The sequence below is a fragment of the Microcoleus sp. B13-B6 genome, assembly GCF_036705405.1.
Lineage (GTDB): Bacteria > Cyanobacteriota > Cyanobacteriia > Cyanobacteriales > Microcoleaceae > Microcoleus.
This window is the reverse complement of sequence record NZ_JAUBUJ010000054.1, coordinates 1-55,432: the sequence shown is the minus strand read 5'-3', so window position 1 is coordinate 55,432 and position 55,432 is coordinate 1. Positions and strand designations below refer to the sequence as shown.

45 protein-coding genes and 3 pseudogenes are annotated in these 55,432 nt (G+C 46.1%); 15 read left to right on the top strand and 33 right to left on the bottom strand.

The genetic code is table 11. The annotated features are described in order from the left end of the window. Positions 1-283 (top strand): annotated as a pseudogene (locus QUB35_RS22540) (RNA-guided endonuclease IscB); the annotation flags it as partial. Between the two features lie 72 nt (positions 284-355). After that, positions 356-2,893: a CHASE4 domain-containing protein gene (locus QUB35_RS22535; protein WP_333143955.1), complete on the top strand. Its 2,538-nt coding sequence runs from the start codon at positions 356-358 to the stop codon at positions 2,891-2,893. A 298-nt stretch (positions 2,894-3,191) separates the two neighbouring features. Here QUB35_RS22535 and cobO read toward each other — a convergent pair whose 3' ends face one another. From cobO to QUB35_RS22520, 3 genes are all read right to left on the bottom strand, one after another. Beyond that, positions 3,192-3,827, bottom strand: coding sequence for a cob(I)yrinic acid a,c-diamide adenosyltransferase (cobO, locus tag QUB35_RS22530; protein ID WP_333143958.1), 636 nt, complete (start codon positions 3,825-3,827; stop codon positions 3,192-3,194). Positions 3,828-3,886: 59 nt separating this feature from the next. Then, entirely contained in the window at positions 3,887-4,465 is a 579-nt protein-coding gene (locus tag QUB35_RS22525; RefSeq protein WP_333143954.1) for a Uma2 family endonuclease, read from the bottom strand. A gap of 159 nt (positions 4,466-4,624) precedes the next feature. After that, a complete protein-coding gene (locus QUB35_RS22520) occupies positions 4,625-5,242 on the bottom strand; it encodes a hypothetical protein (RefSeq protein WP_333143953.1) in 618 nt (205 codons plus the stop codon). Positions 5,243-5,359: 117 nt separating this feature from the next. Here QUB35_RS22520 and QUB35_RS22515 point away from each other — a divergent pair, with 117 nt between their 5' ends. From QUB35_RS22515 to rimM, 3 genes are all read left to right on the top strand, one after another. Then, on the top strand, positions 5,360-6,613 hold the full coding sequence (locus QUB35_RS22515; protein WP_333143952.1) for a molybdopterin-binding protein: 1,254 nt from the start codon (positions 5,360-5,362) through the stop codon (positions 6,611-6,613). A 222-nt stretch (positions 6,614-6,835) separates the two neighbouring features. Then, on the top strand, positions 6,836-7,468 hold the full coding sequence (locus tag QUB35_RS22510) for a response regulator (RefSeq protein ID WP_006632834.1): 633 nt from the start codon (positions 6,836-6,838) through the stop codon (positions 7,466-7,468). Positions 7,469-7,633: 165 nt separating this feature from the next. Continuing rightward, the gene (gene rimM, locus QUB35_RS22505; protein ID WP_333143951.1) at positions 7,634-8,275 is read left to right on the top strand and encodes a ribosome maturation factor RimM; all 642 of its coding nucleotides are present in this window, start codon (positions 7,634-7,636) and stop codon (positions 8,273-8,275) included. Between the two features lie 69 nt (positions 8,276-8,344). Here rimM and QUB35_RS22500 read toward each other — a convergent pair whose 3' ends face one another. From QUB35_RS22500 to QUB35_RS22455, 9 genes are all read right to left on the bottom strand, one after another. Next, a complete protein-coding gene (locus QUB35_RS22500; RefSeq protein WP_333143950.1) occupies positions 8,345-8,803 on the bottom strand; it encodes a phosphate-starvation-inducible PsiE family protein in 459 nt (152 codons plus the stop codon). Positions 8,804-9,167: 364 nt separating this feature from the next. Then, positions 9,168-9,482 carry an RNA-binding protein gene (locus tag QUB35_RS22495; RefSeq protein WP_333143949.1) on the bottom strand — a complete coding sequence of 105 codons (315 nt, stop codon included), beginning with the start codon at positions 9,480-9,482 and terminating at the stop codon, positions 9,168-9,170. 268 nt (positions 9,483-9,750) lie between these two features. Beyond that, a complete protein-coding gene (locus QUB35_RS22490; RefSeq protein ID WP_333143948.1) occupies positions 9,751-11,946 on the bottom strand; it encodes a nitrate reductase in 2,196 nt (731 codons plus the stop codon). 373 nt (positions 11,947-12,319) lie between these two features. Continuing rightward, a complete protein-coding gene (locus QUB35_RS22485) occupies positions 12,320-13,978 on the bottom strand; it encodes a nitrate ABC transporter ATP-binding protein (RefSeq protein ID WP_333143947.1) in 1,659 nt (552 codons plus the stop codon). 104 nt (positions 13,979-14,082) lie between these two features. Next, the gene (locus tag QUB35_RS22480; protein ID WP_333143946.1) at positions 14,083-16,107 is read right to left on the bottom strand and encodes a nitrate ABC transporter ATP-binding protein; all 2,025 of its coding nucleotides are present in this window, start codon (positions 16,105-16,107) and stop codon (positions 14,083-14,085) included. Between the two features lie 33 nt (positions 16,108-16,140). Continuing rightward, positions 16,141-16,323, bottom strand: a complete 183-nt coding sequence (locus QUB35_RS22475; protein WP_333143945.1) for a hypothetical protein — start codon at positions 16,321-16,323, stop codon at positions 16,141-16,143. A 9-nt stretch (positions 16,324-16,332) separates the two neighbouring features. Beyond that, positions 16,333-17,202 (bottom strand): nitrate ABC transporter permease, encoded by an 870-nt coding sequence (gene ntrB / locus QUB35_RS22470; RefSeq protein ID WP_333143944.1) that lies wholly within the window; start codon positions 17,200-17,202, stop codon positions 16,333-16,335. 180 nt (positions 17,203-17,382) lie between these two features. Next, the gene (locus QUB35_RS22465; protein WP_333143943.1) at positions 17,383-18,702 is read right to left on the bottom strand and encodes a CmpA/NrtA family ABC transporter substrate-binding protein; all 1,320 of its coding nucleotides are present in this window, start codon (positions 18,700-18,702) and stop codon (positions 17,383-17,385) included. 91 nt (positions 18,703-18,793) lie between these two features. Further along, complete coding sequence (locus QUB35_RS22455; RefSeq protein WP_445252066.1) at positions 18,794-20,680, bottom strand: ferredoxin--nitrite reductase; 1,887 nt, start codon at positions 20,678-20,680, stop codon at positions 18,794-18,796. A 611-nt stretch (positions 20,681-21,291) separates the two neighbouring features. Between QUB35_RS22455 and QUB35_RS22450 the strand changes: the two genes are divergently transcribed. From QUB35_RS22450 to QUB35_RS22435, 4 genes and pseudogenes are all read left to right on the top strand, one after another. Beyond that, positions 21,292-21,531 (top strand): hypothetical protein, encoded by a 240-nt coding sequence (locus QUB35_RS22450; protein WP_333143942.1) that lies wholly within the window; start codon positions 21,292-21,294, stop codon positions 21,529-21,531. Between the two features lie 51 nt (positions 21,532-21,582). Beyond that, positions 21,583-22,161 (top strand): annotated as a pseudogene (locus QUB35_RS22445) (IS607 family transposase); the annotation flags it as partial. A 22-nt stretch (positions 22,162-22,183) separates the two neighbouring features. Next, positions 22,184-23,341, top strand: a complete 1,158-nt coding sequence (locus QUB35_RS22440; protein WP_333143956.1) for a transposase — start codon at positions 22,184-22,186, stop codon at positions 23,339-23,341. Between the two features lie 1,112 nt (positions 23,342-24,453). Then, on the top strand, positions 24,454-25,341 hold the full coding sequence (locus QUB35_RS22435; protein ID WP_333143941.1) for a PEP-CTERM sorting domain-containing protein: 888 nt from the start codon (positions 24,454-24,456) through the stop codon (positions 25,339-25,341). 294 nt (positions 25,342-25,635) lie between these two features. Here QUB35_RS22435 and QUB35_RS22430 read toward each other — a convergent pair whose 3' ends face one another. The 3 genes from QUB35_RS22430 to QUB35_RS22420 form a co-directional block, all read right to left on the bottom strand. After that, on the bottom strand, positions 25,636-28,290 hold the full coding sequence (locus QUB35_RS22430) for a C39 family peptidase (RefSeq protein WP_333143940.1): 2,655 nt from the start codon (positions 28,288-28,290) through the stop codon (positions 25,636-25,638). Positions 28,291-28,869: 579 nt separating this feature from the next. Further along, positions 28,870-29,319 carry a peroxiredoxin gene (locus QUB35_RS22425; protein WP_333143939.1) on the bottom strand — a complete coding sequence of 150 codons (450 nt, stop codon included), beginning with the start codon at positions 29,317-29,319 and terminating at the stop codon, positions 28,870-28,872. Between the two features lie 213 nt (positions 29,320-29,532). Next, positions 29,533-30,015: a hypothetical protein gene (locus tag QUB35_RS22420; RefSeq protein ID WP_333143938.1), complete on the bottom strand. Its 483-nt coding sequence runs from the start codon at positions 30,013-30,015 to the stop codon at positions 29,533-29,535. Positions 30,016-30,390: 375 nt separating this feature from the next. Here QUB35_RS22420 and QUB35_RS22415 point away from each other — a divergent pair, with 375 nt between their 5' ends. Next, a complete protein-coding gene (locus tag QUB35_RS22415; RefSeq protein WP_333143937.1) occupies positions 30,391-30,681 on the top strand; it encodes a hypothetical protein in 291 nt (96 codons plus the stop codon). Next, the gene (locus QUB35_RS22410; RefSeq protein ID WP_333143936.1) at positions 30,650-30,880 is read left to right on the top strand and encodes a hypothetical protein; all 231 of its coding nucleotides are present in this window, start codon (positions 30,650-30,652) and stop codon (positions 30,878-30,880) included. Before QUB35_RS22415 ends, QUB35_RS22410 begins: the two co-directional genes overlap by 32 nt. A 31-nt stretch (positions 30,881-30,911) precedes the next feature. Here QUB35_RS22410 and QUB35_RS22405 read toward each other — a convergent pair whose 3' ends face one another. Beyond that, positions 30,912-33,647 (bottom strand): DNA methyltransferase, encoded by a 2,736-nt coding sequence (locus QUB35_RS22405; protein ID WP_333143935.1) that lies wholly within the window; start codon positions 33,645-33,647, stop codon positions 30,912-30,914. A 92-nt stretch (positions 33,648-33,739) separates the two neighbouring features. Between QUB35_RS22405 and QUB35_RS22400 the strand changes: the two genes are divergently transcribed. Then, positions 33,740-34,150 carry an Npun_F0494 family protein gene (locus QUB35_RS22400; protein ID WP_333143934.1) on the top strand — a complete coding sequence of 137 codons (411 nt, stop codon included), beginning with the start codon at positions 33,740-33,742 and terminating at the stop codon, positions 34,148-34,150. A 4-nt stretch (positions 34,151-34,154) separates the two neighbouring features. Here the strand turns inward: QUB35_RS22400 and QUB35_RS22395 are convergent, their stop codons facing one another. Then, a complete protein-coding gene (locus QUB35_RS22395; RefSeq protein ID WP_333143933.1) occupies positions 34,155-34,415 on the bottom strand; it encodes a hypothetical protein in 261 nt (86 codons plus the stop codon). Positions 34,416-34,926: 511 nt separating this feature from the next. Between QUB35_RS22395 and QUB35_RS22390 the strand changes: the two genes are divergently transcribed. From QUB35_RS22390 to QUB35_RS22380, 3 genes are all read left to right on the top strand, one after another. Next, complete coding sequence (locus tag QUB35_RS22390; protein WP_333143932.1) at positions 34,927-35,490, top strand: Uma2 family endonuclease; 564 nt, start codon at positions 34,927-34,929, stop codon at positions 35,488-35,490. A gap of 266 nt (positions 35,491-35,756) precedes the next feature. Then, positions 35,757-39,371 (top strand): isoleucine--tRNA ligase, encoded by a 3,615-nt coding sequence (gene ileS, locus QUB35_RS22385; protein ID WP_333143931.1) that lies wholly within the window; start codon positions 35,757-35,759, stop codon positions 39,369-39,371. 105 nt (positions 39,372-39,476) lie between these two features. Further along, positions 39,477-40,076, top strand: a complete 600-nt coding sequence (locus QUB35_RS22380; protein ID WP_333143930.1) for a hypothetical protein — start codon at positions 39,477-39,479, stop codon at positions 40,074-40,076. A gap of 207 nt (positions 40,077-40,283) precedes the next feature. Here QUB35_RS22380 and QUB35_RS22375 read toward each other — a convergent pair whose 3' ends face one another. The 16 genes and pseudogenes from QUB35_RS22375 to QUB35_RS22300 all read right to left on the bottom strand — a co-directional run. Further along, positions 40,284-40,580 (bottom strand): hypothetical protein, encoded by a 297-nt coding sequence (locus QUB35_RS22375; RefSeq protein ID WP_333143929.1) that lies wholly within the window; start codon positions 40,578-40,580, stop codon positions 40,284-40,286. Between the two features lie 7 nt (positions 40,581-40,587). Further along, positions 40,588-40,923: a XisI protein gene (locus QUB35_RS22370; protein ID WP_333033025.1), complete on the bottom strand. Its 336-nt coding sequence runs from the start codon at positions 40,921-40,923 to the stop codon at positions 40,588-40,590. Next, on the bottom strand, positions 40,911-41,330 hold the full coding sequence (locus QUB35_RS22365; RefSeq protein ID WP_333143928.1) for a XisH family protein: 420 nt from the start codon (positions 41,328-41,330) through the stop codon (positions 40,911-40,913). Before QUB35_RS22365 ends, QUB35_RS22370 begins: the two co-directional genes overlap by 13 nt. 223 nt (positions 41,331-41,553) lie before the next feature. After that, entirely contained in the window at positions 41,554-42,066 is a 513-nt protein-coding gene (locus tag QUB35_RS22360; protein ID WP_333143927.1) for a dihydrofolate reductase family protein, read from the bottom strand. A 66-nt stretch (positions 42,067-42,132) separates the two neighbouring features. Further along, a complete protein-coding gene (locus QUB35_RS22355) occupies positions 42,133-43,635 on the bottom strand; it encodes a COR domain-containing protein (RefSeq protein WP_333143926.1) in 1,503 nt (500 codons plus the stop codon). Positions 43,636-44,036: 401 nt separating this feature from the next. Further along, positions 44,037-44,387, bottom strand: coding sequence for a hypothetical protein (locus QUB35_RS22350; protein WP_333143925.1), 351 nt, complete (start codon positions 44,385-44,387; stop codon positions 44,037-44,039). Positions 44,388-44,445: 58 nt separating this feature from the next. Then, complete coding sequence (locus QUB35_RS22345; RefSeq protein WP_333143924.1) at positions 44,446-47,316, bottom strand: DUF3854 domain-containing protein; 2,871 nt, start codon at positions 47,314-47,316, stop codon at positions 44,446-44,448. Positions 47,317-47,896: 580 nt separating this feature from the next. Continuing rightward, positions 47,897-48,610 (bottom strand): hypothetical protein, encoded by a 714-nt coding sequence (locus QUB35_RS22340; RefSeq protein WP_333143923.1) that lies wholly within the window; start codon positions 48,608-48,610, stop codon positions 47,897-47,899. Positions 48,611-48,967: 357 nt separating this feature from the next. Then, positions 48,968-50,413 carry a tyrosine-type recombinase/integrase gene (locus QUB35_RS22335; protein ID WP_333143922.1) on the bottom strand — a complete coding sequence of 482 codons (1,446 nt, stop codon included), beginning with the start codon at positions 50,411-50,413 and terminating at the stop codon, positions 48,968-48,970. Positions 50,414-50,551: 138 nt separating this feature from the next. Next, positions 50,552-52,180, bottom strand: coding sequence for a leucine-rich repeat domain-containing protein (locus QUB35_RS22330; protein ID WP_333143921.1), 1,629 nt, complete (start codon positions 52,178-52,180; stop codon positions 50,552-50,554). A 355-nt stretch (positions 52,181-52,535) separates the two neighbouring features. Continuing rightward, positions 52,536-52,709: a DUF433 domain-containing protein gene (locus tag QUB35_RS22325; RefSeq protein WP_333143920.1), complete on the bottom strand. Its 174-nt coding sequence runs from the start codon at positions 52,707-52,709 to the stop codon at positions 52,536-52,538. A gap of 154 nt (positions 52,710-52,863) precedes the next feature. Next, positions 52,864-53,184 carry a DUF433 domain-containing protein gene (locus tag QUB35_RS22320; protein ID WP_333143919.1) on the bottom strand — a complete coding sequence of 107 codons (321 nt, stop codon included), beginning with the start codon at positions 53,182-53,184 and terminating at the stop codon, positions 52,864-52,866. A gap of 37 nt (positions 53,185-53,221) precedes the next feature. After that, on the bottom strand, positions 53,222-53,383 hold the full coding sequence (locus tag QUB35_RS22315) for a hypothetical protein (protein ID WP_333143918.1): 162 nt from the start codon (positions 53,381-53,383) through the stop codon (positions 53,222-53,224). A 248-nt stretch (positions 53,384-53,631) separates the two neighbouring features. Beyond that, positions 53,632-53,994 (bottom strand): DUF5615 family PIN-like protein, encoded by a 363-nt coding sequence (locus QUB35_RS22310; RefSeq protein ID WP_333143917.1) that lies wholly within the window; start codon positions 53,992-53,994, stop codon positions 53,632-53,634. A 3-nt stretch (positions 53,995-53,997) separates the two neighbouring features. Continuing rightward, a complete protein-coding gene (locus tag QUB35_RS22305; protein ID WP_333143916.1) occupies positions 53,998-54,336 on the bottom strand; it encodes a DUF433 domain-containing protein in 339 nt (112 codons plus the stop codon). Between the two features lie 299 nt (positions 54,337-54,635). After that, a pseudogene (locus QUB35_RS22300) lies at positions 54,636-55,432 on the bottom strand (IS701 family transposase); the annotation flags it as partial.

Here is a 55,432-nt window from a genome sequence, read left to right as displayed (position 1 = left end):
AATTAAAGCGACTGGACATGGGACACGCCAAATGTGTCGTACCGACAAATTGGGTTTCCCGTCCCGCTATGTTCCCAGGTTTAAGTTTGTTAAAGGTTTTCAAACGGGAGATATCGTCAAGGCGGTTGTAACTTCTGGTAAAAAGGTTGGTATATACGTTGGACGTGTTGCCGTAAGAACCAGTGGTTCATTCAATATTTCCGCCTCGGAATTGGTGTCAGGAATTAGTCAGAAATATTGTTCACTTGTTCATAGAAAGGATGGTTATTCATATGCGGCCTAAACCTTGCCCCCCTTTTCCTCTCGCCACTGACCTGACTACAGGTACAGTGGGAGTCTCCAAGGGGGAATAAAGATGAAACTGCGTCGAAAAACACTATCGATCATTGGCATTACCATCGCTGGACTGACTAGCATTCTGTATGTCGCCTCCTCAAGCATCCTCTTGGGCAGCCTGATCAAAGCAGAGGAACAAGAAGCCACACAGGTTGTCAAGGGAGTGCTCAATGTGTTCGGGCAAACCGCAGATGACTTTAACTCGCGCTTTGCCGATTGGTCGTCCTGGGACGACACCTACAATTTTATCCAAAACCGCAACTCAGAATTCATTGACTCCAATTTAATTCCAGAAGGGCTCGCTAATATAAGAGTTAATATAGCCGTATTTGTCAATACTTCGGGCAAAATAGTTTACGGTACGGGTTTAGACAGCGAAAAGCTGAAACTAACGCCTGTTCCAGAAGCATTAAAACGGCGCATTTCTCTCAGCGACCCGCTGTTGCACCACCCCAACGCCAAAAGCAGCCTCGCTGGTATCATGCTGCTACCGTCAGGGCCAATACTGATTACTTCCCGGCCTATTCTCACGACTAAAAGCACTGGCCCGATCCGAGGTACGCTGATATTCGGGCGCAATTTGGATGCTACGGGCATTGCAAAGGTTTCTAAAATTACTCGCTTGCCGCTAATCGTACACAGCGTGAATGAGGCTAGGTTGCCTGCAGACTTTCAGCAAGTGCGGGAGAAACTGTCGGAAAAAAAACCGATTTTGGTGCGTCCTTTAAGCGAAGAGTCGATCGCGGGTTACGCTTTGATCAGGGATATTTACAACCAACCTGCGCTGCTATTGCGGGTGGATATCCCCAGAGAAATATACCGGCAAGGTCAGATTAGTTTGCTGTACCTGCTGGGGTCTGTAGCGTTAGTAGGAGTTGGGTTAGTCGGCTGCACTCTACTACTGCTAGAGCGTCTTGTACTGTCTCGGTTGAGCAGTTTGGCGAAAGCAGTGAAGCGCGTCAGTAGCAGCCAAGACCTCTCGGTGCGACTACCGGTGACGGGTGAAGACGAGTTGTCCGACCTTGCCCATACTATCAACGGAATGTTGAGTGCGATCGCCCAAGCCGACAGCGAACAACTTGAGGAAAAAGCCCGCTACAGAGCCGTCGTGGAGCAAGCTACAGATTGCATTTTCCTGTGGGACGCTCAAACCAAACGTCTTTTGGAAGCCAATACAGCGTTTAGAGACTTGCTCGATTACAGTCTTGATGTGATTTCGCAACTGACTATTTACGATATCATCGCTTACTCTAAAGACCTAATTGACAACAATATCGAGTTGCTGCTGACGGACAAACAATTCAGAATTGGCGAAGTTCTCTACCGCCGCCGAGACGGTTCCTGCGTGGATGTAGAAGTGAGCGGGAGCGTGATTTCCTACGGCGGCCGCGAGATTATTTGCACGGTTGTCCGCGACATTACCGAGCGCAAACAAGCCGAAGCCGAACTGCGAGCCTCGGAAGAACGGTACAGACTTTTGTTTAAAAATAACCCCCATCCGATGTGGGTTTACGATTTAGAAACTCTGGAATTTATAGCCGTCAATCAGGCAGCCGTCGAACATTACGGCTACACTCGCGACGAATTTCTCAAGATGACCGTTGCGGACATTCGTCCCCCCCAAGAGATGCCGAGATTGATAGAAAATATCTCTCCAGTAGATGCCGGTATTGAGTTTGCAGGTGTGTGGCAGCACCAGAAAAAAGACGGAACAATTATTGATGTAGAAATTACTTCTTATGCTCTGGTATTTGATAGTAGAAATGCTGAATTAGTGCTGGCTCACGACGTAACCGACCGCTTGCAAGCCGAGGCAGAACTCTACAAGGCAAAGGAAGCTGCAGAAGCAGCTAATTTGGCTAAAAGCCAGTTTTTGGCTAACATGAGCCACGAACTGCGAACTCCTCTGAATGCGATTATCGGTTACAGCGAGATTCTGCAAGAAGAGGCTTTAGATTTGGGCGAGGAAAATTTTGTGTTGGATTTGGAGAGAATTCACAATTCAGGCCAGCTTTTACTTTCCTTAATTAATGATATTCTGGACCTGTCGAAGATTGAAGCCGGTCACGCGGAACTTGAATTAGAAACTTTTGACGTGTCGGAGGCAGTTCAAGATGTAGTCCGAACTGTTGAACCGCTATTTTTGCGGAACACTAATCGCCTGAATGTGGAATGTCCTAATAATATTGGCGAATTGTATTCCGATCAAATTAAGTTTACTCAAATTTTGTTTAATTTGCTCAGTAATGCAGCTAAGTTTACTCATAAAGGGACAATTACACTCAGCGTTGAAAGAATTAAAAATGACGAGAATCGTTGGAATTCGGAACAGTTAATTATTAAGTGTACTGATACGGGGATTGGGATTACTCCTGAACAGCTACAAAAGTTATTTCAACCTTTTACGCAAGCTGATGCTTCGACTACCCGCAAGTACGGAGGTACGGGTTTGGGTTTGTCAATAGCGCAGAAATACTCTCATATGCTGGGGGGAGAAATTACTGTGAGTAGCGAGTTTGGCAAGGGGTCAACTTTTACTCTGATGTTGCCAGCATAGCTCGATTTTAGATGTTATAGCAATCCTAAATGATTCAGATAAATTTGTAGGGGTAGTGCTACCCCTACTCCCCGTGCCTACCCCCTATCTATCGGGCAACCACGGGGAGTAGGGGTCGGATTGCCCCTACAATAATTATGAGAATGATTTAGGATTGCTATAGATGTTAGATGTTAGATGTTAGATTGGGTAAAAAGTCCTGACTAGAAACAACATAAATACGGTTTGTAGTCAGGCTTCAGTCAACTCCCAATCAGCTTTTAGCTAATTAGGACTAAACTTTTGAAGACCAACAACTTTAATACTCAATACCTGCTTGAGCTTTAATGCCTTGTTCTCGGAATGGATGCTTAACTAAAGTCATTTCTGTCACCAAGTCTGCCCGTTCGATTAGCGCTGGCGGGGCGCCTCGGCCTGTTAAAATAATGTGGGTTTCTTCGGGTTTTTGGTCTAACCCGGAAAGCACTTGCTCGACTTGCAAATAACCTAGTTTTAATGCTATATTAACTTCATCTAGAAGAACTAATTTAAATTCGGGATTGCAGATAAAAGTTAAAGATTTTTCCCAGGCTTTTTGAGCTGTTTCGATATCTCGATCGCGGTCTTGCGTGTCCCAGGTAAAGCCTTCTCCCATTGCGTGGAATTCTAGCTGTTTTTCCCAGAGTTGAAAAACGGCTTTCTCTGCGGGTTCCCAAGCTCCTTTGATAAATTGTACTATGGCGACGCGGTATCCGTGACCGAGCGATCGCACAACCATTCCCAAGGCAGCCGTGGTTTTGCCTTTACCGTTACCCGTATTGACTATAATTAAACCTTTTTCTTTGGAGGAGTTAGCGATTCGCTGTGATTGCACTTCTTGGCGTCGCTGCATTTTCTGTTTGTGTTGTTCGGCTGTTAAGCCAGTGGGTGCAGTAGTTTCTGTATTGGTTTCCATGAGATTTTTTTTAACCGCAGATGAACGCAAATAAACGCTGACAGATGCAGGATGTCTAGTTATTGCCACAGTGTTTTCAAGTTTAGCACGAAACCGGGCAAAACATCTTCTCCCGATAGTTCTGTTGGACATTCCAAAACTTCTATTTCTTGTCCTTGGCGATAGATTTCGACTCTCCGGGTTTTGCGGTTGATTAACCAGCCTAATTTTACTTGGTTATTCATGTATTCTTGCATTTTGTCTTGAGTATCTTTTAAACTGTCCGTTGGCGACATTAACTCTAAGACAAAATCCGGGGCAATGGGAGGAAATTTTTGTTTTTGTTCGGGAGTGAGTGCATCCCATCTTGATTTTTCAATCCAAGAGACATCGGGAGAACGGTTTGCACCGCTGGGCAGTTTGAAGCAAGTTGAAGAATCGAAACAAATTCCCAGTTGAGTTTGTCTGTTCCAAATTCCAAAATCAGTAGCTATTTCAAAATTGTAATTTCCGGTTTCTCCTCCTGTGGGTGGCATGACGATTATTTCTCCTTTGGCGTTGCGTTCAAATTTGACATCGGGGTTTTCGCGACACAGTTGATAAAATTGGTCGTCGGTTATTTTGGCGATCGAGTTGAAGTTGATGGTAACTGCTATCATGGTATTTTATCAGGATGCGTTGGGACTTTTAAGCCAGATTATGTATATGAAGGCGGCTCAATGCCGAGCGATGCAGATGCTGTAAATATTATTAATGGTTAAGAGGATTTAATGGATATCTTTTTATGCACTTTGGCTCATTATATCACATCCTTATAACTAGCTATTAATAGTTTTATCAAATGCTTTTTGGAGGAAACACTTACAGACATACCAATAATAAAATGCAATGTTGATTTCGCTAAGCAATTTAGGTATTCCCTCTAGTAAACTGGAGAATATCTTGTTTTTTATATGCAGGGAATCAACGCCGATCGCAAAAAACAACAAGCCTACACCCGCTAACAATATTTGGTAGGGAGTTAACTGTAGTTCTCGCCGAAAAAACCATCCGTAGGATGACAAAACCACGGCGTATAAAAGACTTACTCCGAGCTTAGGAATTCCCCCGGCTACCATATATATATGAATTCTGTAAATTTCATTTAGTAAAAATCCACCTGTTAATAAAGCCGAAAACAGAATAAATCGATTTTCTGAAGTGCGCGGTTGAATACTTCGAGCTAATTTATAGGTGAAAGTACAAACAATGACGGGTACAGAACATAAAATTTGGAAAGTCCGAGTTAACAAAGCGACATTGGGATGGGGATAAGAATAAGGCGGCAAGAATAAATCGCTGACTTTTAACCCGGAAAGTTGAGTGAAAAATATCAGTATCGCCACCAATAATAAGGAGAAACAATTGAGGCGAACAACAAAGCGAGAAATAGTCATAAGCAATTAATCCCCAAAATTAGGTTTACTGCCAAAAGCCAAAAAAATTATATCACCAATATCTCTGGATATTTTGCTAAACTTAATCATGAGTGTTATCAAAACAAGGAGACAGTCATGCTGTCAGTGAAAGAAGCAGAATCGATCGTTCTAAATTTGGCGCAACCCCTCGACAGTCAGCGGGATGTAGAAACTGTAGACTTACTGGCAGCATCGGGGCGCATTTTGGCTGCACCCGTCACTGGTTCCCTGGATTTTCCTTATTGGGATAATTCAGCAATGGATGGGTACGCGGTGCGGTTTGCGGATGTGGAAAACTGTAGCACCGAAAAACCAGCGGTACTCGAAGTAGTTGAGGAAATTCCAGCGGGATATCGACCTCAAAGTACGGTGCAATCGGGGCAAGCGGCGCGAATTTTTACAGGTGCTATAATGCCAGCGGGTGCTGATACGGTGGTAATGCAGGAAGAAACAAGGCGTGAGGGCGATCGTATTTTTATCTTAGTTTCTCCTGAAAAACCGCAAGCATTTGTCAGACACAAAGGCGCTTTTTATCAAGCAGGAACAACTTTGCTAACTCCCGGTACAGTTATCAACGCCCCAGAAATGGCGGTGTTAGCAACTGCCCAGTGCATTCAAGTTCCCGTTTATCGGCGGCTGCGGGTGGCAATTTTTTCTACTGGTGACGAATTGGTATCGCCTGACGAACCTTTGGCACCGGGGAAACTGGTAGACTCGAATCAGTATGCTTTGACAGTTTTGTTGGCACAAATGGGATTTGAACCGATTCGATTGGGCATAGTTCCTGATAATGAAGAGGCGTTAAAGAAGGCGATAGCCGGGGCTGTGGCGACGGCGGATGTGGTGCTTTCTACGGGCGGCGTCTCGGTAGGAGACTACGATTATGTCGAGAAAATTTTGGCAGATTTGGGAGGAAAAGTTCACATTAGTTCTGTGGCTATTAAGCCGGGGAAACCTTTAACGGTTGCTGGGTTTAAAGGAGGTGAAAAAAATTCGGATTGTCTCTATTTTGGTTTGCCGGGAAATCCGGTTTCGGCTTTAGTCTGCTGTTGGCGGTTTGTTGTACCTGCTTTGAGAAAGATGTCTGGGCTTGGCCCGGATGCTTGGGGGCCGGAGTTTCTCAAAGCTAGGTGTAATGCTGAATTGCGATCGCCAGGTCGGCGCGAAACTTATGTTTGGGGTAAACTACATTTAGTTGCCGGAGTCTGGGAATTTGAACCTGCTAGCGGCAGCCAAAATTCAGCGAATTTAATTAACCTCGCCAATACGAGTGGTTTAGCAGTTTTGCCACCAGGGGACACCTGGATTGTACCGGGCGAATTCGTGGAAGTTTTAAAAGTTAGTCAGTAGTTAGTTGTTATTGGTTATGTGTTATTGGTTCGGTATAAGTTCATGTAAAATATTAACAACTAAGTAATCTTCCTTCTTCGGACTTCCATCGGACTGACATCCGTTACATCCGTTACATCCGTTACACAATCCGTTGCCGAACTTCCTTCTTCCTGACATCCGTTACATCCGTTACATCCGTTACATCCGTTACACAATCCGTTGCCGAACTTCCTTCGTATTATGAGAATTTTAATTGTTGAAGATGACCCGATGATGCAACTGGGATTAGAGCAAGTTTTAGCCGATTCCCCAGAGATAGAAATAGTAGGACAAGCAGAAGACGGCTATTTAGGCGTAGCAGCCGCACTGAAACTCAAACCTGATATTATTGTAATGGATATCGGTTTGCCGCGGCTCGACGGCATAGCAGCGACGCAGCAAATTAAAGCACAACTGCCAGAAGTTCGAGTCGTAATGTTAACTTCTCACACGGCAGAAACTGAAATTATTGCTGCCCTTTCTAGCGGGGCTGATGCTTATTGTATTAAAGGTGCTTCCGTAGACAGGCTGTTAGCAGCGATTGCAGCAGCAGCAGAGGGGGCTACATATCTTGACCCTCAAATTGCCCGGACTGTCATCGAACACCTGAAACCGCCGATACCTGCCTCTACAACTACTTTTGGCCAGTTGTCGCAGCGGGAATTGGAGGTGTTAAAATTAATGGTGGAAGGTAACAGCAATCCCGAAATTGCAGCGGCGCTTTACTTGAGTCCAAATACTATTAAAACTCACGTTCGCGGTATTATGAATAAGTTGGCAGTCGATGACCGCGTGCAAGCCGCAGTTGTAGCGCTGAGAACGGGATTGGTGTAAAGAAGTCAGTAGTCCGTAGTCATTAGTCAGTAGTCAGTAGTTATTTGTTGTTTGCTACCAATGCCCCATGCCCTGTTTGGCCCATGCCCTGTTTGGCCCATGCCCTGTTTGGCCCATGCCCCATGCCCAATTCCCAATTCCCAATTCCCAATTCCCAAAAAGTTTATGTCTGAATGGATAGAAATCGGTAAAATTGTAGCAGCTCAAGGTTTGGACGGGGAAGTGCGAGTCTATCCCGATTCGGATTTCCCGGAAAGGTTTATCGAACCGGGGAAGCGGTGGATTTTGCGACCTAACAAAAGTGAACCGGAACCGATCGAGTTTTTGGGCGGTCGCTACATTCCGGGCAAAGGGCTGTATGCTGTAGAGGTAGAGGGTGTGGAAGACCGCGATAGTGCTGAGGCGCTGCGGGGCTGTAAGTTGTTTGTTGAAAAGACCGATCGACCTTACCTCGAATCTGATGAGTTTTACGTCCAAGATTTGATCGGTATGGAAGTTTTTAACCAGTTAACCGGGGAAATCTTAGGCAAGGTAAGTGATATTATTCCTGCAGGTAACGACCTTTTAGAAGTAGAAACGAATCTAACGCCGCCGGAAACTGTCGCCGCAGAATTAGAAAAGCCAAAACAGCCTGAAACTCCCCAAGCAAACGCTGACCCCAGAAATACCCGCAAACCACGGAAAATTCGCGTTAAAGAGCCTAAATCCACAAAAATCTTGATTCCTTTTGTGGAAGAGATTGTGCCAGTTGTTGACTTAGAACAAGGCCGAATTGAAATTGTGCCTCCTCCTGGTTTGTTGGAATAATATCATGTCCGGTCGCTCGATCGCATCTGATATTAGTTATTAACAATTCCCACTTCTCAATTCCCGATATTAATCTTTTCCTCTATTTGTGGCTCGCACTATCAAGTAACTGATGGAAAGCGCGAAAATTGCTGTCGCCAAACCAATCAAGTCGGCTGCGGTTTTTTTTTCCAGGTCAAGAATGATGATTTTTCGAGATACTGCTATCAAAGAAGTTACAATAACTAGCTCTACTTGAATTACGTGCTTTTTCAGATAAGCTGTAATATTTTCCAAGATTTCCAGAGCAATTAAAACATTTAAAAATAACCCAAATATCACAAACAACGTGTCTTTTAACAAATTATCAGTGTGGTTTACCAATTCTTTTGCTAAAAAAATCAGCAAATCGCAAACGCTGAGGAGAATTACCCAAATCATCGCCAGTGATAAAATTTTAGATATTACTACTTCTACACTTTCTGTAAAATGCAGAAAATTTTCATCACTGCTTGACTTGGAAATTTGCCTAAATATTTTTTTCAGCATACCAGTGATTTAGTCTTAATTCTTAATTAATGATTTTGTCATTGTTCGGTACACTTTGCAAGCGTAAAACTCTGCGAGTGTGTAGTTTCACAACGGCAACCGGGCACTGGGGAAGGCGACTCTCTCTGCCTGTTATATTTTATACTTTTTCCTGTCAGCGAGGAATCGATCGCACGCGATCAACTCCTGCTTAATAAATTTTTGCCATAAAAAAACCTCAAACTATTGTCTAGCAATATTTTGAGGCTTTTAAGGCGCGGTGCGACCACTGAACTAACTATCTCTTCTCAACAGAGAATGATTGTTGGCTCCCAGCTTGCCCCGACGCCATATAGAAGATAGCTAAAAATTTAGCTCGGGTGGTTTAGTAGCGACGAGAATTGCCACCGCGATCGTTGTTACCCCAGTTACCACCACCAGAATTGGAACCACGTTCTTCACGGGGTTTTGCTTTGTTGACTTTGAGGTCGCGACCCATCCACTCAGCACCGTCAAGAGCCTCAATGGCTGCGGCTTCTTCGGCTTCAGTAGACATTTCTACAAAAGCGAAGCCCCGCATCCGACCTGTTTCCCGGTCAGCAGGCAACTGAACCCGCTTTACTGTACCGTACTCTCCAAAAGTTTGGTTGAGGTGCTCCTGCGTTACTTCGTAGGATAAATTGCCGACATAGATTGACATTGAACATTCTCCAGAATCAGAGTGTGTAGAGATTTAAATCCGGAGGAACGCCGATCGAACGAACTGCACTGCCGAAAATAAAGCCTTGTAAAACGATTATAGCACCTTGAGGTGCAAACGGCAATTGTCTGACTCGATTAATTAAAAAGAACGCAGAAGGCCTTCGCCAGAAGACATTCTCCCGAAGGAAAACCCCCCCCATGTCGATCGCCCGCGGCTTCCCGATCGTTCTGCGGTGATGTGTAACATCCCATAGTTAGACAGCAGATCAAGAAGTGGCGGCGAGGGGGGATTTTGGCCAATTAAATTCCCCAACTTCTGCGGTAACTTCTGATCCAACTTCCGCCGCAGTTTCTGCCCCAACCAGCACCAACTGCACCGCACAAGCTTTTAACTCAGGCTGTTTTGAATCTGGACAGCTTGCAGCATGAGTCATGGCATTGGCTTCAGCGCCTTCGGCCCACAGAGAACCCCAGTGCATCGGTACAAATAGCGTACCTGGGGCGATCGCCTTTGTGACTTTTGCCGGAAACTGCGCCTTGCCGCGGCGCGATCGAACTTCCAGCAAATCCCCCTCCTTAATCTGCAATGTGGCAGCATCGCGGGGGTGAATTTCCAAAAACGGATCGGGGTGCAATTGATTAATTTTCTCTGTTCTACCCGTCCGCGTCATCGTGTGCCAGTGTCCGTAAAGTCTCCCTGTCGTCAACACAAACGGATAATTTGGATCGGGAGGTTCTGCCAGTCCCCGCGAGTGATAGGCCGAAAATCTCGCCCGCGCGTCAGGAGTGTGAAAACGCCTGTCAGTATACAGCCGTTTCGCTTCGTTCGCTGGATGCACAGGCTCGTTTTCCCGGCAAGGCCACTGCTGCGGCCCTTCTTGGCGGATGTATTCGTGGCTGAGGCCGGTCATATCGCAAGGCTGCCCCCGCGTCAACTGTGCGTACTCTGTAAAAACCTCCGCACTGTTCTCGAAAGCAAAGTGTTCGGCAAAACCCAACCGGCGGCCGACTTCAGCGAAAATGCTCCAGTCGTCGCGGGCTTCCCCGGAGGGAGTGTCGAAACCGGGACAAAAGGTAACGCGGCGTTCGGAATTCGTCATTACTCCGGTTTTTTCGCTCCACTGCGTTGCCGGCAGCAGGATGTGAGCGTAGGCGGAGGTTTCCGTGGGATAGTAAGCTTCTTGATAAATAGTAAAGGGCGATCGCAGCAAAGCGGCTTTAGTGCGTTCCAAATCCGGCATACTCACCACCGGATTAGTAGCTGCAATCCACAGCAACTCGACTTCGCCACTTTCCAAACCGGTGATCATATCCCAAGCTGTGCGGCCCGGATTCGGGGAAATGCTTCCCGGTGCGATTCCCCAAAACTCCTCGACTTGGGTTCTGTGTTCGGCATTTTTCACAAAACGGTAGCCTGGGAGCAAGTGAGACAGTCCTCCGGCTTCCCGCCCTCCCATCGCGTTTGGCTGGCCGGTGAGGGAAAACGGGCCGCTTCCCGGTTTGCCGATTTTACCTGTCATCAAGTGCAAATTAATCAGCGATCGCACCTTTGCCGTGCCTTCCGACGACTGGTTTATTCCCATCGACCACAGAGACAAAACGCGCTGCGACTGTTCCCAGTAGTTGGCCGCCGTTTCTAACTCGCTGACAGTAATGCCGCAGCGCGAGGCTACAAACTCCGGCGTGTAGCTGCTAATAACCTCAGCAAAAGCTGAAAAATTCGCCGTGCATTCTTCTATAAACTCTGAATCTATTGCTTGCCTGCGTAACAGCAAATATGCAATTCCGTTAAGCAAATCTATATCCGTACCCGGTTTAATTGCTAAGTGCAAATCCGCCGCTTCAGCAGTCGGAGTCCGCCTTGGATCTACCACAATCATCTTGACATGGGGATGCTTTTTGTGGTACTTAGCTAATCGATTGAATACAATCGGATGGCATTCCGCTGTATTGCTACCGATAATAAAAGCGCAATCTGTTAATTCTAAATCGTCGTAACAGCAAGGCGGCCCGTCCGAGCCAAAGCTTTGAACGTATCCAGAGACTGCTGAAGACATACACAAGCGAGAATTAGCATCAAAATTATTAGTACCCAGACAACCTTTCATTAGTTTCTGGGCAATATAATAATCTTCTGTTGCGAATTGACCCGAACCGTAAACGCACAAAGCATCGGGGCCGCTGGTGCTGCGAATTGTTTGGATGCGGTGAACAATTGCATCGATAGCTTCGTCCCAGCTAGCGCGGCGGAACGGTTGGTCGAGAGTATCTCGCATCATTGGATACAGTAGCCGATCGCTCCGAATCGACTCTGCTACGGTTGCTCCCTTAATACAAACCATGCCCTGACTCGATGGGTGATTGCGATCGCCCCGCACTTTCCAACTTTGTTTTTTGTCGGGAACAACTTCTAGACCGCAACCTACACCGCAGTATGGGCAAAGAGTTTTTATAGTTTCCATCTGGTGATTTTAGATGCTAATTTTTGAAAGCTAATGCGTAATTGGTAATTCGTTATTATAGTCGGAACTGAGGGTTCCTGCAAATAACGTGAGAATAATTACTTAGTTTCCGCATATATGCTTCTCAGAAATCGACAATACCCTGATTTAAAATTACCCGCTATCTTACTAAAAATCGCCCTTGCTCTGGCTTGTAGCCAGCTTCGGGCTGCTACTAAATCTTCCTCAAACAGAGGAAATTCCACCTAACTCTTGTCACCCCCAAGGATGGGGGCTAGGAGGAATTTTTGCATAGCTCAAACAGCGCGTCGGTACTACTTTTGGCATAGTTGTTGATAGCAAGGTGAGATTTAGTGCGGGAGTATTATGTCGCCTATTTCCCTGATTTTACTTCAAATACGCCACCGTTGGTGGGGCTAAAAGTTACTTGGAACTCAGCAGTCTTTTCAGCGCCTGCTGCGGCACCGGCAGGAGTTTGCAAAACCGGCAGAGGAGTTTCTTTGACGAAATCTTTAGCTGCTTTATTTGTGGGATCGAACTGTAGGATATCGCCGTTTTCTTTGACTTTGACCCGATAAGTCAAGCTTTCGGTAAATGTCGGAGTTGTTTTCCATGTTTGGTCGATTTGTGCATACAACTGCTTTCCGATCGCATCCAGTTCGGTTTGGTCAGAAATCTCTGATGTGGCACTGGTGGCTGCATTGGGCGCGCCTGCGCTGTTAGCAGCAGCAATGGGTGCTGGGCTAGCAGCAGCAATGGGTGCTGGGCTAGCAGCAGCAATGGGTGCTGGGCTAGCAGCAGCGATGGGTGCAGGGCTAGCATTGGGTGCGATCGAACTTGCTGCGATTTGCGGGCTGGGGGGAGAACTCACAACCGCCGCCGCAGTCGTCGCCTGCGGTGTAGTTTCTTCTAGTTTCGCTTGCTTTAGCTGGCTGGAAATAGCAGACATATTGACGGCAGCTAAAGTAACCATTGCTACGAACCACGAGGCCCCCAGGATGCCGCGTTTGATCGGCGAAGCTTCAGGGGCAACGGCTGCGTGATGCACAAAGGACGCAGGGGCGATCGGCCTGTTAGCAGTCTCCGCAACCGCAGGCTTTTTGCTAGCAGGTAATGGCATCGGTAGCGCGACGGCTTCTGTCTCCGAGTCCGTTTCTTCACCTTCTTCGTGGTGGGCGTAGCGAGAAAACAGGAACTCCAAAGCAAAGTTACGCAGTTCGTAGTATTTCGGGTCTTCCATAATCCGCGCCCGGTTGCGGGGACGGCTGAACGGAATGTGCATATCTTCGCCGATGGAAGCTGCAGGCCCGTTGGTCATCATCACGATGCGATCGGCCAAAAACAAAGCCTCATCAATATCGTGAGTAATCATAATGACGGTAATTTTTTCCTTCCGCCAAATTTTCAGCAATTCTTCCTGCAACTCTTCGCGGGTAATCGGGTCTAGAGCTCCGAAAGGTTCGTCCAAAATCAACAGTTTGGGACGAGTTGCCAGAGCTCTGGCGATCGCCACCCGCTGTTTCATCCCCCCGGACAATTGGCCCGGTCTTTTGTTACAAGCTTCGGTCAGCCCCACTAATTCCAAGTGTTCCTTGACGATGGTATTGTGTTCGTCTGCGGACTTTTCCGGGTAAACATTTTCAACGCCGAGGTGAATATTTTCTGTAGCAGTCAGCCACGGTAGCAGCGAGTAGTTTTGAAATACCACCATGCGATCGGGGCCTGGTTCAGTAATCTGCGAACCTTCCAGGGCTACTTCTCCGTTTGTCGGCCCGTTGAATCCCGCGATCATATTCAGCAAAGTTGATTTGCCGCAGCCAGAGTGACCGATCAAACAAATAAATTCGCCTTCATTAATAGTCAGGTTTACACCGTCGAGAACCACGTAAGGGCCTTTAGGAGTTTCGTAGACTTTCGATACGTCTTTAATAGTAAGAAAGTCTTGCTTGGGCGTTTGAATTTTGGTTGTTTGGGGGGTTTTTAGAGTTTGCATATTTTCAGGATTTGGATTTTGGGTTGAGGAATTAGACATGACAGCTTGCGATTGATAATTTGAAATTATGGAGTTAGAAAGGGGGAAATGTGGAGTCTTGTTTCCTGATTTCTTGCTCCTCATTCCCTCTTCCTATTTGCTGGTTATGCTGGCAGTTTGATGGAACATTGACTGCCTATTTGTTCAATTAAAATTTCTTCAATGCGAACGCCACGTTTGATTTTGACATTTTGAAGATAGTGGATCGGGTCGTCGAGATTAAACACCGTGCCGTCAAATAGCTCGATCGTCCGGCGATCTCTGGCAATATCCGGCAAGCCCAATTCGCGCACTGCTTGACCGAAAACATCGGGCCGCAAAACTCGATCGACCACTTCCACCCAGTTTTTCGGGAACGGGATCAGTCCCCAGCGAGCCATCTGCGCCATCACCCACACCATTTCTAGGCGGTCTGGAAAATTGGCTTTGTCAACAGAGAACTGGTTGAAGTTGTAGAGCATTTCGGGTTCTGCCTCCGTACCGGAGTTGTACGGATCGATGAACCCTGGACGGATGTCTTTCGGATCGGCGCCGATGTATTGTTCTTGGCTAATCAATCCTAGGACTTCTTCGCGGTTGCGGCGGTCATCGCAGTATTCGCAGGCTTCCAAAAGCGCTTTGACGAGGGCGAGGTGGGTTTGAGGATATTTCTGAGCCCAATCTTCGGTAACACCGAGAACTTTTTCGATGTGTCCGGGCAGAATATCGAGGGAACGGGCCATGACAAAACCCGTACCGCTGTTGACTGCGTGGGAGTTCCAGGGGTCGCCTGAACAGTAACCGTCAATGTTGCCTGCTTTTAAATTCGATACCATCTGCGGGGGCGGAATCACGGTCAAGCCCACGTCGAGGTCGGGGTCAATGCCCCCAGCGGCCAGCCAGTAGCGGAACAGCAGATTGTGCATGGAGGCGGAGTGTACCATGCCCAAGGTGTGAACTTTATCGGGACTCTTGGCGAGCGCAGCTTTGAAATCCTGTAATGTCCGAATGCCTTGTCTGTAAAGGTCTTTGCTGAAAACAATCGAATTGCCGTTGCGAGACAGCGTGAGGGCGCTACAGACGGGTACAGGGGCTTCACCGTCGAGCCCCAACAGCATACCGATCGGCATTCCTGCGACCATTTGCGCCGCGTCCAGCCGTCCTTCGGCGACTCCTTTGGCGATCGCTTTCCAGCTAGGTTCGCGGCTGAGAGTGACTTCTTCCAAGCCGTGCGCTTTGAAGAAGCCTTTTTCTTTGGCTACAACTAAGGGCGCGCAGTCGGTGAGGGGAATAAAGCCGATGTCGAGGTTGATTTTTTCCAAGCCGTTGCGGGCTATGACAGCGGGTTGTTGTTTGGCCCTGCGCTGTTTGACCCGCTTTTGCTGGTTGAGGAAGTAAACCATTTCGTTACGCAGTGCGTAGTAACTCGGATGGTTGACAACTTCCATGCGTTTGCGGGGGCGGGGAATGTTGACTTCGAGGATTTGCCCGATTTGCGCTTCCGGGCCGTTGGTGAGCATCACAATGCGATCGCTCAGTAATAAAGCTTCGTCCACGTCGTGAGTTACCATCACGCTGGTGACTTTACTTTCTTCGCAAATTTTCATCAACTGGTCTTGCAAACCGCCGCGAGTTAAAGCATCAAGGGCGCCGAAGGGTTCGTCTAGCAGCAGCAATTTCGGGCGAATCGCCAGGGCGCGGGCGATCGCAACTCTTTGTTTCATCCCCCCAGAAATTTCGCCTGGGCGTTTGTCGGCGGCGTGCCCGAGTCCGACTAATTTAATGTGGTGTTCGATCACCAACTCGCGATCTTCTTGAGAGTTACCGCTGTAAATTTCATTTACTGCTAGGGCGATATTTTCGCGCACCGTCAGCCAAGGTAGCAGTGAGTAATTTTGAAACACCACCATTCTGTCCGGGCCTGGATCGCGGACTTCGCGGCCTTCTAAAGTAATCCCGCCCTGACTTGCTTTGTCGAGGCCGGCGATGATATTTAGCAGTGTAGATTTGCCACAGCCAGAGTGTCCAATTAAGGTGATGAATTCTCCTTTTTTAATTTTCAGTTCGATATTTTTAAGAGCAATGTATTGCTCTCCGTTGGGCAAGTTAAATACGCGATCAACGTGGTCTACTTCAACAAATACTGACATGGCTCTTTTAGGTTAGTTGGTAATTTCTAGATGCTAATTATTAAGGGGAAATTGGGCATTGGGCATTGGGCATTGGGCATTGGGCATTGGGCATTGGGCATTGGCCCGCCCAGGGCATTGGGCATTGGGCATTAATTTACAACTAATTTCTAGCAGTTTGTAGCTGGCAACCATTCCCCATTCGCCATGCCCGATGCCCGATGCCCGATGCCCCATTCCCAAATCCTATTTCTGTTCTTCGGGAACCACTTTGGAAGCGATGAAACCAACGATTCTGTCTAAAATCAAACCGACGATTCCTACATAAAGCACTGCTAGAATCACTGCACTGAGTCGAGAACTGTTGTAAGCGTCCCAGATGAAGAAGCCGATACCGACGCCGCCGACTAACATTTCCGCAGCTACGATCGCCAGCCAAGACAAACCGATTCCAATTCTCAAGCCAGTGAAGATGTAAGGAACAGAAGAGGGGAGCAGGATTTTCCAGAAGTATTTTTGGTTGGGGAGGCGCAATACGCGGGCGACGTTTCTGTAGTCTTGGGGTATTTGTTGAACGCCTACTGTGGTGTTAATTAAAATCGGCCAAATTGCTGTAATTAAGATTACGAAAAGTGCAGAAACTTCGTTAGCTTTCACCCCCATGCCTTCAAAGGGATTGAACTGTTGAAATACAGCCAGGGCGATCGGCAGCCAAGCTAGGGGCGGGATAGTTCTGAATACTTGAAACAGCGGGTCTAAAGCATCGAACATTAAGGAGTTTGTGCCGATCAGGATTCCCAAACTGATGCCGAGAACTGCTGCTAGAGTAAAGCCGATCGCCACCCGCTGCAAGCTAGCCAAAATTTGCCAGAACAAGCCTTTGTCTGTACCGCCGTTGTCGAAGAAAGGATTAATAATCAGATTCCAGCTTTCTTGGACAGCTTTGATTGGCCCCGGCAAGCTCGACTCTGGACTGTTGCAGAGGATTTGCCAGATTATCAGCAGAACTGTAATTGCTACCAGCGGTCGGATGATTTTTCGGCGGTTTTTTTGAACATTATCCAGAAGGAAATTTACTGGATTTTTGCTTTTAGTAACAGCGAGGTTTGTTGCCATTTTTCTTTTTGCAGTATTGTGAATAATCGATTATTTGTAGATACTTTGAACAGAGTTCAGCAGGTTTGGCCCGTCGAACGAACCCTCCGTTTCACTCTGTCCAACACCATCACTTTTAGGGGTTTGTCAACTGTCAGCAGTCAACTGTTCACAGTCAACTGTCAACAGTCAACCAACTAATTATGCTTTTTTGATTGCCAGACCCTTGAGATATTCTTCTGGTTTTTCTGGGTCAAACTTCACGCCGTCAAAGAAGGTTTCGACACCGCGAGAAGTGGTAGTAGGAATTTGGGCTGCGGGAACGCCAAGTGCTGTCGCTGCTGCTTTCCAAATATCTTCGCGGTTAACTTTATCCACTGTGGCTTTGATGTCGGTAGTTGCCGGGATATAACCCCAGCGAATATTTTCAGTTAAGAACCAAGCATCGTGACTCTTGTAGGGATAAGAAGCATTATCCGCCCAGAATTTCATCGCCACTGGGCTGGCAGCTTCAATGCGGCCGGTACCGTAGTCAATTTGACCTTTAGAGCGACTGATAATATCTGCTACTGGAACTTTTAACCACTTATCTTGAGAGATGATTTGGCACATCTCATCCTGATTTTCTGCCTTGTCGCACCACTGCTGGGCTTCCAGTACAGCCATTGTTATTGCTTTAGCAGCTTTGGGGTTTTTCTCAACCCAATCTCCTCTTAAAGCTAAAGCTTTTTCTGGGTGGTCTTTCCAAAGTTCTCCGGTTACTAAGGCGGTGTATCCTACCTTTTGAGTAACTAGCTGAGCATTCCAAGGTTCGCCGACGCAAAAGGCTTCCATGCTGCCAGATTTCATGTTCGCTACCATTTGGGGCGGCGGTATGGGAATCACGGAAACATCTGTATCTGGATTGATGCCGCCGGCTGCTAGCCAGTAGCGCATCCACAAGTCGTGGGTGCCACCGGGAAAAGTTATAGCAACAGGAAGGTTTTGGCCAAAAGCTGCTTTCAGGGGTGCGCTGTCTGTACCTACTTTTAAATCTAGGTATTTTTTGCTGAGCGAAATTGCCTGACCGTTAGTATTTAACCGCGCCACAAGGTTCATCGGCACTGGCTGATTGCCTTTGGTAATAGTGCCTAATGTCATGTGGTAAGGCATCGGGGATAAAATGTGAGCCCCGTCAATGCCGCCTTTGTCGGAACCGAGTTCTAAGTTGTCGCGAGTAACTGGCCAAGATGCTTGTTTGGTAACTTGTACATCTTTCATGCCGTACTTGGCAAATAACCCTTTTTCTTGGGCGATGATTAAGGGTGCTGCGTCGGTGAGGGCGATGAATCCGAGTTTGGCTGCGGTAACTTCTGGGGCGTCGGCAGGGTTGATGTTGACTGCTGGAGCGGCGGTGGGCGAAGCGCCGCCGGGAGTGGCGTTAGATGTGGTGGGGCCGGAACTGCAACCGTGGGCTAGGAGGGTGCCGGCTGCTGTTGCTCCAGCGGTGATGATGAATTTTCTTCTGGAAAGGTTGCTCATTTGTCTTGAATTGTTGTTGTACTTTGAGATGGTGGAAATGTGAGATGTGAGATTGATTCGCGACCTTCGCATCGCATCTCACATTATGAGATTAGGCGTCGATCGTCACTCTGCCGATCGCCCGTGCGCTGCAAGTTAAAATGAACCCTGGTTCTAAGCCTGCGGCCGCTTCGGGGTGGCTGTCGTAGGCGGCAATATTACCTTCTAGGAGTTTCTGCTTGCAAGTGCCACAAACTCCCTTTCGGCAATCGCTGTCAAGTTCGACTCCCGCCCGTTCGGCAACATCGAGAATGTACTCATCTTCGCTGCAAGCAACTTCTTTGCCCGATCGAGCGAAAATGACAGTAGATGTCTGAGGTTTGGGTGCTTGGGCTGCCGCTTCGCCCTCCTCAACCGTCAATTGCAGTTGCCGCTGCAGCACAGCTACATCCCCTGTGATCTCTTTGGGAACTGCCCCAAACTGCTCGACTAACAGTTGATACAGCAGCGGTTTGAGGTCTTCGCAAGCGATGCCTTTTTGGACGCAAGCACCCAAATGAGCGTCTTTGCCAACTGTGCCTCCCATGTAAATGTCTACACCTTCGAGGGTTTTGCCGTTCTTGCGAACTTTTGTTCCCATCAAACCGATGTCTGCTACCTGGGGTTGACCGCAGGAATTGGGGCAACCTGTCCAGTGAATTCTGACCGGTTTGGGAAGTGACAGTTCGACATCGAGTTCCTCAATCATTGCCACGGATCGACTTTTGGTTTCGATGAGGGCGAAGTTGCAAAACTTGGCGCCGGTGCAGGAAACCAAGGCTCGCATCAGCGGTGCGGGCTCGATGGAAAAACGCTGCAACAGCGGTTCTTTGACCAGCGATTCAATCCGCGAGTCGGGAACGTTGGGAATAATCACGTTTTCTTCCACAGTGAGCCTGAGCTCGCCGCTGCCGTAAACCTCGGCAATTCTGGCCAAATCGAACAAATCCGATGCCTGCAGCCGTCCGACTGGAACGTGCAGCCCTACATAGTTGAGCCCTGATTGTTTTTGGGGGTAGATGCCGATGTGGTCGCGTTTGTCCCAGGTGATTTCATCTTTGGGCGCGGCGGCGGGCAAAGTGCGCCCTAATTCTTGTTCGACTTCGGCTCGGAATTGTGCGATTCCGAGTTCGTCAATCAGCCACATCAGCCGCGATTTTTGGCGGTTTGCTCTTGGGCCTTGATCGCGAAACACAGTTAAAATTGCTTTGCACAAATCTACAACGTCGCTGGGACTTGCCCATGCGTTGAGAGGAATTGCAGCTTCGCAGCGTTTGGCGGAGAAGAAACCGCCGACTAAAACGTTAAAGCCGATGTTGCCGTCTTTGTAAGCGGGTACGAAGGCGATGTCGTTGATTTCTGCGTGGACTGAGTTGTCGCGGCAGCCTGCGATCGCAATATTAAACTTTCTCGGCAAATTTGAAAACGCGGGGTTGCCTTCGCCGCTGTTCGTAATCATGTCTTGGACTTCGTTCGCCAGTTCCCGCGTATCAATCAGTTCGTCGGCGTCCAGGCCCGCGACTGGGGAACCCGTGATGTTACGCACGTTGTCCATGCCAGACTGGATGCTGGTCATGCCCGCTTCTTTGAGGCGACGGAAGATGTCGGGTACGTCTTCGATGCGAATTCCGCGCAATTGCAGGTTTTGTCTGGTGGTGATGTCGGCGCTGCCGTCGTCGCCGTAGCGTTGGACGATTTCTGCTAGCGTTCTGGTTTGATTGCTAGTAATGATGCCGTTGGGCAAGCGCAGCCGCATCATGAATTTGCCGGGAGTTACTGGCCGAAAGAAGATGCCGAGCCATTTGAGGCGGTGCTCGCGATCTGTTTCGTTCATTGCTTCCCAGCCGATTTCGGCGAAGTGGTCGAGTTCGCCTTTTAATGCTAAGCCATCTTTTTCGGCTTTGAGTTTTTCAAACTTGTTCAGGCTCGCTTGGGCTTTGGGTTCTACTGTTTGGGTCATCGGTTTACCCTCGCTGCTGGCTTGTGTGGGGAGGTCTTGACTTGGAGCATAAAGTGTGTCTTTCCTGCTAACCTTAGTGACTGTATGGATTTAAAACTGTATATTTAGTTACTAGATGGAATTTCTTTTAAGCATGGTTGATCGGCTGTACAGTTGAGCTTGACTGGGCGCTGGCTCGAACGTCGCCCAACTATTTATGGTTATAGTTGCTACCGAGGATTCGGTCGATCGCTCTGTTTCGATGCACCTTTGTTATGAGCTAATGTAAAGCCCCCGATTGTAAATATTCGTATCTATTTTTACAAAATATTGAGTTTTATGAATATTTCGCATACTGCCGATGCGTTTTATACATGGGAAATGGGTAAAGAGACCCCCAAAACCGAAAAATCTCTCTAAATCTTTAGATTTAGGAGGGGAGAGGGGGATATTGGAATATCTAAGATTAATTTTGTGACTGCGATCGCAGACTTAAAACGAGATCGTCACAACATTAGAGGGTCGCTGTCACACAGTTTGCCTCAAAACATCACATTGTGTGCTATGCCAGCGTCACTATTAATTTTCCCAGAACGAGAGATGATATAAGTATCGAATTCAGGGAATGTCTCATGTTTTTAGTTCAACTTATCCCCGGCGCTATTTCCGAAATGCTTGCCTCTGTTACGGAGACGGGTTGTTTGACTTTAGCCGATCGCTACGGCTTGATGGCCGCTGTTTTGGACGACTCTCTCGACGATGAATACAGACATTCGATCAACCGCCTGCTGCGTTCTGTGATCAAGGGAAGAGTCAAGATAGTCAACGAACTGTCGTCGCAAAGTAAACGATTTCTTAGAAATTCTTTGTAAATCATTGTAAAACCTTATATTATCTATTGAGAACAAAAATACCACCTAGCGATGACCAGATATGTCACACCGCCAGAAGCTTGCAAAATCCTGCAAGTCTCAGACAAAACCCTTAGAAACTGGGAACTTGCCGACAAAATATCAGCAATCAGAACCCCCTCCAACCAGCGACGCTACGACATCGACAGCGTTCTCGGAACCGGACACGACCGAATTACAGCCATCTAAGCCAGAGTTAGCAGCTACAAACAACGAGAAGACCTTGACAGGCAAGTCAGCTACCTCCAAAGTCTCCACCCGCATAAAGTCTTCAAAGACATCGGAGGTGGACTCAACTTCAAAAGAAAAGCGCTGCTTGCCCTTCTGGGACAAGTCATGTCAGGAGATATCTCAACAGTTGTGGTGGGACACTAAGACAGACTCGCAAGGTTTGGCGGCGATCTCATCAAATGGATCTGCGAGCAAAACAATTGCCAACTCATGGTTCTGGGCAGAAACGAGCTGTCTCCCGAACGAGAAATGGTTGAAGATATCCTTGCCATCATCCACGTCTTTAGTTGCCGACTCTACGGCTTGCGAAAATACAAATCTGCTATCAAAGAAGATTCGAGTTTACCCGGAAACCAAGCTAGCAGCAAAATGGAGGACTTGGATTGCAGCAAGTAGATGGTGTTACAACCAAGCAATTGCTATCCTTAAAGACGAAAGAATTGGCAAGTATGACTTAAGAAAAAAGGTAATGGGCTTGGCTCCCACCTGGGTTTCCGAGCAACCTTACAACCCGCGACAAATGGCAGTCTTTCAAGCTTTTGAAGCGCACAAGGCAGCTCAAAAGACAAAAGGAACGGCAAAATTTAGAAGCCGTTTCGACACATCTCAAACTATCCGATTTCAAACGTCTAATTGGAAGTTAGGGACTTTTTATCCAACTTCTACTAAAGGGCTAACCTTTAAAACCTCGGAACCTATCATCGAGGTAATGCAACACGAACCAACACTCAGCTTGATTAACAGGCAATGGTTTATCTGCTATGCAATTGATGTAGCAAAAATAAAGCCGATTGATAGCGATTTGGTTATAGCCTTAGATCCTGGCGTTAGAACTTTCCTTACTGGTTTTGACGGCAGTGGCTTTGTCGAAATAGGAAAAAACGATATCGGTCGCATCTATCGGCTAGCAAGACATCTAGACAAATTAATGTCCCGCATTGGGGTAAGTAAAGGGAGGCAATTTAAGCGACTGAGGTATTGCCTGCGAAAATCAGCAGCCCAAATTAGAATCAAAATCAAAAACTTAGTCAATGAATTGCATAAAAAAGCTGCAAAATATTTGACAGGTAAGTACAAGTTAATTTTCTTGCCAACCTTTGAGACACAACAAATGGTCAAGAAAGGTAAGCGCTCTTTAGCAACTAAAACAGCTAGGGCGATGGTCACTTTAAGTCATTATCGTTTCAAGCAAATGTTGAAGCATCAAGCCACTAAACATGGTGGTGTTGTAGTAGACGTAACAGAAGAGTACACATCAAAAACCTGCTCAAAGTGTGGACAGATCCATACTAAATTAGGCGGGTCTAAAGTCTTTAAATGTCCAGAGTGCGGACACACCCTGGACAGAGACAAAAACGGTGCTTTCAATATTTTGTTGAAAGCTTTGAGAGATACCTCCTTGATGGGAGAGCTTGCTGCTTTCTCTATCTTGCCATACACGGTTATTCCTGGCGAGCGTCCGGGATTTACCGGGTTAAATGTATCTGTCGGCGATATATTAACAGGATTTAAAAATTTGATTGATTTATGCAGCGCATAAGAGTGCAGAAACCACCGGCCGAGTTAGAAGGAACCCGCGATGCCTGCAGCGGATGTAGGGCCGGAAGTTGATTGGGTGTTCTAAAAACGTGCGATCGTTCTTGCCGTATGATTTTTTTTGACTATCCAATTCTCGCTTTGTGCGGCACTTAGAGAAAAAGTGGTGATATCAATTCCGGTTGCACCGGAATTATTGTTGACTGTTGACTGTTGACTGTTAACTGTCAGTCGAAAAACTCAATGATAGTTGAGTATTGACTGTTGATTCGATTTTACAATTCCGATGCTAGCGGAGTTGATATGATTCATGAGAGCCTGTTGGGTGGAACGCTTATGGTAATATTAGTAAAATTGTTATGCGCGCTCGGCATTTGAGGAGTTGGAGGAATGAAGTCATCCCAACCCAGGTAATTATAATTATTAGACAGATCCAGCAAAGCCTGTCTTGAACAGGCAGGACGCCTGTTCCACAATAATTATTGGAGAGGTATATGGAACAGGGCTGGCGATGAAAGACAATTTATGAAAATTATTAATCAAACAATCGAATTATTAATAGAATCCGGCATCGGCATCTACAACATCACGCCCCCTATTGTCAAAATTAATTGGTAATTGATAAAAAATCAATTAAGTCGATCGGCAGGAAAAAATAATAATATCTTGTAGAGGCGGGTACCGCCTATATCTCGACTAGCAGGCAGTTTATTGCTGTTCTCAACCGCCCAAACCCGGTAGTCGGTTTATTTGCACCTACAGGACTTATGCAGCTTCACTACAATACTGTGCCTGCGTAAGTCCTGTATAGCAATCCTAAGTAAGTTGTGTAATTCTTGTAGGGGCAAAACCCACGCCCGGTTGCCCCGCCTTGGGTGGGGTAGGCAAAGAAAGGCACTACCCGTACATATTTTTACAACTGATGCGAGGATTGCTGTATTTAGTTACTGGCATTGGTTGGGTGTTTTAAGCAATCTATTTAACATGATTCAATTGCCCGACCAAATTTGTAGCAAAACTTTAAGAAATTCGGCCTGAAGGTATGATTTACTAAAAATTTAAAACAGTCGAGCGAGCAGACTTGACAATTTAACAATGATTCCCAGGGAGCATTTTATGAAATCCATTGCTAAAAACAGCATCCACTGGACTTACTCACTGGCTATTTTCTGTGCCCTTTTCGCACTACAGCAACAAAAAGCTACAGCAGCAACGCTATCTCATGGCTGGAATTATGCGATCGATTCCTTCAACGACGGCGTGACAGGGCCCCAAATCGGCGGCGGGGAATTTGAATTTTACGGCCTCGCCATCAAAGAAACATCAGATACAGCTTTCATCGCCATCAACTCCAATCTAAGTTTAGCAGGATATGCCGACCCACTAGCTCAAAGAGGCAACATCAACTACGGCGATTTATTCTTCAATTTTTCCGGTCAAAACTTCAATACAGCTAACGCAAACGGCAGCTTGTTTGGTATCCGCTTTGCCGAAGGAAATGACTCCGGCGTGGCGACAACAGGCGTTTACAAGGATGTTACCGCTAAAAGCGTTACCAAAACTAACTCTGGTTTTACCAATTTAAATCAATTCAATACGGTAGTGGCATCTCAAGGCGGAACCCCATCAATGGGCGATTTAGCTGCCACAGACCCCTATTTTCAACAAACCGGAAACTCGACTATTCTCAACTCAATAGCTACGGGTACAAAAGTAGGAGAAATCAATTTTTTAACACCAGCGACTTTGAGTGTCCTCGGTGTTAATTTCGCTCAGTTTAATGCCGTAGGTTCTCAAACCATTGGATTCAGTTTCAATAAATCATCAATGCCTTCGGGGAACTATATTGCTAACTTTTTTGCCGAGTGCGCTAACGATGCGATCGCTATTCAAGGATCGTTTGAGGCTGTACCGGAACCTTCTACTTGGTTTGGTACTTTAGTAGGATTGAGCTTTTTAGGTATGGGGGCTGCAAAACGCAAAATTAAGCGCAAGATTTCCTAAGTTAGGTAGGGTGTGCATTAAGTACCTTACGAATAGCTGTTATACCAAATTTTTATGAGGCCCCGTAGAATCTGATCCCCCCTAAAGAGGGCGGGCACGGGGAGTAGGGGTCGCACCGCCCCTACAAGGGGGGGGACAAGATTCTTCTCAAAGTCAACCCCTACTCCCCAACAACCAGGGGGAGTAGGGGGTATGCGAGGGGGAGCGAGATATGTGCAACTTCACATTAAATTGGTATTATGCACACCTTACGAATAGGCGTAGTGCCTCACAAATTGCCAACAGTAGAGTAGACTATCGAGAAATAAAATGCGCCCAAACATTCCCATCTGGCCCAGCAACTTGATTGACGTAACTGTAGGGATACATCAACTTTCTCCCCTCAGTATCGCTGTAACCAGTGAGTGCATCTCCCCAAGGATCTTGCACGATATAACCCTGAGAATTGTAGCCAATTAAAGTAAGAATGTGACCGGCCGCAGTAAAATCTCCTGCTAAAACTACTGGTCGCCGATTCAGCAATTCCGATCGCACTTGCGCCCACGTGCGAGTCGTACTAAAACTCGTCTTAAACCCGTAGGCCTGAATCAGCGCCGAAAGCACGCTGTGATCGGTTTGAGAACCCTGGCCGGCATAATCGAAACACCACTGCAACAACTCATCCTCCAACTGTCCGCCCCACTCAGAACGAACGCCGTAGTAATAAAATACCATCGCGATCGAAGTTACGTTGCAAGTAGACCAGTCAAAACGCGGATTGTCCCGCTGCGAAAAATACGGCACGTTCAATTCCACATTGTTCGGAACCGGATCGAAAATTTTATCTCCCCGCTTGAACTGAACAAAACTAGGAAAAACATAACCTGTATTGCCCAAATTCGGCAGTTCTTCAGTCAGGGAAACTTTCAGGTGAGATCCTTCCGCACCGTAGCTGTTCACGCCGTAAACTCGACCTAAAGGCAGCGTAGTTTTCTCGGTACTGCTCAGGTTAGCAGAATCTACCGGCCGCTTTTTAAAGACAGTTGCTTGCAGGATTGTCATCGTCAAAGCATCGGGGTCAAAGGGAACTTCTTTGCCGTCTTTTTTTATTTTAACGTCCTGCCAATAAATAAATCCGATATTGCCGAAACCGGGAATAGATTCGGCGAGAGTTACTCGGAAATGCCCCAAAATGCAGGCATAACCAGTAATGGCATAGGTAGTGCCTAAAAGTAGGTCAGCCATTTGATCGGCAGGCAGTTTCGATGAATCTTCGGGTTTAGCTTTAATCTGAGTTGTTTGAGTTACCAAAAGTTGAGCGCTGACGTTGCTATTCGGTACGTCAGCCAGGTCAAATCTCAGGATTTGAGTACCTTTGGCCAACTGAACGTCGGGTTCATAAAAATAGCCAAAAGTGCCGATCGGTGAAATTGCTGAATCCACAACCACCTTGAGATGCCCGTCAATAAATCCGTATTTGCTAACCGCCAAAGTCTGGCCTGCTTTGACAAAAACTTTTTGCTGATTGTTGAGCCGGGAAGAATCAAGGGGAGCTACCTTAAACAAAGTGTCAGAAAGTATCTTTAAGGTCAAACCTCGTCCGACAGTTAGCGGATCGGAAGTTACGGCAATGTAAATTATTTGGCTGCCAGTAACGTTGCCTTTGCTGTCAGTTGCCCGCAACCTGAGCCACCGAGCTCCCGCTACGCTAAATCCTTTAGACAAATTAACTTGCCAAGTGCTGGCCTCTTGGTTTAGCGTGACGCTTAGGGGAAATGTATCCTCAGCTATCACCTCAATTTTTGCTGTTTTTTCTCGGTCAAAAGTACCCCGAAGGACGATCGGCTGATTTACCAAAACTTCTGACGGCCCTTGATAAGTTAAATTCGGAGCGGGATTGAAAGATTTGCCACCGCGGCTGAATTGCACAAAATCGGGATAAATGAAACCCGTATTGCCAAATTGCGGCAAATTCTCGGTCAGCGAGACTTTAATGTGGCTTTGTTCGATCGAGAATCCGGCAATTCCGTAAATCATTCCCGCCGGCAAGGTAATTTTTTCTTGAGGTGGCAGGCTAGCGGCATTTATCGGCCGCTTTTTAAACACAGTCGTTTTGATGATTGTCATCGTAACGGCATTTCTATCATACTCAATTCCCCTCCCGTCTCGCAAAATTTGGACGTGCAGCCAGTACACAAATCCCGAAGTTCCTAAGTTAGGAACTGCCCGCTCAAAAGCGACTCGGAAATGGTTTTCCACGCAAGCGTAGCCGAGAAGATTGAAAGTTTCTCCTGCGTTAAATTGTAATTTCTGAGTTGCTCCTAAAGTTGCAGAATCTGCGGGGGTTAACTTTAACCATGTCTTTTTGATCACCCACAGTAACTGCATTCCACGCGGCGGGGTCGGCAACTCGGCGCGATCGAATATGAGAATTTTTGCGCCTTTGGTTATAAGTACGTGTTTTTCATAGAAAAAGCCAGAGGTTCCCACCGGAGTAATTGGATTATTTAGTTGAACATTCAGATGTCCATCTTCTAACTCGTAGTCCCTAATTTGATAAATTTTACCTGCTGGTATTTCCGCTTTTTGCAGGTTGTTAAGATTGCTTGCGGGCAGTGTTCCGACTTTGAATGCGGTATCTCTGAGAGTAATTAACGTCAAAAATTGAGCGGGTGATCCAGAAGCAGGATTAACTTTGATGTTAATTGTTTGTTGACCGATAACTTGGCCGGTCTTATCACTTGCCCTCACCAGCAATGTGCGAGTTCCTGCGCTAGGGAATCCTTTTTCTAAACTGATGTTCCAAATGCCTCTAGAGAGATTTCTCCCGACATTCAGGGCATTTGAGCCTTCTGTTGCTGAAATCGCTGCCACTAGATTTGTGTCAAAAGTGCCAAGTAACACAGCGGCTCTATTGACCTCAATTTCTCGCGGGCCTAAGTAACTCAAAATAATTTTGCTGCTTGTCATTATATATCCCCCTATCTACTTAATTATTCAGCTAAAGCAAGGATAACTTCTGATTTTATCAAACACAATGACTCGAACCAGGACAAAATGGCCCCTAGATTCAGCCTATGGGCGGTTAATGCCTTTTACAGTATAAGTTTTTAATTATTGGCGGGAGTTGCCCCACAAATCTAACTTTAGGCGTACAATAAGCACCTTAACCGAATATATGCCTGGTTGAGCGGATTTGTGGTGCAAGTTTTAAGGGAAGGAATTTAGTTCGAGTAAATTCCTTCCCCCTTTACCATTGATCCATCACTTGCTTAGTCAGGGCTTACGAAAAAAACCCGGTTTCTACGAGAATATTGCCTATATAGCGATCCTAAATCATTTGCATAATTCTTGTAGGGGCAATCCGACCCCTACTCCCCGTGGTTGCCCCTAGATGCTGGGGTAGGCACGGGGAGTAGGGGTCGCACTACCCCTACAAATCCTCATGAATGATTGAGGATTGCTATAACAACGAGGCATCTAGGAAGAAACCGGGTTTTTAGCCGTTTGGTGCGTGCAGGAAGGTTAGTGCGATCGGCTAAACTTCGACTAAACTATGGTGACAAGAATATCTTGAGCGTGAGTGTCAACTTTCATGGTTTCGCCCTCATAAACTTGAATGATTTTGCCGGTGCCGTCGATGACGAAAGTAACGCGCTTGGCATAACCGCCTTTCTCGACATTCTCGACATCGTAAGCTTTGGTAATCGTGCCATCAACATCTGCTAATAGCTGGAAAGGCAAACCGTATTTTTCTGTGAACTTTTGGTGTGATTCCTCGTTGTCGCGGCTGACACCGAGAACTACTATATCTTTGCCCTTGTATTCTTCATGGGCTGCTTTGAAGCTTTGGGCTTGTCTGGTGCAGCCGGGGGTGTCATCTTTGGGGTAGAAATACAAGATTACGGTTTTACCGGCGAATTCGGACAGGGAGACGGTGTTGCCGTTGGTGTCTTTGGCGGTAAACTGAGGGGCGGCGCACCCAACTGGTAATGTCATAGTTTTGTTTCCCTTGCGATTTATAAATGTATTTTAATTGACTTTGGGGGGGTTTTAAATTCTGGGGGCATAATACCAAATCTGGGTTCAGAACGTTTTTATATGACATCTTGCAAGATTTGCAATAATCTCTTTAGGGGCGGGCTAGAAGCCCACCCCACAATAAAATTTCCTCTTTGTGGAACAGGCATCTTGCCTGTTCATAATATTTAATTAAACTTCAGCCGTTTGTTTTTGGGACTCTAACCAGCGATCGTAAGCTGTTCGATCGCCTCCGAATGAATCAATGGTGACGGGCGATCGCTCGTATTGCTTGATTGGAGCATTTTCTATTGGTTTGTAAGCGCAATAGCAAATACAAATTGAGTCAAACTCTGCACCATAGGGAGCTGGAATTTCAGGAGTGTATTCGTGAACTTTCACAACTTCCCAGCCGCTGTCTCTGAAATGAGTAGATGCACTGGGGAACATTGGATCGATCGCACTTTCGACAATAACGCTTTGGGTTAAACGATAGCCCGGTGCTGGGGATGGCTTGCCGCTAGAGTCATAATGCTCGGCTATTGTCCAAATCAATGACTTAACCGATCCAGCATTAGCTACTCGGTAAAAGCTTTCTCCTACTTTTGTTTCGGTGAGCGATCGGTATTTTTCCAGTTCACCTTTGTCGGCTCGGAAAATAATGTATTTACGCATCTTGTTTTCTCTCCTTCAGGTAATCACCTTGACTCAAGTCCATTGGCGAGGGCGGAAACTCGCAATTTCCCTCAAAAATGCAATCTACGCTCAAAATAGAATTGCCAGTCTCTTCTACATTTTTAAGCTGCCAACCGTATTTTTATTCCATATTAGTGCAAGCCTCTTCGCTTGTAGCTGTATGGCGCGTCTCGTTTTTTTCGTCATCATACCGAGGTTGTGACATAATTAATATGCTCCCTTGTTGGCTATTTCAACATTTGGAGTAGTCGTCATGTCCGGGTGTTACCGCAATCGGACATGACGCTTGTCCTTACTTTATAGTATACAGCCGGCGATATGTATAAGAGCCCTGTTTAATTTACCCAACAGAATATGATTGATTTCTACACTGTTATTCTCATAAAAAGTGCTGAGCGTTGGGTCTCTCTGTGTTTAGAAAATGGATTGGTGGGACAAGGCAATACTCCCGAACAATCTATTGATAAACTCAAACAAGCTATTGAGTCATTTTCCGAAGTCTATGAATCAGAGTCTGATGTTTATCTCAGTCCTATTTCTATTAATGAGTTACACGAATTTCTGACTTTAGAAGATGCGGAAGCTTCAGATACTTATGAATTAAGGAAAGTTTATGCCGAAAAACCTTCCCTCTTTAAAACCTAAAGCATTAATTAAGATTTTAGAACAAAACGGATGTCAGTTTTACCGAGAGGGTAAAGGGGATCATAGTTTGTATATGCGTGAAATTGAAGGCCGAAAAAGGATTGTTACGATTGATATCGGTGTAGGGAAATGTCACCAGCTTATGTGTGGCGGATTTTCAGGCAATTTGGGTTTACCGATCCAGAAATTGAAGGGATGATTCGTTAAGTAAGTTGATTTAACTAGCATTCTTATACAACAGGCCGCAAACAGGGAGCGACAACAGGTAATCCCTCAGTTTCTCGCTGTGCAACTTCAAAGTTTAATTCTAATAGAAACTTTAAGGGGTCTTGGTTGGCTTTGATATCGTAGGCTTTGCAAACGAGTTGGTCTAATTGGGCATGGAGTTTGGCAAGTTGGCTGGCGGGTTCATCAAAAAATTGGTTGTATAGTTGGGTAATGCCGCACTGTTTGCGCTCCATATACTCGGTGCGGTAGTCATGGAGAACCTGCATGGCTGCTCGAATTTCAGTTTTGGTTTTTTCTGGGCAATTTTGGGGAAAGGGAAATGTTTCAAAACAGGTGTTGTGAGTGTAACGTGTATCGGCTTTAAGGGTTGAGCTTTGTGCTTTTACCCACTGACGATGCAGATTTGAAGTTAGGATGCCAAGAACATAGAAGTCATCTGAAGCCACAGGATGGCAGCTATTTCCATGCAAGTAATTACAATCAGAAATTAAAAATATCGACCACTTTGAAGTTTCTGGGACGGCGAAACAAAAGGGTAAAGTTGCTAGAGCTTTTCGCATTGCTTCATTCGTGCGCTTGAATCGCCACCATTTTTCCCGCATGACGGCTTCTCGATTAGATTCTCGTTGAGGCTTGACGTACTTTTTAACATGATCGAACGGTAGCTGGTAATCACTAACCTCTTCTAAACTGCGATTGTCAAAATCAATAATCCAACGCTCTGGCTTTCCCTGGGGGTTCTGTGCCAGATTCGCACCCGTTGAAAAGAGCTTGAGAACATCTTGATTTTTAGGATCGGCTTTAATCCATTGCTTTACCTCTCTTTCAGTTACAATAAAACCCTTATCATTAGGTTGCACTCCTACGAAACATTGATTTAAGTTGGCTTTAATCTTTACAGCTTGAGAAGCATCGACTTCTGCCTTGAGAGAAGAATTGATATGAGAAACAACTTTATAATCAATACGGCAGGTTAATTCTTTACTCTCAGAACTTTTGAGCCAATTGACAATACTAATGTGTACTTTCGCTTCACCAGACCAAGGCTGAGTAGAAATTGCATCATAAATACAACCACCATTTTGAATGATGTAGTCTAAAGTAGCTTGACGAGTTTGACCTTGAGAGATGGTGTTTGTTGCGACTAAGCCAGCCCGGAAATCTTCCCTTAAGTGATTATGAGCAAGGCGAAACCAGTAGGAACAAAGATCTACTTTACCTTTTACATCAGGAAATTTAGCAAAAATACGATCGACATAATCATCACTAAGGGTTAGTCGCAGACGATTACCACCCAAAAAGGGAGGATTTCCAATAATTACATTAACTTGTTCCCACTCGCAAAACAGAGCATCATCACAGCGGATATTGCGATCGAGATTATCGAGCGGCAATGCTTGCTCTAGTTCCAGTGCCAGGTTTAACTGTACCGCATTGAGCAACTGGTTTTCTTCATCTAAAGCTAACTTTTTGGCAAGCATCAGCGTCACTTTTGCCAATTCCACGGCAAAGGGTTTGATGTCAATGCCGTAAAACTGGCTTGTCTTCACCAGCGACATCGTACCTATCGCATTAGCAGCACGAGAGAAATTTTCATGAATTTTAGTTAGCAATTGTGCCTCTAGTCGCTTCAGTTCCCGATAAGCAACATAGAGAAAATTACCGCTGCCACAAGCTGGGTCGAGAACTTTGAAATCAAGTAATTCTTGCCGCAGTGCCAACAAATCTTTCAGCGTCTTCGCAGCTTCAATCCGTTCTCGCCACGGGCGTATAATCGTAGGCAAAACCACTTTTTGAATGTCTGCCTCGCTGGTATAGTGCGCTCCCAAGGCATGACGTTCCTCTTTGCCCATACTGGACTCAAACAACGCGCCAAAAATCGCCGGTTCTACCTTTGACCACCGTTCCTTTGCTGCCTCCAATAGCAGATCGATTTCGCTGCGAGTCAGGGCGATCGGTTCAACAACTGAGAAGATACCGCCATTAAAATAGGATACATCCCGATAGCGACTGTCTTTAGGTGCGGGGCGATCGCTCCCCATTTGCCGAAACAATCCCCCAATTAAATCGTAGGAACTAACTCGGTTCATCTGGCAATCACCTAAAAACTCGGTGAATAAACCGCGCGGCAACAAATCGATATCTTCAGCAAACAAGGCTACTACACACTGAAGGATAAACCTTTGAGCTGTTTCTACTTTTTCGCCGCGCTCTACTAACCGATTAAAAACTAGAGCAACTTTGTCAGCGGCAGTTCGCGTTACATCAATTTGGTTGTTATTGAATAAAGGCTGGCGATTTTCGGGGAAAAGAAAGTTTAAGGCTGTGAAGCGAGCGGGTAACTCTTCCAGATTTACGCGGTCTACCGGTTCCCGCAGTTGTAAATCGAAATCGTAAACCCAAAACTCATCAAAGTTGCAAAGAACCACATATTTGGGACGTTGCGGCACTAGCTCAAGCCAGTATTCAAAGGCTTGCTGATAGTGTTTTTCCAGTTTTTCGCCCCGTTTTTTCATCTCCAGTAACAACCTGGGCCGCCACAGCAAATCAGCAAATTTCGTAGTTTTGCCTTTCGCCTTTACTCGAAATTCTAGTTCGGCTCCCGCTTCCTTGTAGCCTGGATGACCGAAGGCTTGAAACAGGCGATCGCAGAATACCTGTGCCTCGCCTTTTTCGTCTCCATTCAAAGTACGGACGTATTCAACAAACCTGTTGATATTATTTAGTGTATCGGTCATAATAAGTGTAAAATTAGGATCGATAGGGTGAATCAGCCCGCTCGGATATCTGTAACAATTAAAAATATAGTACCTGTTCAGAGGTTTTTTGAATGACTTTTATTCCATCCGAAGCGTTTAAATCTATTAGTTATCCCGATCGCACCGTAAAAAGAGCCGATCGCGCCGTCCGCTGTTCCCCTTTTCAATTACACTTCTTCCAGACCATCCGCGATAATAGTGTTTTCCTAACTGCGATCGCCTCAAATTCCGGTGTCGAAAGCGGCTACACTCGATCGCCCGTATCCGAACTCGTAGCCGAAAACTCCCTACTCTGGCTGATCCAAGTCGGCGTGTTGCGGCGGGAAGTAGACGGACAAGGGATTACCGACAGTTTTCGCCTCACGCCCCTAGGCCGCCAACTCGTGGAAAAATGGGAACAGGAAGGACAGGGGGTGCCGGCCGCGTCATTGTGCGATCGTATGGGAAATGCCGTTAGCCGCGGGTTGGGACTGTTTCTTTAAGCGTTTATTGCTTGTCCCAGTCCGACAGTCCGACAGTCGGACATTCCGACAGTCCGACATTCCGACATTCCGACAATCCGACATTCCCACAGTCCGACATTCCGACATTCCGACAATCCGACATTCCCACAGTCCGACATTCCCACAGTCCGACATTCCCACAGTCCGACATTCCCACAGTCCGACATTCCCACAGTCCGACAGGGAATGAATTCCCTGTCTCATAGCGAAAGTCGGTTAAAACCGACTGCAAGTTTAAATTCAATTCGATGTTGAGTTTCGCATAAAACCGACTGCAAGTCTCAATTTAACTTGATGTTGAGTTTCGCATTGCACGTTAATCAACCTCCTCAGTCCTCTTGCAGAGGACTTTCGCTATGAGACAGGGATTTCAATCCCTGTCGGACTGCAAGTTTAAATTCAATTCGATGTTGAGTTTTGCATAAAAGCGACTGCAAGTCTAAATTCAACTTGATGTTGAGTTTCGCATTTCACGTTAATCAACCTCCTCAGTCCTCTTGCAGAGGACTTGCGCTATGAGACAGGGATTTCAATCCCTGTCGGACTCGCCGTCAAACGAGTTAGACCGCGATCTCACTTGAGTTTCTTAGAAGGACTGGGGTGTGTTTTCTTTCACGGAGAATCCCACAAGCAAATTTATGCTTTTTTGTGGAATAGGCATCTTGCCTGTTCTTAACAAGGGTGCAAAATGTGAGTATAAATTAAACGCCCGATCGCTTAACTAATACAAATTAAACTTAAATCAAATAAAAATAATGGTTCAAACCGCTTCTAAACCTTTGACTCTCGATCAATTTCTCCAACTGTCGGAAACCAAACCCGCCAGCGAATTCATCGATGGTCAGATTATCCAGAAACCTATGCCCCAAGGAAAACACAGCACAATTCAAAGCGATTTGGGTGCTGACATTAACCGGGTACTCAAAGCCCAACGCATCGCCCGCGCCTATCCAGAATTGCGCTGTACCTTTGGAGGTCGATCGACAGTACCCGATCTTGCAGTGTTTACCTGGGAACGCATTCCCCGCGACGAAAACGGCGAAGTAGCCAACACTTTCGCCATCGCCCCCGACTGGACAATCGAAATTCTTTCCCCCGACCAAAGTCAAACTAAAGTCGTCCGCAACATTCTCCACAGTCTCGGCCACGGAACCCAGATGGGCTGGTTGATTGACCCGGAAGAAGAACTGGTATTTGTCTATTTTGCCGATCGCACCATAGCAGTTTTTGAAGAACCGGGCGATCGCATCCCCGTTCCAACCTTTGCCGAATCCTTCAATCTCACCGTCGGTCAAATGTTCAGTTGGCTGACTGAGTAGCGCAACCTCGATTGGTGAAGGATTTTTTAACCGCAGAGGGCGCAGAGGGCGCAGAGGAAGAGAAGAGAGAGAGTTCTACGGATTTGGTTCGATCAAATGTGCGGTCGATCGCTTATACTAAAATATCTGGTTGTCAGCTCTTCAATGACGAGAGATGACTAAAGTTGTCACTACAAACTTAATTATGATTATTTAACCGGACTTGATATCATCTCTCAAATAACCGCTAACTACTAACAACTAACTACATAAAACGTTTCTCAAAAATGGAAGCTAAATCTTACAAAGACACGGTAAACCTGCCCAAAACCAAGTTTGATATGCGCGCCAACGCCGTCAAGCGGGAACCAGAATTGCAACAATTTTGGGCAGATCAAGAAATCTACGATCGGCTTTCGGAAAATAACCCAGGCGACTTGTTCATCCTCCACGACGGGCCCCCTTACGCCAACGGACAACTCCACATCGGCCACGCCCTCAACAAAATCCTCAAAGACTTTATCAACCGATACCAAATGCTGCGCGGCAAAAAAGTTCGCTACGTTCCCGGTTGGGATTGTCATGGATTGCCGATCGAACTTAAAGTATTGCAGAACATGAAATCGGAGGAGCGGCTAAATCTTACCCCGATCGAACTCCGCCGCAAAGCCGCCGCCTTCGCGCAGCAAACAATGGAACAGCAGCGCGAATCCTTCCAGCGCTACGGGGTTTGGGGCGACTGGGAACACCCGTATTTAACCCTCAAACCCGAATACGAAGCCGCTCAAATCGGCGTTTTCGGTCAAATGGTGCTCAAAGGCTACATCTACCGCGGCTTCAAACCTGTTCACTGGAGTCCGAGCTCGAAAACAGCCCTCGCCGAGGCGGAACTGGAATATCCCGAAGGCCACACGTCGCGCAGCATCTACGTCGGCTTCCATGTGAAAAAATTGTCAAAATCTTTGCAGTCGAAGAAGGCGGGCACGGGGGCACCGCCCCTACAGCGCTATATGCCGAGTCTCTGGGCGGCGATTTGGACGACTACTCCCTGGACAATTCCGGCCAACTTGGCGATCGCAGTTAATCCCGAACTGACTTATGCGGTGGTGGAACCGCCGGCAAATTCCCACATCGCACAACAATTTATGTTAGTAGCTGTCGATGCGGTCGATCGACTGTCGGCAACTTTTAACACTGAATTAAAAATACTGGCCACCTTCAAAGGCAAAGAATTAGAAGGTTGCATCTACAAACACCCGCTGTTCGATCGCGAAAGTCCAATTGTTGCCGGCGGTGACTACATTACTGCTGATTCGGGGACGGGATTGGTGCACACTGCACCCGGCCACGGACAAGAAGACTTTATAGTAGGAAAACGCTGCGGTTTACCAGTTTTAACGCCCGTAGATGAGAACGGAAATTTCACCGCAGAAGCCGGACAGTTTGCAGGTTTAAATGTCCTCGGAAATGGCAATGCCGCAGTGATTGATGCCCTTGCCGAAGCAAATTGTTTGATTAAAGAGGAAAGTTACGCTCACTCTTATCCTTACGATTGGCGCACGAAAAAGCCGACTATTTTTCGGGCGACGGAACAGTGGTTTGCCTCCGTTGAAGGGTTCCGCGATGAAGCCTTAAAAGCGATCGCCGAGGTGAATTGGATTCCCGCCCAAGGGGAAAATCGGATTACTGCAATGGTGGGCGATCGATCGGATTGGTGTATTTCTCGCCAGCGGACTTGGGGCGTTCCCATTCCCGTATTCTACGACGAAGAAAACAACGAACCGCTGCTGAATGAAGAAACGATCGCCCATGTGCAAGCCCTTTTTGCCGAGAAGGGTTCCGATGCTTGGTGGGAATTGTCGATCGCCGAATTGCTGCCGGAATCTTACCGCAACAACGGCCGCACTTACCGCAAAGGTACAGACACGATGGATGTGTGGTTTGACTCCGGTTCTTCCTGGGCCGCAGTTGCCCAAGGTCGATCGGAATTAAACTATCCGGCTGATATCTATTTGGAAGGTTCAGACCAACACCGTGGCTGGTTTCAATCGAGTTTACTTACCAGTGTAGCAACTAACGGCGTTGCTCCTTACAAAACAGTTTTGACTCACGGTTTTGTGCTCGATGAAAAAGGCCGGAAGATGAGCAAATCTGAAGGAAATGTCGTCGATCCGGCGACAGTAATTAAGGAATATGGAGCCGATGTTTTGCGGTTGTGGGTGTCTTCGGTAGACTACTCTGCCGACGTGCCGTTGGGCAAAAATATTCTCAAACAGCAGTCGGATGTTTACCGCAAAATTCGCAATACAGCTAAGTTTTTGCTGGGCAATTTGCACGACTTCGATCCGGCAAAAGATGCCGTTGCTTACAAGGAATTGCCGGAACTAGACCGCTATATGCTGCACAGAATGGGCGAAGTTTTTGCAGAAGTCCAAGATGCTTTTGAAAGCTTCCAATTTTCCAGATTTTTCCAAACTGTGCAGAATTTCTGCACGGTAGATTTATCGAATTTTTACTTGGATATTGCCAAAGACAGACTGTACATCAGCGCGACAGATACGCTTCGCCGTCGCAGTTGTCAGACGGTGATTGCAATTGCTGTGGAGAATTTAGCAAGGGCGATCGCACCTGTTTTGTGTCACATGGCTGAGGATATTTGGCAGTACCTTCCCTATCCGACTCCTTACAAGTCCGTGTTTGAAGCCGGCTGGGTGCAAATTGATGCTTCGTGGCACAATCCAGAATTGGCTACTCGCTGGCAGTATTTGCGACAAGTGCGCGGCGAAGTTAACAAGGTTTTGGAAAAAGCCCGGATGGAAAAGGCGATCGGTTCTTCTTTGGAAGCTAAGGTTTTATTGTACGTTCCTGATGTTGAGAAAAGAGAGCAATTGCAAGCTTTCAATCCCAGCAGCGAAGAATTGGTGGATTATGTGCGATCGCAAAATTCAGTCATCGAGTTAGCGGCCCAGGAGAAAGCAAAAGCAGCACAAGATAAACAGGAAGAACAAGCGGCAAAAGTTGCCAAAGTCTTGACAGAAAACAAAATTTATGTTGAGGCGAAAACGATCGCAGAAAAGGGCGATCGATCTTCTCAGATAGTAGAGTATTCTGTCCCTGAACTGTCGGCTTCAGATTCTGGGCAAATCTTAGATCGAGCCGCCGAGTTTGTGGCTAATTTGCCTGAATATGCGGGCAACTTTTTCACAGAATACCAACAAGCGCTGGTAACACTTGGGCTGTTAGCCTCTGTGTTAGTAACGGGCAGAGTAACGCTGGCGATTTTGGATACGATGAATCAGATTCCGATGTTGGGAGGCCTCTTTGAAGTCATCGGCATCTTATTTACAATCTGGTTTGCTTTCCGTCACTTGCTGTTTGCCGCCAACCGTCAAGAAATTGCACTACAAATTGATTTGCTGACAGCAGATGTGCTGGGCCAGACAACCGCGATCGTGCTTGCAGAAACAAAGGCGATCGTCCTCGCACCGCCAGTAGAGACAGCGCTTGTGCTTGTAGAAACACAGGCGATCGTACAAACAGCCCCAGCCGAAAAAGTGTTTGTAGAAACACCCCAAATCCCGCAAGCAGAATTAGTTGCGATCGAACCCAAGCCAGAAATTCCTGCTGAAATAGCTGCAGGGCACGATTCTACAATGACCGGCAACGGTGTAGACGAACTGCGGTATTTGTTCATTACTTCGGAAGTGGAACTGGTAGAATCCAATGCAATCCTGCAGGAATTGCCGTACAGTTATCAGTCTCCCGAATTGGCGATTGGTGTAGTGAAAGCAGACGGGGAAAAGTGCGATCGTTGCTGGAATTACTCGACTCACGTCAGCGAGTCGATCGAACATCCGCTAATTTGCGAACGCTGCGTTTCAGCAGTAGACCACAAATTCTAACGTAGGCTGTGTACCGCGCACCTTACATCTTAATGTAGGGTGCGTTACTATCTCAAAAATTTTTTTTGCAACCTTGTTTCTGGTAACTACGGAATTATAAAAGCAATGGCTTACAGCGATTTCAAATTAAGTAATGTAAGTAAAATATTTGAATTAACAATTACTGAGTCTTCCCAACTATTCGCTGATGTTCTCGAAATAGAACCCAGCGAATTATTAACAACTATTCTCAAAGAAAATATCGATCTCGCTGTTTCAATTAATACCGAAAAAGCCAGATCAGAAATGATTATAGCCCCAATTCTTCTAGAAATTAGGCGCAAATTAAATTATCATATAAGTTTATTTTCTGGGATCGAGTTTAATGTCGATCCAAGTAAAGGACTCAATGGATTTTGCGATTTTTTAATGAGCAATTCTCAGGAACAATTGTTTATTTCCACTCCCATATTAGCAATTGTAGAGGCAAAAAATGATAACTTGAAAGCAGGATTAGGTCAGTGTATCGCTGAAATGGTAGCAGCACAATTGTTTAACCAACAAGAAGGTAATGAAATCTCGATTATTTACGGCGCTGTCACAACTGGTACAGTTTGGCAATTTCTAAAACTAGAAAATAACGTGGTTTCGATAGATTTAACCGAGTATTTTATCCGAGATATTCAGAAAATCATCGGAATTTTAATCAAAGCTATGAACGGCTAACAGTAAGGTGTGTACTCAACAGTATTAGTAGCTAACTGTAGGGTGTGTCAGGGGAAAATTTCTTGAGTAGGTAGGCGATTAAAACCTTCGGCGCTGACGCACCCTACCATAACTTATAGTCAAACTGTACGCAGTCCACACCATACAAACTCAACCGGTGTCCAGTGTACACTATACAGATAGAGGTTATAAAATCGATTACCAAAACTATTTCTGATTAAAAAAACGGCAGACGATTTCACCAGGGTGGTTTTGTCCAAACGCCAAAACTGTGCCATCTTTCTTAACTGTAGTGCGATCGCGGCAATTGTAGACTTCTAGAGGCTTTTTCACTCCATCAACACTCAGAATTACCCTGTATTCCCAATAATTTTTTGCACTGCGTTTGATATCGACAATGCAAATCTCGCGCCCTTGGTAATTGCGGCATACAGAGGCCTCAGCAGGAAGCGCATTCCAGAAAAAAGATATTAATAGCAACAAGCAGCAAACACATTTCATCATCTGCGATCTATTCTACTGCATAACCCGTATACTTCCGCATAAACGGGGGCTGAAATCCCCAAACAATATCCTCTTTGGGAACTCCGGCTATTACTAAATCTTCAGCAATATCATCTTCAGTGGCATTCCATTGAAGCCAAATTTTCCCGCCCTTGATATCAATGTGAATGCTACAGTGATGCACCCTAGTCTGCTTGTCCCAGCCCACATAAAAGATTTGGTAATGATCTCGTTCTGTATCAAGAATTGTCTCGACTTCAATGTCTCCGTGAGCAGGTTTGCGCTTGCCGTACTCCAGTAACATTTGCTGCACAATTTGCCGATATTTGATTAATTTTTCCATTCTACAATTACCTCAAGTGCTGTATCATAAACAATCATTTTTACCTGGTTTTCCTCGATCCTTGCTTTCGGGAAATCTAGTTTAAAAAATTCTTCATAAGTTATTAACGGCACAGCCAAGTACAAAATGCGATCGGGTGCTTTTTCTTTAAGTGCGGCTCGATAATTAATGAACTGCCCCAATGCTCTGTGAAATTCCGAGATTGCCGACGATTTTGCCAAAAAACTTTTGACCTCAACGGCAATTTTTTCGCCTTGCCTTTCTGCCGCAATCAGCCTTTCTGCTCCCAGATCGATCGACATATCTACACCGCCAACACTAATCGGAAACGGATCGTGGGTAATATGCCAGCCTTCTTTTTGCAAAGCTGTTTTGACAACTTCATGAAAAACATCTCTGGCAGACATAATATATCGATAACTAACTTACTTATTCCTATCTTACCTTTTTTGATAACCAACTGGCAGTATTTGGCAACTGAGATGTGGCACTATTCTCAAGAACGGGCAAGATGCCCGTTCCACAAGAGATAAATTTTCTTGTGGAACAGGCATCTTGCCTGTTCCTAAAAGGATTATTGACAATGATGCAACATCTCAGTTAGAAGCCACTTAAAAATTGGACACGCCCTCAAGTCGCAACATCATAAGATAGCTGAACCATACCAGAACTGTATGTCTGACATCCAGTTAACTGCAAAGCTGTAGTATTTATGGGATTAACAAATAAAGGGATTCCCTCGCCCAAAATAAGCGGATGAACCGAGAGAATCACTTCGTTGACAAAGTTTTGATTCAGGAAATCGCGAATCAGCAGAGAACCTCCCACCAACCAAATATTCTTGCCGTCCAGCAAGCGCAAATCATTGACAAAAATCTCTAAATCTGTTACCACTTCGACATCTGAAGTGCCTTGAAAATCTAGATTTTTCGTAAAAACATAGCTCTTTTTTTCCTGGTACGGATACTCGCCAAAAGTTAGAACTTGTTCGTAAGTTTTTCGACCCATGAGAACCGTATCGATGCTACCTAAGAAGTTACTATAACCGTAATTTTGGTCTGTAAACAGCCAGTCAATATCGCCATTCGATCGGGCGATATAACCGTCCAGACTAGATGCAATGAATAGTACAATTTTACGCATGGCAACACCGAGGTTTTTGGACTGATTGAGGTGATTATCGCCCCAATCACCTTAATTTTAAATGATTTAGCGTCCTGACGGCCGCTTGAGTTCGATACCCACCTTTTGACCGAGATCGATCGCCGTATTAGCAAAATCAGTCATTCCTGCGATCGGAATAGCGATCGCAGTACCCGCCGCTAAAATAGCTGTTAAGCTTTTCTTTAATCTGGCTTTATTCCATTGATTCTCCGGTTTCTTAATTTCCGCTTCGACATCTTCAATATCAATAATTATCTCATCGCGGATGTCTTCGGGAAACTGATCGGCGGTTTGACGCATCGATGAAATCAGTTTCAGGATTTCTGCCGTATTGGCGTTATTGTTTTGCAGGGATTGATTGCCGCCAACTTCGGCACTGTTCGACGAACCGCCGATATTGCCGGAAAAGTTAGAACCTTGAAAAGCACCTTGAAAGTTGTTGATTTCAGAAGAATTTTGAGTCATTTTTGCTTCTGCTTTATTAATAATTGGTCTACTAACAGCTAGTTTAGCGATATCTACAAGGTCGTCATATTCTCTTCCGTATTTTTCCATTTCTCGATCGCCCATTTGCTTTCTGCGCCGAAGTTCGATCGACTCATACCCATCCAACAACGGCCGCAAATCCAGTTTAAGTTTAAGTTTCCCAACGCGCACCGTATTTTCGCCCATCTCCTCCAATCCTAGCAATTCCTCGTAATCCAGCGGATCGGCATCGGGACAACCCGGAACCGGCACCCATTGACTGATTTCCAGATTGGCAAAAGAATTGTGGATTTTGGTAAACGTATCGCGAATCATGCTGAGGAAAGAACGCCGCGTCGATTCCCGCCCGCTAACGGCAATAAAGATTTTCTTATCTTCCGGGTCAGATTTAATCCGGGCGATGTTGTACACCTCAGCGCCTTCGGTGTACTCCAGCATAACCCCCGTGCGCCAGTGGGTGCTGTTGTGGATTTTCTCGTGGGTGAGGACGATGAAACGCGAGAGGATGCTGTCGGGGAGGATGCGGTAGTGATATTGAAATTCCAGGGTTTCGCCTTGGAGTTCGGTGTTTTCCGGTTGTTCTTTGGGCAAGATGCCGGGGATGAGGAAAGTCGGCGCCCGACAATGGCTGACGGGGAAGCAGAGTTCAAATTCCTCCATCAACCCGGTGAGGCAGTGGTAGCGGCGGCTGGGATATTTATTTGAGTCGAGGATGCGGCTGAGGTCGGCGTAGGTGAGAATACCTTTGGTTTTGACTTTGAGTGCGTCGTCGCTGAGGAGGGCATAGATGCCTTCTGTCACCCAGTGGGGATTGAGGATGTTGGTGGATTGCAGGATGGGGTGTTCGCGGAAGTTGAGGACAATGCCCAGGTTGTGCAGCAGTCCGATCAGTTGGGTTTGGTCGGTTTCTTCCCAGATGTTTTCTTTGGCGCAGATGGTGGCGTATTCGCTGATGCTGATGATGTCTTTGTCGAGGTTTTCCAGGCGCTGCTTGACTTGGAACCAGCTTAGCGGCAAAAGATCGTAGACTTGTTTGAGTTTAAACAATTTACCAAAAAACAATGCTTTCAGCCGTTCTCAGTCTAGAATCTAGACTGTTTCTAGAAGACTAACGTGGACACGTCGTTCCAGGTGTTGAGCTAGCTTATTTTAAAGGGAATATTCTCTAGATAAATTCTAGACGCGGTAGGGTAGCGATATTTGCGATCGCTCTGTAGGCCTCAACTCAAAATCGGGTTTTTCGATGGTAAATGCCATTTTAAAATTTACTTTTTGGGATTTAAGCAAAAAAAAAGCCGCTATCTGCGAGTCTAAGCCTGTATTTCCAGGGATAGCCGCCTACTGTAGGCGGCTATTGTTCAAAATGCTATCCCGTCCCGGTCAGAAGCCGAAAACCTACAATCACAACATACACATAGCGTGACTGACGCGATCGCACTGCCGTGCCAGCCGATCGTCATCAGTTAAGGTAACAGGCTACCCAGCATATCCAAAATTGCTTCTACGTCCGCTAGGTCGCATTTAGACTTTTTGCGCTTAGCTTTCAATTGGTTGAGTAAGACAGCAGCATCAGGTAAATCACTTGTGTCAAATGATTTTCCACTATCCAGTTGTCGAGCTATAGTCAGCACCCGATCTGCTAGGGCGATCGGTACTCGGATAGTGCGGGTTTGCCCGTGTTCCCATTTACCCTCATAGTGCTTGAGGTTGGCTAGGCTAGCGTCATTAATGTTTTTAGTTATTTCACTTGTGTCAGGTGATTTATTATTAACAGACTGGCACGGATGCTTTAGTTCTGTCAAGTGTTTAGTCACGCGACACAAGTGACTAGGGGTAGAAAGTTAGGCTGTAGGTAGATGACACTCGAAACTACTACTTTTCGGAGAGATACATCAAATCCCCGGCGACGAACTCCTGTTCCCTTACGAATGCTACTTCTTTGTCGAATTGTACCCGCAAGCCCGTATAAGTGGGGTAATTGGTAATTTTGGTAATTTCCCCTTTAACGCCCTTAGCGCGATCGCCGGGCTTCACTACAACAACCCGATCGCCTACCTCCAAAATACGGGAAGGCCTCGGTGCGGGCTGTTGTGTAGGGGATGTCCCATTAAGTGCTCGCTTGAAAAATCCCCTCAAGTGAAGTCCATCGGTACTTTCAATAAATTTCTTTATCTCTTCCATTTTTTCGGTATCGCCGCTCGCTTTTGCTTCCCGGTACTCGTCGGCCATCCTTTCAGCCCGCTGTCTGTTGGCGGTGGTTTGCATATCGGCTTTAGTCGGGTTTGAGGGAGTTGAGGGGGGGGGTGGTGGCACTTGGGAGGGAGTTATTGAGGGAGTTTGAATCGTTACTGGTACTGGGTTTGAGGGAGTTGAGGGAGTTTGGGGGGGTAAATCTTTTTCTAACTCACTTTCTCGATCACTTTCTTCCTTATCTGGCAGATAATTTTCTTTATTTTTGTTTCCGTTTGAAACTTTAGGGTCTAACTCCCTCAACTCCCTCAAAGGTATATCTGGTAGGGGTTCAACTCCCTCCCCAACTCCCTGCAAACTCCCTGCAACTCCCTCGCTAACTCCCTCAATCCCGACTAAAGTTTCGGAGTGAGTGATATGGTTATCCGACTTTTCTCTCACCCTCAATCCCTCAAAATAGGCTTGTGCACCCTGATGTCGGGTAAAGGGTAAATTCTCGTCTGTCAGCAAGTCGGCAAGCAAGCGGGGGAATTTGACAATACTTACTTTCGAGAACCCACTCTCTTCGCAAAAATCCTTGTAAGCCTCGTAAAGCTTCCCGGTGCGGGTAGTAGCGGCCGGGTCTAGTACCAGTTCCATATCAAAGAATGCAGCGGTCGAGCTTGTTTCGACTTTCATCTCCCATTCCTTATATTTGAACTCAGCAATCTTTTCGGCTCCGATACCGCGTATCGCTTGAGTAACGGCGCTATTTGCGAGGGAGAGGGCTATTCCAATCAATGCGGGTATTTCTGCCTCAAACTCACTTTCGATAGCGTGGTCGCGTTTTTCGGTAGGTATGGGGTTATCAAAGTGAACCAGGCACAACCGACGCTCTAGCCCGGTAGTGTCACCCACAAATATGGGTTTGTTACTACAGATGAGGAAGCACCCGTAGAAAAACGCATCGGCGGCCGGAGTGTGCAATTCCCGGTAACTAACAGCATCTCCACCCGTAAAACTGAGAATCGAGTCAATACCTACGGGTTTTCGTTCATCGGCAAACACTACCAATTGTTTATCCACAACTGATGCCTTAGTCGATCCGTCACTTAGGCGATCGAGCTGGCAGCCCTTAAAGTTCTCCCGTCCAACCATTTTCTCCATCAACCGAGTAAAAGTACCCTTACCGGAACCCGGCGCTCCGACCAAGTGAACGAACATCTGCAAGTCGAAAAACCGATGTTTGAGTATGGCGTTAGCAATGGCTAGCAACTTAAACATTTTTCGCTCATCGTCTTGCATCGCCGTCCTGAAGAATTTATGGGTATTAGGACAATTTACCCGTAAAGCCTCTAACGGGTCGCTTAAATCGCCTTCTAGTGGCTTGTAGTCGAAGGGTAAGAACGAGGTAAACCCCGTACCCGGTGAGTGCGGTTGAGTTGTGAGGGTATTACCATCTAGAACGCAATTACTAAAGTTGATGTAACGCTTTCTATCCCAATACTGCCAGCGGATTTGTCGCAAGTCACATTGGAGCAATTCCACCACGTTGTTAATATACTCAATCCCGCTGTAGTTTATGTTTTTTGCGTCAATAGTGGTTTTGACCAAACTCTTAAACGGCCCTATCCCTACCTTTTCCCAGTGTTTACCGGAGTATATCCGCCACGTTTTTTGTTCGTCATCATATTTCCACTGATGCCCATATTGTTCGGCTAACCGGGCCGCTGCTTCTCGCGGTGTCGGTGGCTTTTTCTTTTTTGTTGGTGTATCACTATCAGTTGTGTCAGGTGATTCAACTACATTACTAGCTTTCATCAGTATTGCCCTGAAGGCCTCAATCCCTTGATTATTGATGAAATCATCCATCCCCTTGCCGTCCTCGTGGTTCCAATTGCCTGTAACCGATAGTACCTCGCAGCCATAGGCTTTCAGGTGTTTAGTGAGGGTTTTTTCGGCACGGCGAACATTCTTTATGGTTTCCACCTTCTCAGGTGGATCGGAGTCATAAGAGATGATAAAGTTAAAACCCGCTTCAGCTAATCGTTTCAGCCCTGGTATCAAGTCGGGTTCACCCTTTGCCTTTGGGGTTAATCCCATATCTATCCCCATTAGGGCTACCGTAGGGATATCCCACATACAGCCCTTAATTGCCTTTATGCACCCCTCGGTGATGAGTAGGTAGGGTTTGCCGTTAATGGTGAAGCATCGGGCTTTAAGAGCCTCTAAATCAGTCCAATATGTTTCGACTTCTGGATGCTTGGCAAGGAAAGCATCGTATTCACCTTTAGGGGTGCGATATTTAGGAAGCTTTCCGTCCTTTGACGGCCACGGGTTAATTGGCCGTAGTTGCAGTTGTTCGAGGTTGCCGTAAAAAACTATACAGGGTGATTTAGCCTCATATCCCAGCAATACCGTGGCTTTCGGGATGTCAGCACTACCACAGTTTGCATATATCCAATCCAGAGGAAGTTTTCGCTCGACTCTTAAATAGTCCTTGTCAGCGGCATTGAGTAAAGATTTGTTGCGGGTAGCGGCAACAACTGTAGAAGATGATGGTATACTATCCATAGCGGTTGTTCCTGCAAGTAAGGTGATTAACCGCTATCCCTAGTGTTTAGCTAGTGAATTGATGCCGTGATATACCCTTCCGGCAAGGGGACTTTCTAGAAAAAGTCTAGAAAATAAGTTAAATTTGGTTCAGGTTTTTTGGGTTTTTGTTGTCTCTCTTCACCAGCTAACGCTATTTAGGGACAGCGAGAGCCTTTTTTTTGCCTGCGGGTACAAGCGGGCAAATTCTGCTGTTGAAATTGTAACCTGTCGGGGGATGGCAAATATCCCACAAATAAAGCTTATACAGCGTTATAATTCTTCCGGAACCCTATAAGGGTTAGGATTATTTTCTCGTGTATTAAAGTCTATACAGCGTGAGAGAAATTTACACTAAATCTCACAAAATTTATACACAAGACGCATTTTTCTTACTTTGTATAACAGGTGCTTAAGTAAGTAAGTGTATTTCCTAGAGTAGCCCCCTACAGTAGGGGGCTACTTGTAAAAATGCTCACAAAAAAAGAAAAGCTAGCTTCACACTATGCAGATGATGTGACTCTAGCTTTTTTACTTGTGACCTTACCGATCGGATACCAACCTAAAACTCAATCAACAAATCATTAAGCTCTTGCCGTGTGGGCGGGAACTGTCCACCCCGTTTGTAGTGAGTAAGCAACCGACTGTAGGTGATGCCCGACTTCAAGTCCCCAAAGTGTTTGGCATAGGCGTAAAGCCCTAGCTCTTGCGCTTCTTGTACCATTACCAATTTATCCTTGGGGGCGGTTCGCCGTTCGACTACCTTGTAGTGTTGGCTCATCCTCACCGGTTCCGGTAGTGGCTCATATGCCTTTTTTGCGATCGCTTCGAGGCACGTTAGTACCCGCAGCACCTCGGTAGTTGCTGGCATCCAACAGGCCAGCTTAAGTACGGCCCGTGGGGGCAACAGGTAGTTGAGGTGGGGTTTTCCTATCCAGCAGATACCGAGTACGGGTTCCGAGTGTTCAATGAAGGTTTCGGGACAACTGAACAAGCCATCCCCTACAAGTTGTGGTTCAAAGTTGCGGATTAGGCGATCGGTAGTTTTTGGCTCAACGTCATAAAGGGCATCTACCTGTTCCGGTAATAGCACGGGAGCCTGGTAGTAGTGCAACCACGGCTTAACGCCAGTACCGATATCAATGCAGGCAAAAGCCTCGGTGTGGCGGATACCATCAAACACGGCATCTCGATACCAACGGAGTGCAAGGGGCTTATCCCACGAATAGTTAAAAGAAGCCGATCGTGGGGTACGTGAAGCGGACTGTTGTGACATAATAATATTCTCAATTGCTTGAACCAATTGAGAAAACAGCAGTCATCGGGGTGCAACCCGGTGGCTGTGTTGCTTTCTCTTACTTTTGACGATCGCAGCATTCAGGCTAAAGTGTCAATACTGCAACTGTTAAGTTTTGTTGCCAACAGAACGGGACTACTTACTGTCACTCACGTGACACAAGTGAATACTTGATATTAAGTTCACTGCTTATTTATCTCTATTTTTACGAATAGCCGCCAACTGTTGGCGGCTACGCCAGAAAATACAGGCAGAGACACAAACAGGCAAGGCAAAAAATAGCCAATAAAAAACCCCCCTTATTAAGGGGGGCGGTAGGCTGGGAGGTAGCTGGGGCTAAAAAGCTTCTACGATTCTAGTTTCTTCACTTACTCCCAGATAGTGCCTGAGAATTACATCTACACTGTTACCGCAGGAAGTAGCAATATGTAATAGTGCGTTGTTGTTGTGCTTGTTAGCCTGTGCTGTAAGCGTGATGTAAGTGTGACGGGTATGATATAGGGAGAGATAGCCTGATATCTTGCCTTCCTCTACTAATCGAGCAACTACTCCGAAATACCAGTAATCTGTCTCAGTACCATCTTTGAGTATTCTCTTTTGCTTGTACCCTCTCCAAGTTTGTGCAACGCTCGATTGTAGTCTGTGTTTCCCTTTTTTGTTTGGAAAAACTAACTCGCTTGAACTTTCACTTTTTAACTTTAACAATAGCTCCCTTAATCGAGAATTCTCACTAAAGTAGAAAAGTCTTACCTCACCTGTTTTGGTTTCTTTTACCTTTTTTGTTGACGAGCCTAGCGACTTGCTAAACCGAATTAAATTGCGCTCTAAATCAACATCCTTCCACGTGAGAGGTAATGCTTCAGAAGTTCTACACCCGGTTAAAAAGTAAAACTCGATCAAGGGAGCGTACAGAATTACAGCTTTAGACTTGGATTCATAAAAAGCCTTGATAATAATCTTGCATTCTTCCTTACTAAAAGCACGTCGGTCGTCTTCAAGTTCTTTTTCGTCTAACACCTCGTGCCATTCTTTTTCCTCTCCGTTTACTATTTTAGATGCGTACTTTTGCTGCGTTGTAACAGCGGGTGTGCTGAACTTATCAAGTGCAAACGGGTTTTCGGTGGTTGCATTAACCAACATCCCTTTGGATTTGGAAAACTCAAATGCCTGATTTAACTCAGACAAAAAATACGTTTTTTTTGATGATTTGATTCTAGACAATACTAGAATCAAATTTTGTTTGTCATCCAATCGGATTAAATCAATGCTTAATCCTGACTGAGTAAATGCTTTGGTTTGATTGTTCCAGATTTTACCGTAAATCAAATTTGAGAATTGTGTCTCATACCTGACTTTGAACGTTGTTTCCTCAATAACAGTCTTTTTCCACTCTAGGTAAGCTTCCCACATCTCCCCTACTGTTATTTCGGGTTCAAGCTGTACTGTACCTGGTAATTGAAGTACATCGGCCAGTTTGGCATATTTACCTCCCCCTAAGCCGTACTTGGCAAGTGTCGGGTCAAATAGCTTCTCCCATTCAGTGTGGTCAAGGTCAGCCTCCATAGCGATCGCTAACTGGGTAGCCCGTTTCCAGTCCTCTGGATTGTCAGCACTAAACCCGTATTTAGTCAGGTACAGGTAACTAGGCTTTCCTTTAAGGGATTTACCTTTTAACTGTTCCCATAACGGCGTGTGACGCTTAGGAAACCCTAATCGGAGTGATTTACCGTCACGGGTGACACTAACATCGCAGGACTGTTGAGGACGTTTATCGGCTCTCATAGGTTGTTCTTCCTGAAACTATTGGTTTGTCAAGGTTCTGGGTTTTCTAGACGGATTCTAGATTTCTGCACTTATGTGCATTTTTATGAGCAGCCGCCAACTGTAGGCGGCTACTTCCTAGAATAGTATAGCAGATTTTTAGTAGACTTGTTTGAGTTCGGAGATTTCCGTGTGGATGGCGCTGCGGAGTTCGTCGATTCCGCTTCCGCTTTGGCAAGAGGTTTCGAGAATGGCTTTGATGTTGGGATATTTGTCGCGCAAGGCTTTGCGGTTGAGGTCCAGGGGTTGTTCGTCGCACTTGTTGCCGACGAGGATGACGGGGGAAGCGTCGCCGAAGCTTTCGATCAGTTTCAGCCAGTATTCGAGGCGGTTTTCGTCTTCGCTGGTGCGGCAGTTGCACACGAGGAGGTAGAGGCTGCGTTTGGTAAGGAAAAATTGGTGGGTGGCGTGGTAGATTTCTTGTCCGCCGAAGTCCCAGACGTTGAGTTTGACTTGTTTGGTGTTGACTGTAATTTTCCAGTCTGTGATGTTGAGTCCGTCGGTTTGGGGCTCGTTGGGGTTGTATTTGTTGTCGATGAGGCGGTTGATCAGGGAGGTTTTGCCGACGCTGCCTTGCCCGACGAGGAGGACTTTGGCTTCGTTGAGGGGGCGGACTTCGCCGCTGCGGAGTTGGCGCAGGTAGTTGAAAATGGCGGCGGGAGTACCGGGTTCTTCGTTCTGGTTTGCAGACCCTAGAACTTCTGGAGAAACGGGCAGGGGATTGTGGCGAAGATCGAGGTATTTAAGTTGTGGCAGTGTTTCTAAGCATTCAGGAATCTTTTCAATCTGATTGAAACGGAGGTCAAGCAGTGTCAGATTCGACAGTTGCCCGATCGCCTCTGGAATGGAGGTAATCTGATTGCTATCGAGGTCAAGCCGTGTCAGATTCGACAGTTGGCCGAGCACCTCTGGGATGGAGGTAATCTGATTGCTACTGAGGGAAAGCCGTGTCAGATTCGACAGTTGGCCGAGCGCCTCTGGGATGGAGGTAATCTGATTGCTACGGAGGGAAAGCCGTGTCAGATTCGACAGTTGCCCGAGCGCCTTTGGGATGGAGGTAATCTGATTGCTACGGAGGGAAAGCCCTGTCAGATTCGACAGTTGCCCGAGCGCCTCTGGGATGGAGGTAATCTGATTGCTATCGAGGTCAAGCCGTGTCAGATTCGACAGTTGCCCGATCGCATCTGGGATGGAGGTAATCTGATTGTAACTGAGGTAAAGCCTTGTCAGATTCGACAGTTGCCCGATCGCATCTGGGATGGAGGTAATTTGATTGTCACCGAGGTCAAGCAATGTCAGATGGGACAGTTGCCCGATCGCATCTGGGATGGAGGTAATCTGATTGCTACTGACGAGCAGCCATGTCAAATTTGATAGTTTGCTGATCGCATCTGGGATTTGGGTAATCTGATTGCTACTGAGGTTAACCAGTGTCAGATTCGACAGTTGCCCGATCGCCCCTGGGATGCAGGTAATCTGATTGTGACTGAGGTTAAGTATTTTTAAGTTGGTTAATTGAAGAACAGCATCAGGAAACTCAGTTAACTTATTCCTAACCAATTCTCTTTTCTCTTCATAGAACTTCTCCCCCAACCGCAACGTTTCAAGCTGCGTGCACTTGCCAATCTCCGGCGGCAATTCCTCCAAGTCCAGCCCCGACAAATCCAGTTGGGTCAATTTTTCCTCGGCTGCTTGGTTAATTCGCCGCACTGCTTCCTCTCGCGTCATGCCCTTTGTCTCTCGGTAGGATTCATTTTATTGTGACAGGAATTTTTGGTTAGTAGAGGGGAATAACTACACGGCAGTGACCAAGGTGTGACAACTTAAGCTGTCAGTCCACCGAGCCTTCTCGCCCACCCGACAGTCCGCCAGGGAATGAATTCCCTGTCTAATAGCGAAAGTCCTCTCAAAGAGGACTGAAAAACTCATTAGTCCTCTTTGAGAGGACTTTCACTTTGAGGCAGGGGTTTCAACCCCTGCCGGATTGCTGGAATGAGGGAAATATCCTGTTTGAGGAAAAAGGCTACGCCAACATCGAGCGTTACGATCTGGAAATTTTCACTCTTAATAAAGCCTCACCCTTTCAATCATCTGTTTGATGAGAAACAATAATGCGATCGATTTCTTCCCGGTGGCGATCGTAATAACGCCAAGCATTCTCTAAATCGCGATCGTCCAACACTGGATAATTCCGAAGTAACTCAGCCTCATGGGCCCCCTTAGCGAAAGTCCTCTCAAAGAGGACTGAAAAACTCATTAGTCCTCTTTGAGAGGACTTTCACTTTGAGGCAGGGGTTTCAACCCCTGCCGGATTGCTGGAATGAGGGAAATATCCTGTTTGAGGAAAAAGGCTACGCCAACATCGAGCGTTACGATCTGGAAATTTTCACTCTTAATAAAGCCTCACCCTTTCAATCATCTGTTTGATGAGAAACAATAACGCGATCGATTTCTTCGCGGTGGCGATCGTAATAACGCCAAGCATTCTCTAAATCGCGATCCGACAAACCTGGATAATTCCGAAGTAACTCAGCCTCATGGGCCCCCTGTTGGTGAAGCGAAACCAGTGTGCAAACAGGAATGCGGGTGTTGCGAATCCGGGCATTTCCTCCACAGACTCCAGGCGTACTCTGAATCGCCCTAGCCGAGAGTTTTTCTTGGAATAGCAAACTCTCTTCAGGTGTCAGCGACTCAATGACTTGAATTAAGGAGTCAACCAACTGAATGTTCATAGCTGGTAATTTACGGAATATATAATAGTGCGATCGCTCAAACTATCATAGCAAAATTTCCCAACACCAACCTCTCAAGCTCCGTACACTTGCCTATCTCCGGCGGCAATTCCTCCAACCCCAACCCCGCCAAATCCAGTTCCGTCAATTGTTCCTCGGCTGCTTGGTCAATTCGCCGCCCTGCTTCCTCTCGCGTCATGCCCTTTGTCTCTTGCTAGGATTCATTTTATTGTGACAGGAATTTTTGGCATTGAGGCGAGAAACCGGGTTTCTCTGAATTTTTTGGTTGGGTGACGATAAATATCGAGAGAAACCCGGTTTCTGAGATTTACGCATGGGGCGAGAAACCGGGTTTCTCTGAATTTTTTGGTTGAGTGACGAGAAATATCGAGAGAAACCCGGTTTCTGAGATTCACGCATGGCCTATCCCCCGCGCATAAGTCCCGTTTATGTTAAAGGAAGATGGACGATCCGATCTTGATATTCATCATCGAACGAACCATAAGCAATCAAAATCAATTCCTCAATATTTTGCCCAATACTTAAATCTGAGTTCAAAATAAAAATCCCTGGAATATGCCTACCTTCAGCTATATGATCTACCAAATGCACGGGCATTGACTTGCGGTTGTTCGTCACCAAAATAAAGTTATGCTCTTCACACCACACCAAGATATCAGGATCGAGCGTACTTTTCGGAGGCGTACCGATGTCACCCACCGACCAAACTACTAAATCAGGCCGTTTCCGGTGAAGCTGTGTAGCATAAACGGGAGTAACATTCTCATCCATCAAATATTTAAACGCCATTTCTCAATCACTCTGGTTCGCGGTTTGCTTTGCCCATTCTGCTTTCAATTTTCGCAATCTTTCGGCAGCCGGATGGGGATTTGCTGCTTGCATTTTTCGCTGCTGGTGCGACCACTCCAACCAGTCTTCCAAATATCGACTTACTGCTTCTTTGTTCTCCAAATAATACAAAATAGTCGCATAAACCTCTGCCAAAGTTAGAGATGGATAGAATTGCTGAATTTCTTCGGCGGTGCGTTCCCGATGCAGGTACTCGTACAGTACCGTCTCAATCCCGATGCGGTGTCCTTTAATGCGAATATCATCTGGTGCCAAGAAATCAAAATACTCATTCAATTCCATATCTAAAATTCCTCTTTTAGCTATTTACTATTATACTCGCGATCGCCCAAATTTAAAATGCTTCATCCTGCCAGATGAGGGCGCTCGAAACACGATCGAACTGTTGTTAAATTTTCGCTGGGGATGGGTGAAGCATAGAGAAACCCGGTTTCTGAGATTTAAGCATGGGGCGAGAAACCGGGTTTCTACGAATTTTTGGTTGGGTGATGAGAAATATCGAGAGAAACCCGGTTTCTGAGATTCACGCATGGGGCGAGGAGCCCGGTTTCTACAAGCTTTTAGCGGGACTTAAACAAATTTTAAGCCCAAACAAAGCCTAAACTGGCTTTATAAGCGGAGAATACGTCCCAATTTTGGTTCAACCATTTCACAAACCTAAAAGATATGGCTGTCCGAAATGCTTCGAGTGCATCACTAAAAGTGTTTAAAGGTTTGTTTGCCCATTTGCGCCTTAATCCTCCTGTTAAGGTATGCCAGAGAATGAAAGTGTAGGCACAAAACACCATAATGAAATGTCTTTTCAGGCTGATTTCATCTCTGACTTGATATTCATTTAACCCCAACCAGCCCTTGGCTTCCCGATAGAAAACTTCGACCCAATTTCTTTGTGAATAAGTTTTTACTATCCACTCCTCTGTCGCTGTTGATAAGTCAACATTACTCATCAAATAATCTATTTCAGTCGCGGTATCGAAAGTCTCTGCATTCATGACGATGGCTATTACTTTCTTACCTGTGCATTTTGATAATTCGACTTCCTTAATTGCTACCCATACTGTTCTCGGTCGTTCGAGATTGAGTTGAATTTTTGTGAAAGCCCCTACAGGTAAAGCTTTTGTTAAGTTGTCTACTCGAATTTCCTCTGTTTCATTTTCGGTTTTTTGAATTATTACTTTGCGATTCTTGGCGATTCCTCCGATATATTTTAATTTGCGGTTTTCTAATTCTTGTAAAAAACTGGTGTTATTACCATACCCTGCATCCATCAAGACTATTCCTGGTTTATAGCCTCTCGAAGGAGGTTTTGTCGATTAAATTTATGGCTATTTCTGGCTTTTTCTTGAATTCTGGGTCTTCCTCTCCCTCTGGTAATGAG

Coding starts and splice junctions, on each gene's coding strand:
- QUB35_RS22405 (WP_333143935.1), bottom strand. CDS start 33,647: ATGACCGATACACTAAATAATATCAACAGGTTTGTTGAATACGTCCGT.
- QUB35_RS22455 (WP_445252066.1), bottom strand. CDS start 20,680: ATGACCCAAACAGTAGAACCCAAAGCCCAAGCGAGCCTGAACAAGTTT.
- QUB35_RS22535 (WP_333143955.1), top strand. CDS start 356: ATGAAACTGCGTCGAAAAACACTATCGATCATTGGCATTACCATCGCT.
- QUB35_RS22435 (WP_333143941.1), top strand. CDS start 24,454: ATGAAATCCATTGCTAAAAACAGCATCCACTGGACTTACTCACTGGCT.
- QUB35_RS22515 (WP_333143952.1), top strand. CDS start 5,360: ATGCTGTCAGTGAAAGAAGCAGAATCGATCGTTCTAAATTTGGCGCAA.
- QUB35_RS22500 (WP_333143950.1), bottom strand. CDS start 8,803: ATGCTGAAAAAAATATTTAGGCAAATTTCCAAGTCAAGCAGTGATGAA.
- QUB35_RS22370 (WP_333033025.1), bottom strand. CDS start 40,923: ATGGAAAAATTAATCAAATATCGGCAAATTGTGCAGCAAATGTTACTG.
- QUB35_RS22365 (WP_333143928.1), bottom strand. CDS start 41,330: ATGTCTGCCAGAGATGTTTTTCATGAAGTTGTCAAAACAGCTTTGCAA.
- QUB35_RS22415 (WP_333143937.1), top strand. CDS start 30,391: ATGATTGATTTCTACACTGTTATTCTCATAAAAAGTGCTGAGCGTTGG.
- QUB35_RS22335 (WP_333143922.1), bottom strand. CDS start 50,413: ATGAGAGCCGATAAACGTCCTCAACAGTCCTGCGATGTTAGTGTCACC.
- QUB35_RS22495 (WP_333143949.1), bottom strand. CDS start 9,482: ATGTCAATCTATGTCGGCAATTTATCCTACGAAGTAACGCAGGAGCAC.
- QUB35_RS22330 (WP_333143921.1), bottom strand. CDS start 52,180: ATGACGCGAGAGGAAGCAGTGCGGCGAATTAACCAAGCAGCCGAGGAA.
- QUB35_RS22410 (WP_333143936.1), top strand. CDS start 30,650: ATGCCGAAAAACCTTCCCTCTTTAAAACCTAAAGCATTAATTAAGATT.
- QUB35_RS22380 (WP_333143930.1), top strand. CDS start 39,477: ATGGCTTACAGCGATTTCAAATTAAGTAATGTAAGTAAAATATTTGAA.
- QUB35_RS22525 (WP_333143954.1), bottom strand. CDS start 4,465: ATGATAGCAGTTACCATCAACTTCAACTCGATCGCCAAAATAACCGAC.
- QUB35_RS22360 (WP_333143927.1), bottom strand. CDS start 42,066: ATGCGTAAAATTGTACTATTCATTGCATCTAGTCTGGACGGTTATATC.
- QUB35_RS22305 (WP_333143916.1), bottom strand. CDS start 54,336: ATGGAATTGAATGAGTATTTTGATTTCTTGGCACCAGATGATATTCGC.
- QUB35_RS22420 (WP_333143938.1), bottom strand. CDS start 30,015: ATGCGTAAATACATTATTTTCCGAGCCGACAAAGGTGAACTGGAAAAA.
- QUB35_RS22485 (WP_333143947.1), bottom strand. CDS start 13,978: ATGTCTAATTCCTCAACCCAAAATCCAAATCCTGAAAATATGCAAACT.
- QUB35_RS22320 (WP_333143919.1), bottom strand. CDS start 53,184: ATGAACATTCAGTTGGTTGACTCCTTAATTCAAGTCATTGAGTCGCTG.
- QUB35_RS22480 (WP_333143946.1), bottom strand. CDS start 16,107: ATGTCAGTATTTGTTGAAGTAGACCACGTTGATCGCGTATTTAACTTG.
- QUB35_RS22390 (WP_333143932.1), top strand. CDS start 34,927: ATGGTTCAAACCGCTTCTAAACCTTTGACTCTCGATCAATTTCTCCAA.
- QUB35_RS22400 (WP_333143934.1), top strand. CDS start 33,740: ATGACTTTTATTCCATCCGAAGCGTTTAAATCTATTAGTTATCCCGAT.
- QUB35_RS22520 (WP_333143953.1), bottom strand. CDS start 5,242: ATGACTATTTCTCGCTTTGTTGTTCGCCTCAATTGTTTCTCCTTATTA.
- QUB35_RS22340 (WP_333143923.1), bottom strand. CDS start 48,610: ATGTCACAACAGTCCGCTTCACGTACCCCACGATCGGCTTCTTTTAAC.
- QUB35_RS22430 (WP_333143940.1), bottom strand. CDS start 28,290: ATGACAAGCAGCAAAATTATTTTGAGTTACTTAGGCCCGCGAGAAATT.
- QUB35_RS22310 (WP_333143917.1), bottom strand. CDS start 53,994: ATGGCGTTTAAATATTTGATGGATGAGAATGTTACTCCCGTTTATGCT.
- QUB35_RS22510 (WP_006632834.1), top strand. CDS start 6,836: ATGAGAATTTTAATTGTTGAAGATGACCCGATGATGCAACTGGGATTA.
- cobO (WP_333143958.1), bottom strand. CDS start 3,827: ATGGAAACCAATACAGAAACTACTGCACCCACTGGCTTAACAGCCGAA.
- rimM (WP_333143951.1), top strand. CDS start 7,634: ATGTCTGAATGGATAGAAATCGGTAAAATTGTAGCAGCTCAAGGTTTG.
- ntrB (WP_333143944.1), bottom strand. CDS start 17,202: ATGGCAACAAACCTCGCTGTTACTAAAAGCAAAAATCCAGTAAATTTC.
- QUB35_RS22475 (WP_333143945.1), bottom strand. CDS start 16,323: ATGGGGCATCGGGCATCGGGCATCGGGCATGGCGAATGGGGAATGGTT.
- QUB35_RS22315 (WP_333143918.1), bottom strand. CDS start 53,383: ATGACGCGAGAGGAAGCAGGGCGGCGAATTGACCAAGCAGCCGAGGAA.
- QUB35_RS22490 (WP_333143948.1), bottom strand. CDS start 11,946: ATGGAAACTATAAAAACTCTTTGCCCATACTGCGGTGTAGGTTGCGGT.
- QUB35_RS22425 (WP_333143939.1), bottom strand. CDS start 29,319: ATGACATTACCAGTTGGGTGCGCCGCCCCTCAGTTTACCGCCAAAGAC.
- QUB35_RS22465 (WP_333143943.1), bottom strand. CDS start 18,702: ATGAGCAACCTTTCCAGAAGAAAATTCATCATCACCGCTGGAGCAACA.
- ileS (WP_333143931.1), top strand. CDS start 35,757: ATGGAAGCTAAATCTTACAAAGACACGGTAAACCTGCCCAAAACCAAG.
- QUB35_RS22375 (WP_333143929.1), bottom strand. CDS start 40,580: ATGATGAAATGTGTTTGCTGCTTGTTGCTATTAATATCTTTTTTCTGG.
- QUB35_RS22345 (WP_333143924.1), bottom strand. CDS start 47,316: ATGGATAGTATACCATCATCTTCTACAGTTGTTGCCGCTACCCGCAAC.
- QUB35_RS22325 (WP_333143920.1), bottom strand. CDS start 52,709: ATGAGTTTTTCAGTCCTCTTTGAGAGGACTTTCGCTAAGGGGGCCCAT.
- QUB35_RS22450 (WP_333143942.1), top strand. CDS start 21,292: ATGTTTTTAGTTCAACTTATCCCCGGCGCTATTTCCGAAATGCTTGCC.